This is a genomic window from Streptomyces sp. GB4-14 (assembly GCF_022696125.1).
Taxonomy (GTDB): Bacteria; Actinomycetota; Actinomycetes; order Streptomycetales; family Streptomycetaceae; genus Streptomyces; species Streptomyces werraensis.
On sequence record NZ_RZHO01000001.1, the window covers coordinates 287,664 to 345,334 of the forward strand.

9 protein-coding genes (2 of these 9 cut by a window edge) are annotated in these 57,671 nt (G+C 73.6%); all 9 read right to left on the reverse strand.

Annotation, left to right across the window (positions count from 1 at the left end; translation table 11 throughout):
* On the reverse strand, window positions 1–874 hold the 5' portion of the coding sequence (locus ELQ39_RS00975; RefSeq protein ID WP_242590620.1) for a 3-deoxy-7-phosphoheptulonate synthase. The gene continues 482 nt to the left of window position 1, outside the view; the window shows 874 of its 1,356 coding nt (coding positions 1–874); the start codon lies at window positions 872–874; its stop codon lies off the left edge, out of view.
* On the reverse strand, window positions 871–1,941 hold the full coding sequence (locus ELQ39_RS00980) for a 3-dehydroquinate synthase family protein (protein ID WP_242590621.1): 1,071 nt from the start codon (window positions 1,939–1,941) through the stop codon (window positions 871–873). Before ELQ39_RS00980 ends, ELQ39_RS00975 begins: the two co-directional genes overlap by 4 nt.
* Window positions 1,942–1,950: 9 nt before the next feature.
* Window positions 1,951–3,294, reverse strand: a complete 1,344-nt coding sequence (locus ELQ39_RS00985; protein WP_190005754.1) for an FAD-dependent oxidoreductase — start codon at window positions 3,292–3,294, stop codon at window positions 1,951–1,953.
* Window positions 3,295–3,428: 134 nt separating this feature from the next.
* Window positions 3,429–4,208, reverse strand: coding sequence for an arylamine N-acetyltransferase (locus ELQ39_RS00990; protein WP_190005753.1), 780 nt, complete (start codon window positions 4,206–4,208; stop codon window positions 3,429–3,431).
* A 34-nt stretch (window positions 4,209–4,242) separates the two neighbouring features.
* Window positions 4,243–15,114: a type I polyketide synthase gene (locus ELQ39_RS00995; protein WP_242590622.1), complete on the reverse strand. Its 10,872-nt coding sequence runs from the start codon at window positions 15,112–15,114 to the stop codon at window positions 4,243–4,245.
* A gap of 50 nt (window positions 15,115–15,164) precedes the next feature.
* Window positions 15,165–20,786, reverse strand: a complete 5,622-nt coding sequence (locus ELQ39_RS01000) for a type I polyketide synthase (RefSeq protein ID WP_443334320.1) — start codon at window positions 20,784–20,786, stop codon at window positions 15,165–15,167.
* 95 nt (window positions 20,787–20,881) lie between these two features.
* On the reverse strand, window positions 20,882–31,720 hold the full coding sequence (locus ELQ39_RS01005; RefSeq protein WP_242590624.1) for an SDR family NAD(P)-dependent oxidoreductase: 10,839 nt from the start codon (window positions 31,718–31,720) through the stop codon (window positions 20,882–20,884).
* A gap of 33 nt (window positions 31,721–31,753) precedes the next feature.
* Window positions 31,754–42,565 (reverse strand): type I polyketide synthase, encoded by a 10,812-nt coding sequence (locus ELQ39_RS01010; RefSeq protein ID WP_443334321.1) that lies wholly within the window; start codon window positions 42,563–42,565, stop codon window positions 31,754–31,756.
* Window positions 42,566–42,631: 66 nt separating this feature from the next.
* Window positions 42,632–57,671 carry the 3' portion of a type I polyketide synthase gene (locus ELQ39_RS01015; protein ID WP_242590626.1) on the reverse strand. Its footprint extends 1,355 nt past the window's final position, so 15,040 of the gene's 16,395 nt are visible here — the last part of the coding sequence; its start codon lies off the right edge, out of view — the gene reads right to left on this strand; its stop codon occupies window positions 42,632–42,634.

The window sequence follows — 57,671 nt, forward strand, 5'->3', positions numbered from 1 at the left end:
GGGTGGTGCCAGGGCCGATCTTCAGGCCGAGGGGGTTGGAGAGGAGTTCCGCGAACGCGATGTGCGCGCCGTCGGGCTCGCGGGTGCGTTCACCGATCCACAGGAAGTGGCCGAGCCCGCTGGCCAGGCGGGGTTCGGGGCCGTTGGTGTCGGCGCGCAGCGAGGACCGCTCGTAGTCGAGGAGCAGCGCCTCGTGGCCGACGTAGACGTCGCCCCGGCCGGTCCTGCGGACCAGCGCCATCGTGCGGACGGCCTCGGCGTGGACGCGCAGCATCCGGCCGGGGTCGGGGGTGCGGGCGGCCCTGGTGGGCTCGGCCGAGTTGACCATGTCACCGCGGTAGGCGGGCAGCCCTTGGGCGTCGACGGCCCGGGAGCGGGGCTTGGCGTACTGGCCGGCCATGCGGGCGATTCTGACGACGGGCAGTCCGGTGCGGCGGGTGAGCACGTCGGCCATCTCCGCCAGCGTGCGCAGGTTGGCCCGCTGGTGGGCCCGCGTGTTCTCGGCGAAGGCCTCGGCGCAGTCGCCGGCCTGGAGGAGGAACGCCTCGCCCCGGGCGACCGCGGCGAGTTCCGCGCGCAGGCGGGCCGTCTCGGCCGGCGTGACGACGGGCGCGGCGCGGCCGAGCAGGGCGGTGATCCGCTCGGCGTGGGCCGGGTCGGGCCAGTGCGGCTGCTGTGCGGCGGGCCGCGCCAGGGCATCGGCGAGCCTGCCGCCGAGCGGGCTGCCGACGAGGGCGGCCGGGTCGTGGGTGGGGGCCGGGGCGCCCGGGAGGGCGGTGTCGCCGGTGGGGGTGGCCGGGGTTTCGGCGGGAGGCGCCTCGTCGGCGGGGGTGGGCGCCGCGGTGCCGGGCGGCCACTGGGTCGGCTGCCTCATGAGCGTGCCGTGTCCGGCGTGGCCGCGGGCCGGGCGTCGCCGACGAGTTCGGCCAGGGGCGCCCTGGGCATCCGGTCGAGGACGCGCGTGACCAGCTCGGGCGGTACGTCGTACACGAGTTCCACACCCTTCGGACCGTCGAGGACGAACGTGAGTCCGCTGAGCGCCTTCTTGTCGTGCCGCATCAGCCGTACCAGTTCCGCGGGTTCGGTCTCGGCGGGCAGCGCGGCGGGCAGCCCGTAGGCGCGGACGACGTCGTGGTGTTCGGCCACCCGTTCCCCGCCGATCCGGCCGAGGGCGCCGGCGAGGCGTCCCGCGAAAACCGTGCCGACGGCCACCGCCTCGCCGTGGCGCAGGGCGAACCCGGTCGCCAGTTCCAGCGCGTGGCCCAGTGTGTGGCCGTAGTTGAGGATGTGCCGTGGTCCGGCGTCCCGCTCGTCGGCCTCCACGACGCGGGCCTTGAGGGCCACGCTCGCGGCGATCTGCTCGGCGGGCGGCAGGGCGCGCAGGTCCGGCGCGCCGATGAAGTGGCAGCGGGCGATCTCGCCGTAGCCGTTGAGCAGTTCCCGCCGCGGCAGGGTGGACAGGTAGTCCGTGTCGCACAGCACCGCGCTCGGCTGCCAGTACGCGCCGACCAGGTTCTTCCCGGCGGGCAGGTTGACCGCGGTCTTCCCGCCGACGCTCGCGTCCACCTGGGCCAGCAGCGTGGTGGGCAGGTGGACGACCGCGACGCCGCGGTGGTAGAGGGCGGCGGCGAGTCCGACCACGTCGGTGGTGGTTCCGCCGCCGCACGAGACGACGACGTCCGACCGGGTGAGGCCGAAGCGTACGAACTCGCCGCACAGCCGCTCCACGGTGCCGAGCGTCTTGGCCCGTTCCCCGTCGCGTGCCGGAAGGAACAGGGTGTCCACACCGGTGTCGGGCACCCATTCCCGCGGGCGGGCCGACACGACGACCGCCCGTCCGGCGCCCAGCCGCCCGACGACCTCGGCGAGCGACGTACGCACCCCGGGACCGATGAGGACGTCGTAGGAATGGTCTTTCAGGCGCAGCGGAATGGATGCCATCACCGTTCCCTACCGGCCCGCCGTCACCCGGCGGACGCGTGCCTCGGACCGCTCCTTGCGGTCGAGTTCGTCCAGGTGCGGGTAGGACGGGCAGCCGTAGACCCGCTGGAACGGCTCGAAGGTGTCCCACTCCTTGCGACGCCGCATCTCCTGGGCCACCGAGTTGTGCTCGCTCCAGAAGTCGCCCCCGATCAGCCGCATGAGGTACTTCTCCAGGGTTTCGCGGTCGGTGGAGCGGGCGGCGTCGGCGGCCATGGCGACCAGTTCGCCGTCGTAGTAGGAGTGGATGAGCCGGATGTAGGTGTCGTAACCGGTCTTGAAGTAGTTGGAGTACCGCTCCAGCAGGCGGTCCTCGGCCGACGGGTCGGCCAGCACCTCGCCCAGCGTCTCGGCGGCGCGGACGGCGGTGGCCGTCGCCACGAGGACGCCGCCGGAGAACATCGGGTCGCCGAAGCAGCCGGCGTCGCCGACCATGAGCCAGCCGGGGCCGGTGACCGTGTCGGTGTGGTAGCAGTAGTCGGTCTCGACCTTGAGGTCCATCGAGGGGCGGGTGCCGGTCAGGCGGGCGACGATCCTGGGGACGCGGGCCAGGTGCTCGTCGAACCGCTCCTGCGTCGTCGCCCCGCGCAGCACGTCGCGCGGCATGACCGTGCCGACGCTGATGGTGTCCTTGGTCAGCGGGATCGCCCAGACCCAGCCGTCGTCGTGGGCGCCGACCTGGATGTCGCCCTCGACACCGGGGTTGTGGCGCTCGTCGAGGCCGCTGTAGTGGCGGAACACGGCGACCATGCGGAGCTTCTCGAGGGTCTTGCGCAGCCCGAAGCGGTTGGCGATCCGCCCGGAACGGCCGCTGGCGTCGACCACGTAGGCGGAGCGCACCTCGTGGCTCTCGCCGTCGCGCTCGTAGCGGACGCCGACCATCCGGTCACCGTCCATGAGCAGCTCGTTGACGTTCGCACCGAACAGGACGCGCGCGCCGGCGGCCTCGGCCTGATCGGCGAGCATCCGGTCGAACTTGGCGCGCTCGACCTGGAAGGCGTTGTCGTGCCGGCCCACGCCCTGCTTGGTGAAGTCCGCGCGGAAGACGCCCTCGAAGAACTTCTTCTCCGTCGGGTCGATGAACTCGCCGCCGAACTTGGGCACGTAGCCCTGGGCCGCGACCGTCTCCCGCAGTCCGATCCGCTCGAACAGGCCCATCATGTACGGCAGCAGGGACTCGCCGATGTGGAAGCGTGAACTCAGCTCCTTTTCCAGGAGCACCACGGAGTGCCCCTGTTTGGCGAGCACGTAGGCGCAGACCGAACCGGCCGGCCCTCCGCCGATCACGACCACATCGGCTGTTTCCTTCGCCATCTTCTTCCCTCTCTGGTGCGCAGTCCGGTGCGAACGTGTGTGTCCGCAGTGCTGGGTGCGGGAGTACTGGGTGCGGGAGTGCTGGGTACGGAAGTACTGGGTGCGGAGTGCCAGGTGACGGCATGCGGTTCGGCTCAGCCGAATGCGTCGGACAGCAGGTGGGAGACCAGCCGCTGGTGCTCGTCGTCGTCCGTGATCGTGCGGGTCTCCTCGCGGCCGTCCCGGACCGTCAGGTAGCGGCGTCCTTTCAGGACGGCCTGACCGTTGTCGAGCGTGCGGCCGCACAGGATGTTCCGGCCGTCCCGCGGTCCGGTGTCCGCGGCGATCTCCCGGACCAGGAACTCCTCCATTTCCTTCCAGTCGCTCCACTGCCGGGCCTCCGGCGTGAAGGTGTAGACGACGCTCCACCGCGTGATCCTTCCCCGGCGCTGTAGAGCGGTCCTGGATCCGCGGTCGACCAGGCGGTACTGGCAGCCGTACTGGCTCTGCACCGCGTCGGTGACCAGCAGCGGCTCCACGTAGGAGGGGCCGGGGTAGCCGACGTCCACGAGCCAGTCGGCGCCGTCCAGGGCGACGCGGTGGAACATGTGCTCCACGTCGAGCCCGGACGCCTCCCGTCCCTCCGCGGTGCTGGCCGCCAGCAGGGTGACGTCATATCCGAGTTCCGTCAGCAGCCGGGAGAACAGCCGGTTGAGCTGGAAGCACGTGCCGCCCCGCCCCTGGATGACGCACGTCTCGAACGTGGCGTCCTCGTCGAGGTCGACGAGCCGCACGCCGTCCGCGAAGTCCTGGGTGGCCCCGTTGTACGGGATCGCCATGAGGTGGTCGCGGTGCAGCTTGCGCAGCGTCGCGATGTCCACCCCGGTCTCTCCGGCGCAGCCGATCCGCGCCAGGTACCTGTCCACGTCGAACACTTGCGTCACCTTCTCTTGGAGTGGGTTCGCCGCGTCACACGGAGACCGCTACGGGGCCCGCGACCGGGGGTGCCGCCTGTTCGCCGCACACGAGCCGGTGCAGATAGCCGGCGAGCGACGCTGCCGTCGGGTGGTCGAAGACCAGGTGGGGCGGGAGTTTGCGCTCGGTGAGGTCACGGAGCCGGTTGCGCAGTTCGATGGAGGTGAGGGAGTCGAAGCCGACCTCGAACAGCCCCTGGTTCGCGTCGATGCGGAACGTGGCGCTGTGCCCCAGCACCGCGGCCACCTGGTCGCGGACCACGTCGAGCAGCAGCTCGGCCTGCTCGGCGGCCGGGAGTGCGGCCAGCCGCTCGGACAGGGCCTTGCCCTGGTCGCCGACGCTCGCCGTGTGGGCCGTCTGCCGGCCGGCGCGGACCAGGCCGCGCAGCAGGGGCGGGACTCCCCCGCCGTCCGTGGCCCGGGTGCGCAGCGACGCCAGGTCCAGTTTGGCGGGCACGAGCTGCGCCTGCCCGGACCGCACGGCGGCGTCGAACAGTTCCATGCCTTCGGCCGGGGTGATCGCCTGGAGGCCGCCGCGCCGGTTCATCCGGGAGCGGGTGAGTTCGTCGGTGTTCGCCGCCATGCCGCTGGTCTGCTCCCACAGGCCCCAGGCCAGCGACAGCCCCGGCAGACCCGCGGCCCGCCGGGCGGCCATCAGACCGTCCAGGTAGGCGTTGGCCGCCGCGTAACTGCCGCTGCCCGCGCCCATGAACACCGCCGAGACGGACGAGTAGACGACGAACGCGTCCAGATCCAGGTCCCGGGTCAGCTCGTCGAGGTGCCGCACGGCGTCCACCTTCGGCGCGAACACCCGCGCCAGCCGCTCCGGGGTCAGCGCCCCGATGACACCGTCGTCGGTCACGCCCGCGGTGTGGACGACCCCGCGCAGGGGGTGCGCGTCGGGCACGGTGGCGAGGAGCGCCTCGACCTGAGCGCGGTCGGACACGTCACAGGCGACGACCTCGACGGCTGCCCCCAGTCCGGTCAGCTCGGCCGCCAGCTCCTGCGCACCCTCGGCGTCCGGGCCCCGGCGGCTGGCCAGGACCAGCTGCCGTACGCCGTGCCGGGACACCAGATGCCGGGCCACCAGACCGCCCAGCGAACCGGCACCCGAGACCAGAACCGTCCCTTCCGGTCCGAACGCCGTGTCCGGGCCGGTGCCCTGGACACCGGCCCGGACGAGCCGGGGCACCGAGAGCACCCCGCCGCGGACCGCCACCTGCGGCTCGCCGCCGGCCAGCGCCACGCCCAGCGCGGTCACCGCCGCCTCGACGGGGGTCGTGCCGGCCGTCATCGCCGGGTCGGTCGCTGCGGCCTCTGCGGCCTCTGCGGCCTCCTCGGGCGAATGGGCCGGGTCAGTCGCTTGGGTCGCTTCGGTCGCTCGGGCCGGGTCCGTGTCGATGAGGAGGATGCGGTCCGGGTTCTCGGCCTGCGCGGCGCGCACGAGGCCCCACACCGCCGATCCCGCCGGATCGGTCACCGTCTTCTCGCCGCCGGCGGGCACCGCGCCCCGGGTCACCACGGCCAGCCGCGTCTCTTCCAGGCCGGGCCCGTCCAGCCAGCACTGCACGGCCTCCAGCACCCGGGTGGCCAGGTCCAGCGCCGCGTCGTCGCCCTCACCGCCGATGGCTTCGAGGACCGCCAGGGCGGGTGCCGGGGCACCCGATTCCACGTCGTCGGCCAGGGTGGCCACCTCTTCCGCGGTGGACACCGGAGACCAGGACGGCACGGTCTCCGTGCCCAGGAGCGGCAGCAGCTCGGTCCACTCCACCCGGAACAGCGAGTCGGCCCGGGTGGTGCCCGCCGCCGTCTCGAGCTGGTCGGCGGAGACCACCCGGGACACCAGGGAGTCCATCGTCACGACCAGCGCGCCGGTCTCGTCCGCCGCGGCCAGCGACAGCGCGTCGTGCTCGGGCCGCGCGATGCGCACCCGCAGGACCGAGGCTCCCGCGGCGTGCAGCACCAGGCCGTTCCACGCGAACGGCAGCCGCAGCTCGGGCCCGCCCGGCGCCGCGTCGGCCGCACCGTGGCCCGCGTCCGCCCCGGCGATCTGGAGCAGCGGCGAGTGCAGAGCGGCGTCGAGAAGCGCGGGGTGGATACCGAACCGGGCGGCGTCCGCTCGGTGCTCCTCGGGCAGGGCGACCTCGGCGAAGATCTCGTCGCCACGCCGCCACAGGGCGCGCACGCCCTGGAACGCCGGGCCGTACCCGTAACCCACCTCGGTGAGCAGACCGTACCCACCGGCGACGTCCACCGGCTGCGCCCCCGGGGGCGGCCAGGCGGCGAAGTCGAACTCGGCGGCACGGGAGCCAGGTTGGGGTGTGCCGGCCAGCATGCCGGTGGCGTGCCGCGTCCAGGCGTCCGCACCGCTCCGCAGGAAGCCGGCGTCTTCGGGCCGCGAGTAGACGTCCACGGTGCGTGCGCCGTTCTCGCCCGGTGCGCCCACGGCGACCTGGACGCGCACCCCGCCGTGCTCCGGCACCACCAGCGGCGCCTCGATGACCAGTTCCTCCAGCACCCCGCAGCCGGCCTCGTCACCGGCCCGCACCGCCAGCTCCACCAGTCCGGTACCGGGGACGAGTACGACACCGCCGACCCTGTGGTCGGCCAGCCAGGGCTGCGACTTCAGCGACAGACGCGAGGTGAACACCAGCCCGTCGGAGTACGGCAGCTCCACCATCGCGCCGAGCAGCGGGTGATCGGTACCGGCCAGTCCGAGGCTGGTGGCGTCGACGGGGCCGGCATCGGTGGCCTGGAGCCAGTAGTGCTGGTGGTCGAAGGCGTACGTAGGCAGGTCCACGTCCAGAGAGGTGGCCCCGGCCGGGAGTACGCCGGTCCAGTCGACGGTGATCCCGCGCACGAACAGCTCGGCCATCGAGGCCAGCAGGCGACGCAAGCCCCCGTCGTCGCGGCGCAGCGAACCGGTCACCACGGCATCGGTGCCGTCACCACCGTCGTCCAGGATCTCGGTGATCGGCTGGACCAGCACCGGGTGCGCACTGACCTCCACGAACGTCCGGTGACCCTGGCTCAGCAGGTCGGTCACGGCGGGACCGAAGCCGACCTGGCCCCGCAGGTTGCGGTACCAGTACGCGCCGTCCAGCACACCCGCCTGGTCCACCCACTCGCCGGTCACGGTCGAGTAGAAGGGCACCATCGGCGCCTGTGCGTTCACCCCGGCGAGGGTGTCGGCGAGGATCTCGCGGATGTCCTCCACGTGCCGGGTGTGCGAGGCGTAGTCCACCGCCACCCGCCGCACACGGACGCCCTCGGCCGACAGGGCCTCCAACGCCTCGTCCAGCGCCTCCGCATCACCCGCGACGACCACGGAGGACGGGCCGTTGACAGCCGCCACCTCCACCCGGTCCGCCCAACGCGTCAGGCGCACCGAGGCGTCGGCCTCGCTCAGCGCGACCGAAGCCATACCCCCACGCCCGGCCAGCTGCCCAGCGATGGCCTGACTCCGCAGCGCCACCACCCGCGCCGCATCCTCCAGCGACAACGCACCCGACACACACGCCGCAGCGATCTCACCCTGCGAGTGACCGACCACCGCATCCGGCAGCACACCCACCGACGACCAGACCGCCGCCAGACCCACCATCACCGCGAAGCTGGCCGGCTGAAGCACATCCACCCGCTCCAGCAACGCGGGCTCCACCTCACCCCGCAACACATCAACCAAAGACCAGTCGACCCACGGCTCCAAAGCAGCCGCACACTCCGCGACCCGCTCCGCGAACACCGGCGAGGCGTCCAGGAGTTCCCGGCCCATACCCGCCCACTGCGAGCCCTGCCCCGGGAACACCCACACCACCTTGCCCGGAGCACCCGCACCGCTCACCCTTCCGGTGACCAAGCCGGCCGGGCTCTCGCCACGCTCCAGCGCCCGCAGGCCGGCCAGGGCCTCCGCGCCCGACTCGGCCACGACCACCGCACGCTCGCCCAGCACCGCACGCCCCGCGACCAACGCACCGGCCACGGCAGCCAGTGACACCCCGTCCGTGCCCTCGACGAACGCGGCGAGCCGCCCCGCCTGACCGGCCAACGACCCCGCACTGCGCGCCGACACCACCAACGGCACCACACCCCCACCACCGGCAGGCAGCGGCTGCGAGGCATCCTGCTCCGGCGCTTCTTCCAGGATCAGGTGCGCATTGGTACCGCTGATACCGAAGGACGAGACACCGGCCCGGCGCGGACGGCCCTCACGCGGCCACTCCCGCGCCTCGGTCAGCAGCTCCACCGCACCCGCCGACCAGTCCACCCGCGAGGACGGCGCGTCCACGTGCAGCGTGGGCGGCATGATCCGGTGCCGCAGCGCCTGCACCATCTTGATGACGCCGGCCACACCGGCAGCCGCCTGCGTGTGTCCGATGTTCGACTTCAGCGAGCCGAGCCACAGGGGCCGTTCCGCGTCGCGGTTCTTGCCGTAGGTGGCGAGCAGCGCCTGCGCTTCGATCGGGTCGCCCAGCGCCGTACCCGTACCGTGGCCCTCCACCACGTCCACGTCGGCCGCCGACAGCCCCGCACTGGACAGGGCACGCCGGATCACCCGCTGCTGCGACGGACCGTTCGGAGCCGTCAGGCCGTTGGACGCGCCGTCCTGATTGACCGCGCTGCCCCGCAGCACGGCGAGGATCTTGTGCCCGCGTTCCCGGGCCACCGACAGGCGCTCCAGGACGACCAGGCCGATGCCCTCGGCCCAGCCGGTGCCGTCCGCGCCGTCGGCGAACGCCTTGCAGCGGCCGTCGCCGGCCAGGCCCCGCTGGCGGGAGAACTCCACGAAACTGACCGGTGTCGCCATGACGGTCACGCCGCCGGCCAGGGCCATCGAGCACTCGCCCTGCCGCAGGGCCTGCGCGGCCAGGTGCATCGCGACCAGCGACGACGAGCAGGCCGTGTCCACGGTGACCGCGGGCCCCTCGAAGCCGAAGACGTACGACACCCGGCCCGACGCCACGCTCGACGCGGTGCCCGTGCTCGCGAAGCCCTCCAGTTCCGGGGCGGTCACGCCGGCCCCGTAGCCCTGGCTGGAGACTCCGGAGAAGACGCCGACGTCGGTGCCCTTCAGGGAGAGCGGGTCGATGCCGGCGCTTTCGAAGGCCTCCCAGGAGGTCTCCAGGAGCAGCCGCTGCTGCGGGTCCATCGCCAGCGCCTCACGCGGCGAGATCCCGAAGAACCCCGCGTCGAAGAGACCCGCTTCCTGAACGAATCCACCCCGGCTCGTGTACGAGGTGCCCGCGCTCTCCGGGTCTGCGTCGAACAGGCCCTCCAGGTCCCAGCCGCGGTCCCCGGGGAAGGCGGACGTGCCCTCACGGCCCTCGGACACCAGGCGCCACAGGTCGTCGGGGCTCGTCACACCGCCCGGCAGCTTGCAGGACATGCCCACGACCGCGATCGGTTCGTCGAGGTCCGCGACGGTGGCCGTGGACGGGGCCGGCGCGCCGGACGTCACCGTGGTGTCCCCGAACTCCTCGCGCAGGAAGCCCGCGAGGGCGTGCGGGTTCGGGTAGTCGAAGATCAGCGTGGCGGGGAGCTTGAGGCCGGTCGCCTCGCGCAGCCGGTTGCGCAGCTCCACCGAGGTGAGCGAGTCGAACCCGGCCTCGTTGAACGCGGTGTCGGCGCGGACGCTGTCGGGTCCGCTGTGGCCGAGGACGACCGCGGCCTGGGTCCGTACGAGGTCGAGGAGCAGGGCGTCCTGCTCCGGCCCGGTGAGTGCGGACAGCCGGCGGGGCAGGTCGTCGCCGCCCGTGCCGGCCGCCGCCCGCGCCTGCCTGCGTCCTGCCGGTACGAGGCCGCGCAGCAGGTGCGGGACCGCTGCCCCGGCCGCCGCGCCGGCCCGCGCCGCGCCCAGGTCCATCTTGATCGGTACGAGCAGTGCGTGCCCGGAGACGAGGGCGGCGTCGAACAGTTCGGTGCCCTCGGTCGCGGTGATCGCCAGGACGCCGCCGCGCCCGGCGCGGGCCTGGTCGGCGTCGCCGAGGTGGGCGGTCATTCCGGCGTCCTGCTCCCACAGGCCCCAGGCCAGCGACAGCCCCGGCAGACCCGCCGCCCGGCGTTCGGCCATCAGACCGTCCAGGAAGGCGTTGGCCGCCGCGTAGTTGCCCTGGCCCGCCGATCCGAAGACGCCGGAGGCGGACGAGAACACGACGAACGCGTCCAGGTCCAGGTCGCGGGTCAGGGCGTCGAGATGGCGTACGGCGTCGGCCTTCGGTGCGAACACCTTCCCCAGTCGTTCGGGGGTCAGCGCCCCGATGACCCCGTCGTCGAGGACGCCCGCCGTGTGCACCACGCCGCGCAGGGGGTGCTCGCCGGGTATCCGGCCGAGGAGGGCCTCGGTCTGGGCGCGGTCGGACACGTCACAGGCGACGACCTCGACGGCCGCCCCCAGTTCGGTCAGCTCGGCCGCCAGCTCCTGTGCACCCTCGGCGTCCGGGCCCCGGCGGCCGGCCAGGACCAGGTGCCGTACGCCGTGCCGGGTGACCAGGTGCCGGGCCATCAGGCCGCCCAGCGAACCGGTGCCGCCTGTGATCAGTACCGTCCCCTCGGGGGCGAACACGCGGGGGGTGTCCGGGGCGGGTCCGCCGGCGCGGGCGAGCCGGGGCGCCCTCAGTGCCGGGCCGCGTACGGCGGCCTGGGGTTCTCCCGCGGCCCGCACCACGCCCAGCACCGGCACGACGCCGTCGTCGGCGGCCGGGTCGGCGTCGACGAGGACGATCCGGTCGGGGTTCTCCGCCTGCGCGGCCCGCACCAGACCCCACACGGCCGCCCCGGCCGGGTCGGTCACCGCGCCCTCGTCGCCGGCGGGCACGGCGCCCCGGGTGGCCACCACGAGCCGGGACTCGTCGAGGCCGTCCGTGGCCAGCCATGCCTGTACCACGGCCAGCACCCGCGAGGTGAGCGCCAGGACGGCGTCCGCCCCGTCGTCACCGGTGGTGACGGCGTCCAGCACCGCCATCGCGGGAGCCCCGCCGCGGGCGAGGTCCGCCACGTCCTCGGCGGTGGCGACGGGCGCCCAGGCCGGGGCGGGCGGGAGGGACTGGTCCGGGGTCATCTCGGTCCAGTCCACGCGGAACAGCGCGTCGGTGGCCGCCGAGGCCGGCACCGGTGCGAGCTGGTCGGCGGAGACCGGCCGGGACACCAGGGAGTCCAGGGTCACGACGAGGCCGCCGGTCTCGTCGGCGGCCTCCAGCGCGACGGCGCCGGGACCGGCGGAGGTGAGGCGGATGCGCAGCGCGGGCGCGCCCGCGGCGTGCAGTTCCAGGCCGTTCCACGCGAACGGCAGCACCGGCTGCCCGGGGTCCTGCGCCGCCGCGTCGGCCTCGGCGCCGAACATCCCCGCGTGCAGGGCCGCGTCCAGGAGCGCCGGGTGGATGCCGAAGCGGTCCGCGTCCTCGCGGTGCTCGGCGGGCAGGGCGGCCTCGGCGAAGACCTCGTCGCCGCGCCGCCAGACGGCACGCAGACCCTGGAACGCGGGGCCGTAGGCGTAGCCGCGCTCGGTCAGGTCGTCGTAGAAGCTCTCGACGTCGACCGGCTGGGCGCCGGGGGGCGGCCAGGCGGCGAAGTCGAAGGCGCTGTCCCGGGCGGCGGGTGCGGTGGTGCGGGTGGCGGCGAGGGTGGCGGTGGCGTGCCGGGTCCACGCGTCGCCGGCACCCGGGGCGTCCTCGCGCTGGGAGTGGATCTCCACGGTGCGTGCGCCGTGGGGGTCCGGCGCTCCCACGGCGACCTGGACGCGGACGCCGCCGTGCTCCGGCACCACCAGCGGCGCCTCGACGACCAGTTCCTCCAGCATTCCGCAGTCGGCCTCGTCCCCGGCCCGTACGGCGAGCTCCACCAGGCCCGTGCCGGGGACGAGCACGGCACCGCCCACGGTGTGATCGGCCAGCCAGGGGTGGGTCTTCAGGGACAGCCGCGAGGTGCACACCAGCCCGTCGGAGTGCGGCAGCCGCACCACCGCGCCGAGCAGCGGGTGGTCCGCCGCCGCCTGTCCCAGTGACGCCGCGTCGGTCACCGACTGCGCCGTCCGGAGCCAGTACTGCTGGTGGTCGAAGGCGTACGTCGGCAGGTCCACGACCGCCGGCCCGGTTCCGGTGTCCGGCAGGACCCGTGCCCAGTCGACGCTCACGCCGCGCACGAACAGCTCCGCCATCGAGGCGAGCAGGGTCCGCTCCTCCGGGCGGCCGTCGCGCAGTGCCGCCACGCAGGTGACGCCGGGGCCGGCGGTGGTGTCGGGGACCGCCGAGGCGGCCGTCTCCGTGACGAGTCCGGTCAGGGCGGCGCCCGGGCCCAGCTCGACGAAGAGCGTGCCGCCGTACTGGACCGCTGCGGCGATGCCCTCGGCGAACCGCACCGGGCGGCGCACGTGCGCGGCCCAGTACTCCGGGCCGGTGAGTTCGTCGGGCCCGGCGAGACGGCCGGTCACGTTCGAGATCACCGGTATGTGCGGTGCCCGCCACTCCACGTCGGTGAGTTCCGCGGCGAAGTCGGCCAGCATCGGTTCCATGTGCGGGGAGTGGAACGCGTGGGAGACCACGAGGCGTTTGGTCTTGCGGCCCTGTTCCCGCAGTCGTCCGGCCACGGCGAGGACAGCGTCCTCGTCACCGGAGAGGACCACCGCCGCCGGGCCGTTGACCGCCGCGATCTCCACGCCGTCGCCGAGCAGCCCGTCGACCTCCTCCTCGCCGGCGGCGACCGCGACCATCGCCCCGCCCGGCGGCAGTGCCTGCATCAGCCGTCCCCGGGCCGCGACGAGTCGCGCCGCGTCGCGCAGGGACAGCACCCCCGCCACGTGCGCGGCGGACACCTCGCCGATCGAGTGTCCGATGACGGCGTCCGGCCGTACGCCCCAGGACTCCACGAGCCGGAACAGGGCGGTCTCGACCGCGAACAGGGCCGCCTGGGTGAACACCGTCTGGTTGAGCAGTTCGGTGCTGCCCGGCGACCTGCCCAGGACGACGTCCCGTACCGAGTGGTCGACCCATCCGGCGAGGCACGCCTCCAGTTGCTCGCACGCCTCGTCCAGGGCGCGGGCGAACACCGGGTAGCGGTCGTAGAGTTCCCGTCCCGCACCGGCGCGCTGGGAACCCTGGCCCGGGAAGACCCAGACGACCTTGCCCGGGCCGCCCGCTCCCGCGGCCCTGCCGGTCACGGTCCCTGCCGCGTGCTCCCCGCGGGCCAGCGCCCCGAGTCCGGCCGAGGCCTCCTGGCCCGTGGCGGCCAGGACCACCGCGCGCTCCCGCAGCAGGGCCCGCTCCGACAGCAGCGCCCCGGCCACCCGCGGCAACGACACCGGGCCGGGGGCGGAGTCCGGTGCCACGGCGGGTCCGGAGTCCGGCCGGGTGTCCAGGAATGCGGCGAGGCGTCCGGCCTGGCCCGCCAGGGAGCCTTCGCTGTGCGCCGACACGACCAGGGGCACCACGCCCGCGCCCGCCGTCGCCTCCGCGCCGGGCGTCGCCGTCTCGTCCCCTGCCGGGGTCTCGTCCTCGGCGGCGGGAGCTTCCTCCAGAATCAGGTGGGCGTTCGTGCCGCTGATGCCGAACGAGGAGACTCCGGCGCGACGCGGACGGCCGTCGCGCGGCCACTCCCGCGCCTCGGTGAGCAGCTCGACCGCGCCCGCCGACCAGTCGACCTCGCTCGTCGGCTCATCGGCGTGCAGCGTGGGCGGCATGACGCCGTGCCGCAGCGCCTCGACCATCTTGATCACGCTGGACACTCCGGCGGCGGCCTGCGTATGCCCGATGTTCGACTTCAACGACCCCAACCACAAAGGCCGTTCGGGATCCCGCCCCTGCCCGTACGTGGCCAGCAGCGCCTGCGCCTCGATCGGGTCACCCAGCGCCGTACCGGTGCCGTGCCCCTCGACCACGTCGACGTCCGCGGCGACGAGCCCGGCCCCGGCCAGTGCCTTGCGGATCACCCGCTGCTGCGACGGTCCGTTGGGGGCGGTGAGGCCGTTGGACGCGCCGTCCTGGTTGACCGCGCTGCCCCGGATGACGGCGAGGACCCGGTGCCCGCGCTCACGGGCCTCCGACAGCCGCTCCAGGACGATCACACCCGCGCCCTCGGCCAGGCCCATGCCGTCCGCGCCGTCCGCGTACGCCTTGCAGCGGCCGTCGGCGGCCATGCCCTGCTGCCGGGAGAAGACCACGAAGGTGCCCGGTGTCGCCATCACCATCGCGCCGCCGGCCAGCGCCAGCGAGCACTCGCCCTGCCGCAGGGCCTGCGCGGCGAGGTGGATGGCGACCAGCGACGACGAGCAGGCCGTGTCCACGGACACCGCGGGACCCTCGAAGCCGAAGACGTACGACACCCGGCCCGATGCCACACTCGACGCCACGCCGGTGCCGGTGAAGCTCTCCAGCTCGGGCGCGACCCCGCCGGCTCCGGAGCCGTAGCCCTGGCTGGAGACTCCGGAGAACACCCCGACGTCGGTGCCCTTGAGCGAGACCGGGTCGATGCCCGCCCGCTCCAGCGCCTCCCAGGAGGTCTCCAGGAGCAGCCGCTGCTGCGGGTCCATCGCCAGCGCCTCACGCGGCGAGATCCCGAAGAAGCCCGGGTCGAAGAGGCCCGCGCCCTTCAGGAAGCCGCCCTGGTCGGTGTAGGAGGTGCCGGGATTGTCCGGGTCGGGGTCGAACAGGCCGTCCAGCTCCCAGCCCCGGTCGTCGGGGAACCCCGACACGGCGTCCCCGCCCTCTCGCACCAACCGCCACAGATCCTCGGGCCCCGTCACACCGCCCGGCAGCCTGCACGCCGTCCCCACGATCGCGATCGGCTCCCCCGCGTGCGAGGAGCCCTGCTTGCGCAGGGTGTGCAGTTCCGTGGTGACGCGCTTGAGGTACTTGAGGAGCTTTTCGTCCGTGGCCATTCGTCAGTCCTCACGAGAGATGTGGCGGTGCCGGAAGCCCTGTACCGGCGTCACACGAGCCCGAGTTCTCCGTCGATGAAGTCGAGGACTTCGTCGGCCGATGCGGATTCCAGCTTCTCCGCGACCGTGGAACCGTCCGTCTGCTCGACGACCCCATTGCACCTGGCCACCAGGCCCTGAAGGCGCAGCGCGATACTGGTCCTCATGGATTCGTCGAGGCTCTCTGCACCGAGGAGCGACTCGACGTCTTCTATCTTCGTGGTCACCCTGGACAGCACGTCGTCGCCGACGCCGAGTTCGCCGCGCAGGAAGCGGGCGAGCACGAGCGGGGTGGGGTGGTCGAAGACCAGCGTGGCGGGCAGTTTCCTGCCCGTCACCTCGCGCAGCCGGTTGCGCAGCTCCACCGACGTGAGCGAGTCGAAGCCGACGTCCTTGAACGCGGTCTCCGCCTTGACGCTCTCCGGTCCGCTGTGGCCGAGCACGACCGCGGCCTGAGTCCGCACCAGGTCGAGCAGCAGGGCCTCCTGCTCCGGCCCGGGCAGCCCGGACAGACTGCCGAGCAGGTCCCCGTCCTTCCCGGCCGACGCGCGCGCCTGCTGGCGGGTGACGGGCACGAGGCCGCGCAGCAGATGCGGCACCGCACCGCCGGCCGCCGCTGAGGCCCGCACGCCCCGCAGGTCGAGCTTGACCGGCACCCGCAGGGCGTCCGCGGCCCCGACCGCGGCGTCGAAGAGTTCCATGCCCTCGGCCGGTGTGAGCGCGACGACCCCGTCGCGGTTGGCGCGCCGGCTCATCCGCGCCTGGTCGTCGGTGCTGAGGTGGGTGGTCATGTTGGTGGCGTGCGCCCACGTGCCCCAGGACAGCGAGAGTCCGGGCAGGCCGGCCGCGCGTCGGTGCGACATCAGCCCGTCGAGGTAGGCGTTGGCCGCCGCGTAGCCGCTGCTGCCGGCGCCCATGAACACGGACGAGGCGGAGGAGTAGACGACGAACGCGTCCAGGGCCAGGTCGCGGGTCAGCTCGTCGAGGTGCCGTACGGCGTCCACCTTCGGCGCGAACACCCGCGCCAGGCGCTCCGGCGTCAAGGTCTCGACGAGCCCGGCCTCGAACACACCGGCGGTGTGCACCACCGCGCGCAGGGGCTGCTCCTGCCCGGCCCGGGCGAGGAGAGCCTCGACCTGGGCGCGGTCGGACATGTCGCAGGCCACGACGGACACCGTCGCCCCCAGCCCGGTCAGCTCGGCGGCCAGTTCGTTCACCCCTTCGGCGGCCGGGCCCCGGCGGCTGGCCAGGACCAGGTGCCGTACGCCGTGACGGACGACCAGGTGCCGGGTGACGAGCTCACCCAGGGATCCGCCTCCGGAGACCAGCACGGTCCCCTGCTCCCGGAACACCGGGTTCGCGTCCACGTCCTGAGCGGTGGCACGGGCCAGCCGGGGCACGGTGAGGGCGGCGCCGCGCACCGCGACCTGCGGCTCACCGCTGGCCAGCACCGCCGCGAGGACGGCCCCGGGCACGGTGCCCGCCGCGCCCTCGGAGGCCGGCCCGGCGTCCAGCAGGACGACACGGTCGGGGTTCTCGGCCTGCACGGCCCGCAGCAGGCCCCACACCGCCGACCCGGCCGGGTCGGTCACCGTGTCCTCGCCGTCGGCGGGCACCGCGCCCCGGGTGACGACGACGAGCCGCGACGCGTCGAGCCCGTCCGCGGCAAGCCACGTCTGCACCACCGCGAGGACCCGGGAGGTCAGCGCGAGTACGGCGTCGTCGCCCGTCCCGCCGACGGCCTCCAGGACCGCCGCCTGCGGGGCCCCGGCGCCGTCGGCCAGCGCCCCTGCCTCGTCCGGGGTGCGCACCGCCGCCCACGTCGGTACGGGCTCCGACCCTCGGGCCGGGGGCAGTTCGGTCCATTCGACCCGGTACAGGGAGTCGGTGGCGACCGAACCCGCCGCGGTGTCCAGTTGTTCGGCGGACACGGCTCGGGACACCAGCGAGTCCATCGTCACGACCAGGGCGCCGCTCTCGTCGGCCGCCTCGACCGACAGACCGTCAGGACCGCTCGGCGCGACCCGCACTCGCAGCGCGGAGGCTCCCGTGGCGTGCAGGACGAGACCGTTCCACGCGAAGGCCAGCACCGGCCGGCCGGACTTCCCCTCCCCCGGTGCGCCGACGGCGGCACCGAACGTGCCCGTCTGGAGCGCGGCGTCCAGCAGCGCGGGGTGGATTCCGAACCCGGCCGCCTCCCGGTGCAGTTCCTCGGGCAGGGCGACCTCGGCGAAGACCTCCTCGCCCCGCCGCCACACCGCACGCACCCCCTGGAACGCCGGTCCGTAGCCCACACCGCGCTCGCGCAGGCCGTCGTAGAAGCCGGCGACGTCCACCTCGACGCGCCGGGCACCGGGGGGCGGCCAGGCAGCGAAGTCGAAGTCGCTGTCCCGGGCGGCAGGGACGGACGACAGGACGCCGGTGGCGTGCCGCGTCCACGCCTCCCCCTCGCCGGGAACGTCGTCCCGCTGCGAGTGCACCTCGACGGTGCGCGAGCCGTTCTCGCCCGGTGCGCCCACGGCGACCTGGACGCGCACCCCGCCGTGCTCCGGCACCACCAACGGCGCCTCGATGACCAGTTCCTCCAGCACCCCGCAGCCGGCCTCGTCACCGGCCCGCACCGCCAGCTCCACCAGACCCGTGCCCGGGAGCAGCGCCATGCCGCCGATCGCGTGGTCGGCCAGCCAGGGGTGCGACGTGAGCGACAGCCGGGACGTGAACACCAGCTCTTCGGAGTGCGGCAGTTCCACCATCGCGCCGAGCAGCGGGTGATCGGTACCGGCCAGTCCGAGGCTGGTGGCGTCGACGGGGCCGGCATCGGTGGCCCGGAGCCAGTAGTGCTGGTGGTCGAAAGCGTACGTCGGCAGATCGAGCCGCGCCGAGGTGGCGCCGGCCGGGAGCACTCCGGTCCAGTCGACGGTGATCCCGCGCACGAACAGCTCGGCCATCGAGGCCAGCAGGCGACGCAGGCCCCCGTCGTCGCGGCGCAGCGAACCGGTCACCACGGCATCGGTGCCGTCACCACCGTCGTCCAGGATCTCGGTGATCGGCTGGACCAGCACCGGGTGCGCGCTGACCTCGACGAAGACACCGTGGCCCTGACCGGTCAACTCCGCGACAGCCGGGCCGAAACCGACCTGGCCGCGCAGGTTGCGGTACCAGTAGGCACCGTCCAGGACCCCTGCGTCCTCCACCCACTCGCCGGTCACCGTCGAGTAGAAGGGGATCGACGGTGCCTGGGCCTCGACCCCGGCGAGCGTGTCGGCGAGGGTGTCGCGGATGTCCTCCACGTGCCGGGTGTGCGAGGCGTAGTCCACCGCCACCCGCCGCACCCGCACGCCCTCGGCCGACAGGGCCTCCAGCGCCTCGTCCAACGCCTCCGCATCACCCGCGATCACGACGGAGGACGGGCCGTTGACGGCCGCGACCTCCACCCGGTCCGCCCAACGCGTCAGACGGGAAACCGCCTCAGCCTCGCTCAGCGCCACCGAAGCCATACCGCCCCGCCCGGCGAGCTGATCGCGGATGGCCTGACTCCGCAGCGCCACCACCCGCGCCGCATCCTCCAGCGACAACGCACCCGACACACACGCCGCAGCGATCTCACCCTGCGAATGACCGACCACCGCATCCGGCAGCACACCCACCGACGACCAGACCGCCGCCAGACCCACCATCACCGCGAAACTGGCCGGCTGAAGCACATCCACCCGCTCCAGCAACGCGGGCTCCACCTCACCCCGCAACACCTCGATGAGAGACCAGTCGACCCACGGCTCCAAAGCAGCCGCACACTCCGCGATGCGCCCCGCGAACACCGGCGAGGCGTCCAGCAACTCCCGGCCCATACCCGCCCACTGCGAGCCCTGCCCCGGGAACACCCACACCACCTTCCCCGGCACACCCGCAGCACTGCCGGACACCACACCATGCGCGCTCTCACCCCGCGCCAGCGCACTCAGCCCACCCAGGGCCTCCGCGCCCGACTCGGCCACGACCACCGCACGCTCGCTCAGCACCGCACGCCCAGCCACCAGCGCACCCGCCACCGAGGCCAGCGACACCCCGTCGCTCTCCTCGACGAACGCAGCAAGCCGCCCCGCCTGACCAGCCAAGGCCCTCGCACTGCGCGCCGACACCACCAACGGCACCACACCCCCACCACCGGCAGGCAGCGGCTGCGAAGCGTCCTCCTCGGCGGGCGCCTCCTCGAGAATCAGGTGCACGTTGGTACCGCTCACCCCGAAGGACGAGACACCGGCCCGGCGCGGACGGCCCTCCCGCGGCCACTCCCGCGCCTCGGTCAGCAACTCCACCGCACCCGCCGACCAGTCCACCCGCGAGGACGGCGCGTCCACGTGCAGCGTCGCCGGCATGATCCGGTGCCGCAGCGCCTGCACCATCTTGATGACGCTGCCCACGCCCGCGGCGGCCTGGGTGTGACCGATGTTCGACTTCAGCGAACCGAGCCACAGGGGCCGTTCGGCGTCGCGTTCCTTGCCGTAGGTGGCGAGCAGTGCCTGCGCCTCGATCGGGTCGCCCAGCGCCGTACCCGTACCGTGCGCCTCCACGACATCCACGTCGGCCGCCGACAGCCCCGCGCCGGCCAGTGCCTTGCGGATCACCCGCTGCTGCGAGGGACCGTTGGGCGCGGTGAGGCCGTTGGACGCGCCGTCCTGATTGACCGCGCTGCCCCGCAGCACCGCCAGGACCTTGTGTCCGCGCTTGCGGGCGATCGACAGGCGTTCCAGGAGGACGACCCCGACCCCCTCGGCCAGGCCCATGCCGTCCGCGCCGTCGGCGAACGCCTTGCAGCGGCCGTCGGCGGCCAATCCCCGTTGCCGTGAGAACGCCACGAAGTTCCCGGGGGTGGCCATCACCATCGCGCCGCCCGCGAGGGCCATCGAGCACTCGCCCTGGCGCAGCGCCTGCGCGGCCAGGTGAATGGCGACCAGCGACGAGGAGCAGGCCGTGTCGAGGGAGACCGCCGGGCCCTCGAAGCCGAGAACGTACGACACCCGGCCCGACGCCACGCTCGTTGAGGCACCCGTGCCGGCGAATCCCTCGGTTTCCGGGGTCACCACACCGGCGCCGGCACCGTAGCCCTGCCCGGACAGCCCGGAGAAGACGCCGACATCGGCGCCCTTGAGGGAGAGCGGGTCGATGCCCGCCCGCTCGACCGCCTCCCAGGAGGTCTCCAGGAGCAGCCGCTGGTGCGGGTCCATCGCCAGCGCCTCACGTGGCGAGATCCCGAAGAACCCGGCGTCGAACAGGCCGGCCCCCTCCAGGAAACCGCCCTGGGTGACGTACGACGTGCCCGCGTGGTCCGGGTCGGAGTCGAAGAGGCCCTCCAAGTCCCAGCCGCGGTCCTGGGGGAAGTCCGATACCGCGTCGACGCCGTCGGCGACCAGCGTCCACAGCTCATCGGGCGTGGACACGCCGCCCGGGTACCGGCAGGCCATGGAGACGATGGCGATCGGCTCGCGTGCCACCTCCTGGACCTCGCGCAGCCGCTTGCGGGCAGTGCGGGCGTCGGCGATGGCCCGCTTGAGATAGTCGCGGAGTTCTGCCTCGTCAGCCACTGGATTCAACCCCCAGGAGAAAGGAATGTGTGCGATGGCGATGGGTGGGATCCCGCACCGTCCGTGCGGGGCGTGCGGGGCGTGCGGGTCGCGGCCGCGGGGGCGACGACCCGCACGGGTGCGCACGGATGATGCGCCCGGTCGCGTCAGTCGAGCTGGTCGACGAGGGCGAACAGTTCCTCGTCCGTGGCGGTGTCGAGGTCCTCGTCCGCCGCGTCAGCGCCGGCCGGGTCCTCGCCGGGGCCGCCCGTCGCCTCGGCCGCGCGCAGCAGCTCCAGCAGCCGTACGGTGATCCGGTCGCGGGCTTCTTCGTCGGCTCCCGCGGACTCGATGGCCGCTTCGAGCCCGGCGAGTCCGGCCAGCACCGCGTCGGCGGGGGACGCCTCGTCGACGGCGAGTTCGGCCCGCAGGTAGCGGGCGAGCGCCAGCGGGGTCGGGTGGTCGAAGACCAGCGTGGCGGGCAGTTTCAGACCGGTCGCCTCGCGCAGCCGGTTGCGCAGTTCCACGGAGGTGAGTGAGTCGAACCCGGCTTCGTTGAAGGCCATTTCCACGCGCACGCTCTCCGGTCCGCTGTGGCCGAGCACGACCGCGGCCTGCGCGCAGACGACGCCGAGGAGCAGCGCCTCCTGCTTCGCCGCGGACAGTCCCACCAGCCGGTCGGCGAGCTGCCGCCGGTCCCCACCGCCGCCGGTCGTCCGGACCGGCTGCCGGCCCGCCCGGACCAGACCGCGCAGCAGGTGCGGGACTCCGCCGCCCGCCGCCGCGTCGGCCCGTACCGCCCGCAGGTCCAGCCTGACCGGGACGAGCAGCGACTCCTCGGACCGCAGCGCGGCGTCGAAGAGTTCCATGCCCTCGGCGGACCGCAGTGCCTGCACACCTCCGCGTCCTTCGCGTCGGCTCATACGGGTCCTGGTGAGGTCGTCGATGTTGCCGGCCATACCGGTGACCTGCTCCCAGGGGCCCCAGGACAGCGAGAGCCCAGGCAGACCGGCCGCGCGCCGGTGGGACATCAGCCCGTCGAGGTAGGCGTTGGCCGCCGCGTAGCCGCCGCTGCCGGCGCCCATGAAGACGGACGAGGCGGAGGAGTAGACGACGAACGCGTCCAGGGCCAGGTCGCGGGTCAGCTCGTCGAGGTGCCGTACGGCGTCCACCTTCGGCGCGAACACCTTCGCCAGCCGCTCCGGGGTCAGCGCCCCGATCACCCCGGGGTCGAACACACCGGCCGTGTGCACCACACCCCGCAGCGGGTGCTCGCCGGGTATCCGGCCGAGGAGGGCCTCGGTCTGGGCGCGGTCGGACACGTCGCAGGCCACGACGGACACCGTCGCCCCCTGCCCGCTCAGCTCGGCAGCCAGTTCCCGCACGCCTTCGGCGTCCGGGCCCCGGCGGCTGGCCAGGACCAGGTGGCGTACGCCGTGCCGGGAGACCAGGTGCCGGGCCGCCAGGGCGCCCAGCGAACCGCCGCCCGAGACCAGGACGGTGCCCTGCTCCCGGAACACCGGGTCCGCGTCCACGCCCTGAGCGGTGACACGGACGAGCCGGGGCACCGAGAGCACTCCGCCGCGCACCGCGACCTGCGGCTCGCCACTGGCCAGCACCGCCGCGAGGACGGAGTCCAGCACGGGCTCCACGCCACCCTCGGCGTCCGGGTCGGTGTCCAGGAGGACGACACGGTCGGGGTTCTCGGACTGGGCGGCACGCACCAGGCCCCACACCGCGGCCCCGGCCGGGTCGGTCACCGCGCCGTCGTCACCGGCGGGCACGGCACCCCGGGTCGCCACCATGAGGCGGGACTCCTCGGCGCCGGGCACGCTCAGCCACGTCTGCACCATCGCCAGAATCCCGGAGGCCAGCGCGAGTACGGCGTCGTCGCCCGCGCCTCCGACGGCCTCCATGACCGCCACGGCCGGGACTCCGCCGCCGGCGGCCAGGGCGGCCAGGTCGTCGGGCGTGGTCACCGGCAGCCACGGCGGCGCGGGCTCCGTCTCCTGGGCCGGGGGCAGTTCGGTCCACCGCACCGCGAAGAGCGAGTCGCGGCTCTCGTCCGCCGCCGTGGCGCCCAACTGCTCGATGGACACGGCTCGCATCACGAGCGAGTCCATCGTGAGCACCGGGGTGCCCGACGCGTCGGCCGCGGTGACGGACAGGGCGTCGGGTCCGTTGGGCGCGACCCGGACCCGGAGCGCGGAGGCTCCCGCGGCGTGCAGCACCAGGCCGTTCCACGCGAACGGCATCACCGGCTGCCCGGCCTCCTCCTGCGAGGTGTCCGCCGCGACGGCGAACGTCCCGGCCTGGAGGGCGGCGTCGAGCAGCGCCGGGTGGATGCCGAAGTCCCCGGACTCCTTGCGGTTCTCGTCGGGCAGGGCGACCTCGGCGAACAGTTCCTCGCCGCGCCGCCACACCGCCCGCACGCCCTGGAAGACGGGACCGTACGCATAACCGCGCTCGAGCAGACCCTCGTACAGCTCGCGGGTGTCCAACTCCACCTGTCGCGCGTCGGCCGGCGGCCACGCGGCGAAGTCGAACTCGGCGGTTCCGGCCCCCGGCTGGAGGGTGTCGGCCAGCATGCCGGTGGCGTGCCGGGTCCATGTGTCCCCGTCGTCGGCAGCGTCCTCCCGCTGGGAGAAGATCTCGACGGTGCGCGAGCCGTTCTCGCCCGGTGCGCCCACGGCGACCTGGACGCGCACCCCGCCGTGCTCCGGCACCACCAACGGCGCCTCGGTCACCAACTCCTCCAGCACCCCGCAGCCGGCCTCGTCACCGGCCCGCACCGCCAGCTCCACCAGACCCGTCCCCGGAAGCAGCACCACCCCGCCGACCACGTGATCGGCCAGCCATGGATGCGACTTCAACGACAGACGCGAGGTGAAGACCAGTCCGTCGGTCTGCGGCAACCTGACCACCGCACCGAGCAGCGGATGATCCGCCGCCGCCTGCCCCAACGACACCGCATCGGTCACCGACCGCGCCGTCTGAAGCCAGTAATGCCGATGATCGAAGGCATACGTCGGCAGATCGAGCCGCGCCGAAGTCGCCCCGGCCGGGAGCACTCCGGCCCAGTCGACGGTGACACCGCGCACGAACAGCTCGGCCATCGAGGCCAGCAGCCGACGCAGGCCCCCGTCGTCCCGGCGCAGCGAACCGGTCACCACGGCATCGGTGCCGTCACCACCGTCGTCCAGGATCTCCGTGATCGGCTGGACCAGCACCGGATGCGCACTGACCTCCACGAACGTCCGGTGACCCTGGCTCAGCAGGTCGGTCACGGCGGGACCGAAGCCGACCTGGCCGCGCAGGTTGCGGTACCAGTACGCGCCGTCCAGGACACCCGCCTGGTCCACCCACTCGCCGGTCACCGTTGAGTAGAAGGGCACCATCGGCGCCTGCGCGTTCACCCCGGCGAGGGTGTCGGCGAGGATCTCTCGGATGTCCTCCACGTGCCGGGTGTGCGAGGCGTAGTCCACCGCCACCCGCCGCACACGGACACCCTCGGCCGAGAGGGCCTCCAGTGCCTCGTCCAGTGCCTCCGCATCACCCGCGATCACGACGGAGGACGGGCCGTTGACAGCCGCGACCTCCACACGGTCCGCCCAACGCTCCAGGCGCGCCGAGACGTCGGCCTCGCTCAGCGCGACCGAAGCCATACCCCCACGCCCGGCCAGCTGCCCAGCGATGGCCTGACTCCGCAGCGCCACCACCCGCGCCGCATCCTCCAGCGACAACGCACCCGACACACACGCCGCAGCGATCTCACCCTGCGAATGCCCGACCACCGCATCAGGCAGCACACCCACCGAGGACCAGACCGCGGCCAGACCCACCATCACGGCGAAACTGGCCGGCTGAAGCACATCCACCCGCTCCAGCAACGCGGGCTCCACCTCACCCCGCAACACATCGATGAGAGACCAGTCGACCCACGGCTCCAGAGCGGCGGCGCACTCCGCGACCCGCTCCGCGAACACCGGTGAGGCGTCCAGGAGTTCCCGGCCCATACCCGCCCACTGCGAGCCCTGCCCCGGGAACACCCACACCACCTTCCCCGGCACACCAGAACCCGCACTACCGGACACCAGGTTGGTACTGCTCTCACCCCGCGCCAACGCACTCAGCCCACCCAGCGCCTCCGCGCCCGAGTCCGCCAGCACCACCGCGCGCTCACTCAGTACCGCGCGCCCCGCGACCAACGCACCGGCGACCTCCGTCAGAGCAGCCCCGTCGGTCTCCTCGACGAACGCGGCGAGCCGCCCCGCCTGACCGGCCAACGACCCCGCACTGCGCGCCGACACCACCAGCGGCACCACCCCAGCAGAAGGCAGAGGCCGCGGGGCGTGCTCCTCGGCGGGCGCTTCCTCCAGGATCAGGTGCACGTTCGTGCCGCTGACACCGAAGGACGAGACACCCGCCCGGCGCGGACGACCCTCACGCGGCCACTCCCGCGCCTCGGTCAGCAGCTCCACCGCACCCGCCGACCAGTCGACCTGGTCGGAGGGCCGCTGCGCGTGCAAGGTGGGCGGCATGACCCCATGCCGCAGCGCCTGCACCATCTTGATCACACTGGCCACACCCGCCGCGGCCTGCGCGTGCCCGATGTTCGACTTCAGCGAACCGAGCCACAGCGGCTGCCGGGGGTCGCGTTCCTTGCCGTAGGTGGCGAGCAGCGCCTGCGCCTCGATCGGGTCGCCCAGCGCCGTACCCGTACCGTGCCCCTCCACGACGTCCACGCCGTCGGCCTCGATACCAGCACTGGCCAGCGCCCGCCGGATCACCCGCTGCTGCGACGGACCGTTGGGCGCGGTGAGACCGTTGGACGCGCCGTCCTGATTGACCGCGCTGCCCCGCAGCACCGCCAGAACCTTGTGTCCACGTTCCCGCGCCACCGAAAGCCGCTCCAGGACCACGACGCCGACGCCCTCGGACAGGCCCATGCCGTCCGCGCCCTCGGCGAACGCCTTGCAGCGGCCGTCGCCGGCCAGGCCCCGCTGGCGCGAGAACGCCATGAAGGTGGCGGGTGTCGCCATCACCATGGCGCCGCCGGCCAGCGCCATCGAGCACTCGCCCTGCCGCAGCGCCTGCGCCGCCAGGTGCATCGCCACCAGCGACGACGAGCACGCCGTGTCCACCGACACCGCCGGGCCCTCGAAACCGAAGACGTACGACACCCGGCCCGACGCCACACTCGACGCCAGCCCGGTGCCCGCGAAGCCCTCCACTTCCGGCGCGAGCACGCCGGTCCCGTAGCCCTGGCCGGAGACACCGGAGAACACGCCGACATCCGTGCCCTTCAGGGACGTCGGGTCGAGTCCCGCTCCTTCCAACGCCTCCCAGGAGGTCTCCAGGAGCAGCCGCTGCTGCGGGTCCATCGCCAGCGCCTCACGCGGCGAGATCCCGAAGAACCCCGCGTCGAAAAGGCCCGCACCCTCGAGGAAACCGCCCTGACTGGTGTAGCTCTTGCCGGCCTGCTCCGGGTCCGGGTCGAAGAGGCCCTCCAGGTCCCAGCCCCGGTCCTCGGGGAAGTCCGAGACCGCGTCGACACCTTCGGCGACCAGCTTCCACAACTGCTCCGGCGAGGCCACCCCACCGGGCAGCCGGCAGGCCATGCCGATGATGGCGACCGGCTCGTTCGCGTCGGCCGCGACGACCGCCGGTGCCGTCGCCTCCGGTGCCGCCACCTCACCGAACTCCTCACGCAGGTAGCGGGCGAGGACCTGCGGGGAGGGATAGTCGAAGACGAGCGTCGGGGGCAGCTTCAGGCCCGTCGCCTCACGCAGCCGGTTGCGCAGCTCCACCGAGGTGAGCGAGTCGAACCCGGCATCCTTGAACGCCATGTCCGCCCGGACACCGCCGGGTTCGGTGTGGCCGAGGACGACCGCGGCCTGGGCCCGCACCAGATCGAGGAGGAGGGTCTCCTGCTCGGCGGGGACGAGTCCGGCCAGACGGTCGGAGAGCAGGCTGCCTTCGCCGGCGGTGCCTGCCACCGCCCGGGCCTGCTGACGGCCCGTGCGGACCAGTCCGCGCAGCAGGTGCGGCACCGCAGCGCCCGCCGAGGCGTCGGCACGCACGGTCCGCAGGTCCAGCTTGACCGGGACGAGCAGCGCCCGTTCGGACACGAGAGCGGCATCGAACAGCTCCATGCCCTCGGTCGCCGATATCTCCAGTACGCCGCTGCGGCTGGCCCGCGCCTGGTCGACGGCACTGAGGTGTCCGGCCATGCCGAGGGACTGCTCCCACAGACCCCAGGCGAGGGAGAGGCCGGGCAGGCCGGCCGCGCGGCGGTGGGACATCAGCCCGTCGAGGAAGGCGTTCGCGGCGGAGTAGTTGCCCTGCCCGGCACCGCCGGACAGGCCCGCCACGGACGAGTAGACGACGAACGCGTCCAGATCCAGGTCGCGGGTCAGTGCGTCGAGGTGCCGCACGGCGTCCACCTTCGGCGCGAACACCCGCGCCAGCCGCTCCGGGGTCAGCGCCCCGATCAGTCCGTCGTCGAACACGCCGGCCGTGTGGACGACCCCGCGCAGGGGGTGCGCGTCGGGCACGGTGGCGAGGAGCGCCTCGACCTGAGCGCGGTCGGACACGTCACAGGCGACGACCTCGACGGCCGCCCCCTGCCCGGCCAGCTCGGCGACCAGTTCCGGTACGCCCTCGGCGTCCGGGCCCCGGCGGCTGGCCAGGACCAGATGCCGCACGCCGTGCCGGGACACCAGGTGCCGGGCCACCAGACCGCCCAGCGAACCGGCACCCGAGACCAGAACCGTCCCGTCGCCCCCGAACACCCCGACGGTGTCCGCGACCTGGTCGGTGACGCGGGCGAGCCGGGGAACCGACAGGGTCGTGCCGCGTACGGCGACCTGGGGTTCCCCGGTCGCCGTCACCGGGCCCAGCACGGAGTCCAGGACCGAGTCCACGCCGTCCTCGGCAGCGGGGTCGGTGTCCAGGAGGACGATGCGGTCCGGGGCCTCGGACTGGGCCGCCCGCACCAGACCCCACACCGCCGCCCCGGCCGGGTCGGTCACCGCGCCCCCGTCACCGGCGGGCACCGCGCCGCGGGTCGCGACCACCAGCCGTGACTCCTCCAGGCCGTCGGCGGCCAGCCACGCCTGCATGACCGCGAGGACGCCGGAGGTCAGCGTGAGGACCGCGTCGTCGCCGTCTCCGCCGACGGCCTCCAGTACCGCCACCGCCGGCACTCCGGCACTCTCGGCCAGTGCCTCCACATCACCGGGGGCGGAGACCGGCACCCAGGACGGCGGGAACTCCGCGCCCTGGGGCGGCGGCAGTTCGCTCCACTCCAGGCGGAACAGCGCGTTGGCGACCGTCGTGTCGGCCGCCGTGTCCAGTTGTTCGGCGGACACCGCCCGGGACACCAGCGAGTCCAGCGTCACGACGGGGCCGCCGGCCTCGTCGGCCGCCTGGACCGACAGCGCGTCCGGTCCGTTCGGGGCGATCCGCACGCGCAGCGCGGAGGCGCCCGCGGCGTGCAGGACCAGGCCGTTCCACGCGAACGCGAGCACCGGCTCCCCGGAGTCCTCGGCGTCCGCCGCACTCCCGATGGTGCCGGCCTGGAGAGCGGCGTCGAGCAGCGCGGGGTGGATGCCGAACCGGGCGGCGTCCTTGCGGTGCTCCTCCGGCAGGGCGACCTCGGCGAAGACCTCCTCGCCACGCCTCCACACCGCCCGCACGCCCTGGAACGCGGGGCCGTAGCCGTAGCCGCGTTCACTCAGGCCGCCGTAGAAGTCACCGATCTCGACGGGTGCCGCACCGGCCGGCGGCCATGCGGTGAAGTCGGTCTGTTCACCGGTCGCCGACGCGGCGACCGACAGCGTGCCCGTGGCGTGCCGGGTCCATGTGTCCCCGTCATCGGGGCCGTCCTCGCGCTGGGAGTAGATCTCGACGGTGCGTGCGCCGTTCTCGCCCGGTGCGCCCACGGCGACCTGGACGCGCACCCCGCCGTGCTCCGGCACCACCAACGGCGCCTCGATGACCAGTTCCTCCAGCACCCCGCAGCCGGCCTCGTCACCGGCCCGCACCGCCAGCTCCACCAGACCCGTGCCGGGCAGGATGACCACACCGCCCACGGCGTGATCGGCCAGCCAGGGCTGCGACGTGAGGGAGAGACGTGAGGTGAAGACCAGTCCGTCGGTCTGCGGCAACCTGACCACCGCACCGAGCAGCGGATGATCCGCCGCCGCCTGCCCCAACGAGGCCGCGTCCGTCGCCGACTCGACCTCGTGGAGCCAGTAGTGCTGGTGGTCGAAGGCGTACGTCGGAAGTTCGAGCCGCGCCGAGGTCGCCCCAACCGGGAGCACTCCGGCCCAGTCGACGGTGACACCGCGCACGAACAGCTCGGCCATCGAGGCCAGCAGGCGACGCAGACCCCCGTCGTCCCGGCGCAGCGAACCGGTCACTACGGCATCAGTGCCGTCACCACCGCCGTCCAGGATCTCCGTGATCGGCTGGACCAGCACCGGATGCGCACTGACCTCGACGAAGACACCGTGCCCCTGACCGGTCAACTCCGCGACAGCCGGGCCGAAACCGACCTGGCCGCGCAGGTTGCGGTACCAGTAGGCACCGTCCAGGACCCCTGCGCCCTCCACCCACTCGCCGGTCACCGTCGAGTAGAACGGGATCGACGGTGCCTGGGCCTCGACCCCGGCGAGCGTGTCGGCGAGGGTGTCGCGGATGTCCTCCACGTGCCGGGTGTGCGAGGCGTAGTCCACCGCCACCCGCCGCACCCGCACGCCCTCGGCCGACAGGGCCTCCAGTGCCTCGTCCAACGCCTCCGCATCACCCGCGACGACCACGGAGGACGGGCCGTTGACGGCCGCGACCTCCACCCGGTCCGCCCAACGCGTCAGACGGGAAACCGCCTCAGCCTCGCTCAGCGCCACCGAAGCCATACCGCCCCGCCCGGCGAGCTGATCGCGGATGGCCTGACTCCTCAGCGCCACCACCCGCGCCGCATCCTCCAGCGACAACGCACCCGACACACACGCGGCAGCTATCTCACCCTGCGAATGCCCCAGCACCGCATCCGGCTCGACCCCGACAGACGACCACACGGCCGCCAGACCCACCATCACCGCGAAACTGGCCGGCTGAAGCACATCCACCCGCTCCAGCAACGCGGGCTCCACCTCACCCCGCAGCACATCAACCAAAGACCAGTCGACCCACGGCTCCAAAGCAGCCGCACACTCCGCGACGCGCTCCGCGAACACCGGCGAGGCGTCCAGGAGTTCCCGGCCCATACCCGCCCACTGCGAGCCCTGCCCCGGGAACACCCACACCACCTTCCCCGGCACACCAGAACCCGCACTACCGGACACCACACCAGGCGCGCCCTCACCCCGCGCCAGCGCGCTCAGCCCACCCAGCGCCTCCGCGCCCGACTCGGCCACGACCACCGCACGCTCGCCCAGCACCGCACGCCCAGCCACCAGCGCACCCGCCACCGAGGCCAGCGACACCCCGTCGCTCTCCTCGACGAACGCAGCAAGCCGCCCCGCCTGACCAGCCAAGGCCCTCGCACTGCGCGCCGACACCACCAACGGCACCACACCAGCCGAAGACAGAGGCGGCTCAGCCACCTCCTCCGGCGCCTCCTCCAGGATCAAGTGCGCGTTCGTCCCGCTCACCCCGAACGCCGACACACCAGCCCGGCGCGGACGACCCTCACGCGGCCACTCCCGCGCCTCGTTCAGCAGCTCCACCGCACCCGCCGACCAGTCCACCCGCGAGGACGGCGCATCGACATGCAACGTCGCCGGCATGATCCCGTGCCGCAACGCCTGCACCATCTTGATCACACCGGCCACACCCGCCGCCGCCTGCGTATGACCGACATTCGACTTCAACGACCCGAGCCACAGCGGTCGTTCGGCGTCCCGGCCCTTGCCGTACGTGGCAAGCAACGCCTGCGCCTCGATCGGGTCGCCGAGGACCGTGCCGGTGCCGTGGCCCTCGACCACGTCGACGTCGTCCGGTGTGAGCCCCGCGTTCGCGAGTGCTCCGCGGATCACCCGCTGCTGGGCGGGGCCGTTCGGAGCCGTCAGGCCGTTGGACGCACCGTCCTGATTGACCGCGCTGCCCCGCAGCACGGCGAGGATCTTGTGCCCGCGTTCCCGGGCCACCGACAGGCGCTCCAGGACCACGACGCCGACGCCCTCCGCCCAGCCCGTGCCGTCGGCGCCGTCGGCGTACGCCTTGCAGCGGCCGTCGTCCGCGAGGCCCCGCTGACGCGAGAACTCGACGAAGGCCCCGGGGTTGGCCATGACGGTGGCGCCGCCGGCGAGGGCCATGGAGCACTCGCCCTGCCGCAGCGCCTGCGCGGCCAGGTGCATCGCCACCAGCGACGACGAGCACGCCGAGTCGATCGTGACCGCGGGACCCTCGAAGCCGAAGACGTACGAGACCCGGCCCGACGCCACACTCGTGGAACCGCCCGTGCCCGCGAAGCCCTCCAGCTCCGGTGTCACCACGCTGGCGCCGGGAGCGACGTAGCCCTGGCCGAAGACTCCGGAGAAGACGCCGACGTCGGCGCCCTTCAGGGACAGCGGGTCGATGCCGGCGCTTTCGAAGGCCTCCCAGGAGGTCTCCAGGAGCAGCCGCTGCTGCGGGTCCATCGCCAGCGCCTCACGCGGCGAGATCCCGAAGAACCCCGCGTCGAAGAGACCCGCTTCGTGGAGGAAGCCGCCCCGGTCGGTGTACGACGTCCCCGCACGGTCAGGATCCGGGTCGAACAGGCCCTCCAGGTCCCAGCCGCGGTCCTCGGGAAACCCTGTCACGGCGTCACGGCCGTCGCGCACCAGTCGCCACAGGTCCTCGGGGCCCGCCACCCCGCCGGGCAGCTTGCACGCCATGCCCACCACGGCCACCGGCTCACGGGAGGCGTCGACGAGCCGGCGGTTCCGCTTCTTCAGCGAGCCGACCTCTTCGACCGATTTCCGTAGCGCCTCGACGACCTTCTCATACGACGCACTCACTTGATCTCCCCAATCCTTCAGCGGTTTCGCGGGTCAGTTGTCGCCGAGCGCGAGCTGCACGAGGTCGTCGACGTCCAGCTCGGCGACCGCCATTTCCTCGTCGGCGTCGTCGAATGCGCCGGTGACCGGTGTGCCGTCGTCGAGGGCGGCCAGCTTGACCAGGGCATCCATCAGGCCGGCTGCCCGGATCCGGGCCAGCGGGAGCGACGCGAGTGCGCGCCGCAGTCGTTCCTCGTCCACGTCCTGGCCGGCCGTGCCGCCGTCCGGGAACAGTTCGGTGTGCAGGTGCCGGGCGAGGGCCTGCGGGTTCGGATAGTCGAAGACCAGGGTGGCGGGGAGCTTCAGTCCCGTGGCCGCCCGCAGCCGGTTGCGCAGTTCCACGGAGGTGAGCGAGTCGAACCCGGTGTCCTTGAACGCCGTGTCCGCGCGGACCCCGTCCGGTCCGGCGTGCCCGAGCACGGACGCGGCCTGGCCGCGTACGAGGTCGACGAGGGTCTTCTCCTGGTCGGCGGTGGGGAGCCCTGCCAGGCGGCGCAGCAGCTCGCCGTCCTGGGCGGTGCCCGTCTGCGCCGACCGCCGCCCGGTGCGGACCAGGCCGCGCAGCATGTGGGGTACTCCCCCACCGGCCGCGGCGTCCGCCCGTACTCCCCGCAGGTCCAGCTTGGCGGGCACCAGGAGCGACCGCGGGGACCCCAGCGCGGCGTGGAAGAGGTCCATGCCCTCCGTCAGGGTCATCATCTGGAGGCCGCCGCGCCGGTTCATCCGGGAGCGGGTGAGTTCGTCGGTGTTCGCCGCCATGCCGCTGGTCTGCTCCCACAGGCCCCAGGCCAGCGACAGCCCCGGCAGACCCGCGGCCCGCCGGGCGGCCATCAGACCGTCCAGGTAGGCGTTGGCCGCCGCGTAACTGCCGCTGCCCGCGCCCATGAACACCGCCGAGACGGACGAGTAGACGACGAACGCGTCCAGATCCAGGTCGCGGGTGAGTGCGTCGAGGTGGCGGACGGCGTCCACCTTGGGCGCGAACACCCGCGCCAGCCGCTCCGGGGTCAGCGCCCCGATGACTCCGGCGTCCAGCACACCGGCCGTGTGGATCACACCGCGCAGGGGGTGCGCGTCGGGCACCGCGGCGAGGAGGGCCTCGACCTGAGCGCGGTCGGACACGTCACAGGCGACGACCTCGACGGCCGCCCCCAGTCCGGTCAGCTCCGCCGCCAGCTCCTGCGCACCCTCGGCGTCCGGGCCCCGGCGGCCGGCCAGGACCAGGTGCCGCACGCCGTACCGGCTGACCAGGTGCCGTGCCGCGAGTGCTCCCAGCGATCCGGTGCCTCCGGTGACCAGCACGGTCCCCTCGGCGTCGAACACGGGAGTGCCGTCCGGGACTCGTCCGTCGTCGGTGACGCGGGCGAGGCGGGGCACGAAGTGAGCGGCTCCGCGCACGGCGAGCTGTGGTTCGTCGCCGGCCGTCACGGCGGCCAGGACCGCGTCCCGCCCGTCGCCGGCAGCGGCGGCCGGATCGGCGTCGACCAGGACGATCCGGTCAGGATTCTCCGCCTGCGCGGCCCGCACCAGACCCCACACCGCCGACCCCGCCGGATCACTCACCACACCGTCACCGGCAGGCACCGCACCCCGGGTCACCACCACCAGCCGCGAGTTCTCCAACCCCGCCACACCCAGCCACGCCTGCACCACACCCAGCACCCGCGACGTAAGCCCCAGGACAGCATCCACACCACCATCACCAGCCGCGACGGCCTCCAGCACCGCCACAGCCGGAACCCCGGCCCCAGCACCACGGGCCAGCTCCACCACATCCTCGGCCGAAACGACCGGCACCCACACCGGAACCGGCACCGCCTCCTGGACGGCGGGCACCTCCGTCCAGTCCAGCAGGAACAGCGAGTTGGCGCTCGCCGTGCCGTCGGGCCGGGCCAACTGCTCGGCGGACAGCGCGCGCATCACCACCGAGTCCGCCGACACCACCAGGGCACCGGTCTCGTCGGCCGCCTCCAGCGTCAGGGTGTCGGTCTCCCCGGGCACCAGTCGCACCCGCAGGGCCGAGGCACCCGCGGCGTGCAGGACCAGGCCGTTCCACTCGAACGGCCGGCGCGGACCGTCGCCGTTCACCGTCGCCACATCGGTCGCGGAGACGTGCAGGGCGGCATCGAGCAGCGCGGGGTGAATGCCGAACCGGTCGGCGTCCTTGCCGTGCTCTTCGGGCAGGGCGACCTCGGCGAACAGTTCCTCGCCGCGCCGCCACACCGCCCGCACGCCCTGGAACGCGGGACCGTACCCGTAGCCCTGGTCGGCCAGACCGGCGTAGAGGTCATCGGCCTCGACGGGTTGCGCTCCGGGCGGCGGCCACGCCGTGAAGTCGTGTTCCCCGCCGCCGGTCGGCACCGACGCCGACAGGAGCCCCGTGGCGTGCCGGGTCCATGTGTCCCCGTCGTCGGCAGCGTCCTCCCGCTGGGAGAAGATCTCGACGGTGCGCGAGCCGTTCTCGCCCGGTGCGCCCACGGCGACCTGGACGCGCACCCCGCCGTGCTCCGGCACCACCAACGGCGCCTCGGTCACCAGTTCCTCCAGCACCCCGCAGCCGGCCTCGTCACCGGCCCGCACCGCCAGCTCCACCAGACCCGTGCCGGGCAGGACGACCACACCGCCCACGGCGTGATCGGCCAGCCAGGGCTGCGACTTCAACGACAGACGCGAGGTGAAGACCAGTCCGTCGGTCTGCGGCAACCTGACCACCGCACCGAGCAGCGGATGATCCGCCGCCGCCTGCCCCAACGACACCGCATCGGTCACCGACCGCGCCGTCTGAAGCCAGTAATGCCGGTGATCGAAGGCATACGTCGGCAGATCGAGCCGTGCCGAGGTCGCCCCGGCCTCCGGCAGCACACCGGTCCAGTCCACGGGCACACCACGCACGAACAGCTCGGCCATCGAGGCCAGCAGCCGACGCAAGCCCCCGTCGTCGCGGCGCAGCGAACCGGTCACCACGGCATCAGTGCCGTCATCAAGGATTTCCGTGATCGGCTGGACCAGCACCGGGTGCGCGCTGACCTCGACGAAGACACCGTGGCCCTGACCGGTCAACTCCGCGACAGCCGGGCCGAAACCGACCTGGCCGCGCAGGTTGCGGTACCAGTACGCGCCGTCCAGCACACCCGCCTGGTCCACCCACTCGCCGGTCACGGTCGAGTAGAAGGGCACCATCGGCGCCTGTGCGTTCACCCCGGCAAGAGTCTCGGCGAGGATCTCGCGGATGTCCTCCACGTGCCGGGTGTGCGAGGCGTAGTCCACCGCCACCCGCCGCACCCGCACGCCCTCGGCCGACAGGGCCTCCAGCGCCTCGTCCAGCGCCTCCGCATCACCCGCAACGACCACGGAGGACGGGCCGTTGACAGCCGCCACCTCCACCCGGTCCGCCCAACGCGTCAGGCGCGCCAGAGCGTCGGTCTCGCTCAGCGCGACCGAAGCCATACCGCCCCGCCCGGCGAGCTGATCGCGGATGGCCTGACTCCGCAGTGCCACCACCCGCGCCGCATCCTCCAGCGACAACGCACCCGACACACACGCCGCAGCGATCTCACCCTGCGAGTGACCGACCACCGCATCCGGCAGCACACCCACCGACGACCAGACCGCCGCCAGACCCACCATCACCGCGAAACTGGCCGGCTGAAGCACATCCACCCGCTCCAGCAACGCGGGCTCCACCTCACCCCGCAACACATCAACCAAAGACCAGTCGACCCACGGCTCCAAAGCAGCCGCACACTCCGCGACGCGCTCCGCGAACACCGGCGAGGCGTCCAGCAACTCCCGGCCCATACCCGCCCACTGCGAGCCCTGCCCCGGGAACACCCACACCACCTTGCCCGGCGCACCCGCACCGCTCACCCTTCCGGTGACCAAGCCGGCCGGGCTCTCGCCGCGCTCCAGCGCCCGCAGGCCGGCCAGGGCCTCCGCGCCCGACTCGGCCACGACCACCGCGCGCTCGCTCAGCACCGCACGCCCCGCGACCAACGCACCGGCCACGGCAGCCAGTGACACCCCGTCCGTGCCCTCGACGAACGCGGCGAGCCGCCCCGCCTGACCGGCCAACGACCCCGCACTGCGCGCCGACACCACCAACGGCACCACACCAGCCGAAGACAGAGGCGGCTCAGCCACCTCCTCCGGCGCCTCCTCCAAAATCAGGTGCGCGTTCGTCCCGCTGATACCGAAGGACGAGACACCGGCCCGGCGCGGACGGCCCTCCCGCGGCCACTCCCGCGCCTCGTTCAGCAGCTCGATGGCGCCCTCCGTCCAGTCCACGCGAGTCGTGCGCTGCTGGGCGTGCAGTGTCGGGGGCAGGACGCCGTGCCGCAGCGCCTGCACCATCTTGATCACACCGGCCACACCCGCCGCCGCCTGCGTATGACCGACGTTCGACTTCAACGACCCCAACCACAAAGGACGTTCGGCGTCCCGGCCCTTGCCGTACGTGGCAAGCAACGCCTGCGCCTCGATCGGGTCGCCGAGGACCGTGCCGGTGCCGTGGCCCTCCACGGCGTCCACGTCGGCCGCCGACAGCCCGGCGCTGGTCAGGGCCCGCCGGATCACCCGCTGCTGCGAGGGACCGTTGGGCGCGGTGAGACCGTTGGACGCGCCGTCCTGGTTGACGGCGCTGCCGCGTATGACGGCCAGGACCTTGTGTCCGCGTTCCCGGGCCACCGAGAGGCGCTCCAGGACGACCAGGCCGACGCCCTCGGACAGGACGGTGCCGTCCGCGCCGTCGGCGTACGCCTTGCAGCGGCCGTCGGCGGCCAGACCCCGCTGGCGTGACATGCCGAGGACGCCGATCGGGGAGCCCATGACGGCGACGCCGCCGGCCAGGGCCATCGTGCACTCGCCCTGCCGCAGGGCCTGCGCGGCCAGGTGCATCGCGACCAGCGACGACGAGCAGGCCGTGTCCACGGTGACCGCGGGACCCTCGAAGCCGTAGACGTACGAGACCCGGCCCGAGGCCACGCTTCCCGCGGTGGCGGTGGTGACGAAGCCTTCGAGTTCGGCGGGCATGTTGCTCAGGGACTCGAGATAGTCGTGAATGGAGACGCCGGAGAAGACGCCGATGTTGTCGCCCCGTGCCGTGCTCGGGTCGATACCGGCGTTCTCCAGTGCTTCCCAGGAGGCTTCGAGGAGCAGCCGCTGCTGCGGGTCCATCGCCAGCGCCTCACGCGGCGAGATCCCGAAGAACCCGGCGTCGAAGAGACCCGCGCCCTCCAGGAAACCGCCCTGGGTGGAGTAGGACGTGCCGGCGCGGTCGGGGTCGGCGTCGAAGAGGCCTTCCAGGTCCCAGCCCCGGTCGTCGGGGAAGGCGGAAACGCCCTCGCGGCCCTCCCGGACCAGGTGCCACAGGTCGTCGGGGCTGGACACGCCGCCCGGCAGGCGGCACGCCATGCCCACGATCGCTATGGGTTCGCCGGGGTCGGCGGTGGCGGCCGCCGTGGCCGTGCCCGCGGCGGGGACGCCGGTCACCGTGGTGTCCGCGTCGCCGAGTTCCTCGCGCAGGTGGCGGGCCAGGGCGACGGGCGTCGGATAGTCGAAGATCAGCGTGGCGGGGAGTTTCACGCCGGTCGCCGCGCTGAGCCGGTTGCGCAGTTCGACGGCGGTCAGAGAGTCGAAGCCGATGTCGCTGAATCCGCGCGTGCCCTGCGTCAGTTCCTGGCTGGTGAAGCCGAGTACGGCGCCCGCCTCGGTCTGTACGACGGAGAGCAGGACGCTTTCCTGTTCGGCCTGGGACAGACCGGCGAGGCGGCGCACCAGGGTGCCGCTGTCGCCGGCGGCGGCCCGCGCCGAGCGGCGGCCGGCGCGTACGAGGCCGCGCAGCAGATGCGGGACTCCCCCGCCGTCCCCGGCCTGGCCGCGCAGCGTCCGCAGGTCGAGTTTGATCGGTACGAGGAGTGCCTGGCCCATGTGCAGGCCGAGGTCGAGGATGTGCAGGCCTTCGGCCGGGGTTAGTGCGAGGACGCCGCCGCGGCTCATCCGCGCCTGGTCGACGGCGCCGAGGTGGGCGGTCAGTCCGGTGCTCTGCTCCCACAGGCCCCAGGCCAGGGAGAGGCCGGGCAGGCCCGCCTCGCGGCGCGTGGCCATCAGGCCGTCGAGGAAGGCGTTCGCGGCGGCGTAGTTGCCCTGGCCCGCCGATCCCATGAGCGCGGCGGCGGAGGAGAACACGACGAACGCGTCGAGGTCCAGGTCGCGGGTGAGTGCGTCGAGGTGGCGGACGGCGTCCACCTTGGGCGCGAACACCGTGGCGAGGCGCTCGGGGGTGAGGGCCGCGATCACCCCGTCGTCCAGCACGCCGGCGAGGTGGACCACGCCGCACAGGGGGTGCTCGTCCGCTACGGAGGCCAGCAGGGCCTCGACGTCGGCGTGCCGGGAGACGTCGCAGGCCACGACGGAGACCGCCGCGCCCTGTTCGGCCAGTTCGGCGACGAGTTCGGGCATGCCTTCGGCGTCCGGGCCCCGTCGGCCGGCGAGGACCAGGTGGCGTACGCCGTACCGGGTGACGAGGTGCCGGGTCACCAGCGCGCCGAGGGAGCCGGTGCCGCCGGTGACCAGGACCGTCCCCTGGGGCCGGAAGACGTCGGGGTTGTCGGGGACCTGGCCGGTGACGCGGGCGAGGCGGGGAACGGAGAGGGTCGTTCCGCGCACGGCGAGCTGTGGTTCGTCGCCCGCCGTCACGGCGGCCAGGACCGCGTCCCGCCCGTCGCCGGCAGCGGCGGCCGGATCGGCGTCGACCAGGACGATCCGGTCAGGATTCTCCGCCTGCGCGGCCCGCACCAGACCCCACACCGCCGACCCCGCCGGATCACTCACCACACCGTCACCGGCAGGCACCGCACCCCGGGTCACCACCACCAGCCGCGAGTTCTCCAACCCCGCCACACCCAGCCACGCCTGCACCACACCCAGCACCCGCGACGTAAGCCCCAGGACAGCATCCACACCACCATCACCAGCCGCGACGGCCTCCAGCACCGCCACAGCCGGAACCCCGGCCCCAGCACCACGGGCCAGCTCCACCACATCCTCGGCCGAAACGACCGGCACCCACACCGGAACCGGCACCGCCTCCTGGACGGCGGGCAGCCCGGTCCACTCGACGCCGAACAGCGCGTCGCGGGTGTCGTGAGCCGCGGCGGCGTCCAGTTGGTCGGTGGAGACCGGCAAGGACACCAGCGAGTCCATGGTCAGCACGAGGCCGCCGGTCTCGTCCGCGGCCTGGAACGACAGGGCGTCCGGTCCGCACGGCGCGACCCGCACCCGCAGCGCCGAGGCGCCCGTGGCGTGCAGCACGAGACCGTTCCAGGCGAACGGCAGCACCTTGCGGCCGTCGTCCGGCGCGGCGAGGGCGTTGGTGTGGAGGGCGGCGTCGAGGAGCGCCGGGTGGATACCGAACCGGCCTGCGTCCTCGCGCTGTTCCTCGGGCAGGGCGGCCTCGGCGAAGACCTCCTCGCCGCGCCGCCAGACGGCACGCAGGCCCTGGAAGGCGGGCCCGTAGGCGTAGCCGCGCTCGGTCAGGTCGTCGTAGAAGTTCTCGACGTCGACCGGCTGGGCGCCGGGGGGCGGCCAGGCGGCGAAGTCGAAGTCGCCGGCGTCCCGGGCGGCGGGCGCGGCCGACAGGAGTCCGGTGGCGTGCCGGGTCCACCCGTGGGTGCCGCCCTCGCCGGCGGCGTCCTCCCGCAGGGAGTACACGTCGACGGTGCGCAGGCCGTTCGCGCCCGGTCCGCTCACCGCGACCTGGACGCGCACGCCGCCGCGTTCGGGCAGCACGAGCGGCGCCTCGATGACGAGTTCCTCCAGCACGCCGTGGCCGAACTCGTCGCCGGCGCGCACGGCGAGATCGACGTAGACCGTGCCGGGGACGATGACGACCCCGCCGATCGCGTGCCCGGCGAGCCAGGGGTGGGACTGGAGGGACAGGCGGGAGGTGAAGACCAGGCCGTCGGACTGGGGCAGTTCCACCACCGCGCCGAGCAGCGGGTGGTCGGCGCCGGTCAGTCCGAGCGACGCCTGGTCCGTGGCCGTGCCGTCCATCGTCAGCCAGTAGTGCTGGTGGTCGAAGGCGTACGTCGGCAGGTCGACGCGTGCCGCGGCGGCGCCGTCGGGCAGCACCTTGCTCCAGTCCACGGGCACGCCGTGTACGAACAGTTCGGCCATCGAGGTCTGGAGCCGGCGCGGTCCGCCGTCCTGGCGGCGCAGCGAACCGGTCACCACCACGTCCGTGACGTCCCCGGTGCCGGTGGCCGTGCCGCCGCCGGTGTCGTGGACGGTCTCGCTGATCGGCTGGACGAGGACGGGGTGGGCGCTGACCTCGACGAAGACGCCGTGGCCCTGGCGGACCAGTTCCGCCACCGCCGGGCCGAAGCCGACCTGGCCGCGCAGGTTGCGGTACCAGTAGGCGCCGTCCAGGACGCCGGCGTCCTCCACCCACTCGCCCGTGACGGTGGAGTAGAAGGGGACGGCGGGTGCCTGCGCGCCGATGCCGGCCAGGGCGTCGGCGAGGGTGTCGCGGATCCGCTCGACGTGCCGGGTGTGGGAGGCGTAGTCCACGGCGATCCGCCGCACCCGTACGCCCTGGTCCTCCAGGGTGTCGAGCGCCTCGTCCAGCGCCTCGGCGTCACCGGCGATCACCACGGAGGACGGCCCGTTGACGGCGGCGACCTCGACCCGGTCCGCCCAGCGTTCCAGACGGGAGACCGCCTCGGCCTCGTTCAGGGCGACCGAGGCCATGCCCCCGCGTCCCGCGAGCCGTTCGGCGATGGCCTGGCTGCGCAGGGCCACGACCCGCGCCGCGTCCTCCAGCGTCAACGCTCCGGACACGCACGCGGCGGCGATCTCGCCCTGCGAGTGGCCGACCACCGCGTCGGGCTCGACGCCGACGGACTGCCATACGGCGGCCAGACCCACCATCACGGCGAAGCTGGCGGGCTGGAGCACGTCCACCCGCTCCAGCACTCCGGGCTCGGCCTCACCCCGCAGCACATCGACAAGGGACCAGTCCACCCACCGCTCCAGAGCGGCGGCGCACTCGGCGATCCGCGCCGCGAACACCGGTGAGGCGTCCAGGAGTTCCCGGCCCATACCCGCCCACTGCGAGCCCTGCCCCGGGAACACCCACACGACCTTGCCCGGCGTCCCCGAGCCGGAGAGGGCCCCTGGCGCGCTCTCGCCCCGGGAGAGGGCGCGCAGTCCGGCGAGGGCCTCCGTGTCGGAGCCGGCCACGACGACCGCCCGCTCCCCCAGCACCGCACGCCCGGTCACCAGGGCGCCGGCGACGTCGGTGAGCGACGCGCCGCCGGCGCCGGACTCCACGAACGCCGCCAGCCGTTCCGCCTGGGCCGCCAGGGACGTCGCGGTTCCCGCCGAGACCACCAGCGGCACCGCGTCGGCGGGCCCGGCGCCCCGCGTGTCGTCCCGGGCGGTCTCGTTCGCCTCCGGCGGCGCTTCCTCCAGGATCAGGTGGGCGTTGGTGCCGCTGGCCCCGAACGAGGACACCCCCGCCCGGCGCGGACGGCCCTGGTCCGGCCACTCCCGGGTCTCGGTGAGCAGCTCGACCGCGCCCGCCGACCAGTCCACCTGGGGGGTCGGCGCGTCCAGGTGCAGGGTCGCCGGGAGCACCCGGTGCCGCAGCGCCTGCACCGTCTTGATGACACCGGCCACCCCGGAGGCCGCCTGCGTGTGCCCGATGACCGACTTGACCGAGCCGAGCCACAGCGGCTTCCGCGGGTCGCGGCCCTGTCCGTAGGTGGCGAGCAGCGCCTGCGCCTCGATCGGGTCGCCGAGGACCGTGCCCGTGCCGTGGCCCTCCACCGCGTCCACGTCGGCCGGGGAGAGACCGGCGCCGGCCAGGGCCTTGCGGATGACCCGCTGCTGCGCGGGCCCGTTGGGCGCGGTGAGGCCGTTGGACGCGCCGTCCTGGTTGACGGCGCTGCCGCGCAGTACCGCGAGGATCCGGTGGCCGCGCTTCTCGGCGACCGAGAGCCGTTCCAGGAGCAGGACGCCCACGCCCTCCGCCCAGCCCGAACCGTCGGCGCCGGCGGCGTACGACTTGCAGCGCCCGTCGAAGGCGAGGGCCCGCTGCCGTGCGAAGCCCACGAATCCGCCGGGCGTGGCCATGACCGTGGAGCCGCCGACGAGCGCCATCGAGCACTCACCGCGGCGCAGCGCCTGCGCGGCGAGGTGCGTCGCCACGAGCGACGAGGAGCACATGGTGTCGACCGTGACGGCGGGGCCCTCCAGTCCGAGCGTGTAGGCGACACGTCCGGAGGCGACGCCGCCCGCGGTGCCCAGCGCGCGTTCCAGGCTGAGGAAGTCCTCGTGGCCGCTCAGGTCGGGGGCGTAGTCCTGGTGCACCATGCCGGCGAAGACGCCGATGTCGCTGCCCCGCACCGAGTGGGGGTCGATGCCGGCCCGTTCGAGGGCCTCCCAGGACACTTCGAGCAACTGCCGCTGCTGCGGGTCCATCGCCAACGCCTCGCGCGGCGAGATGCCGAAGAACGCGGCGTCGAACCGGGCGGCGTCGTGGAGGAAGGCACCTTCACGCACGTAGGTCGTGCCAGGGTTGTCGGGGTCGGGGTGGTAGAGGCCCTCCAGGTCCCAGCCCCGGTCGTCGGGGAAGGGGGTGTAGACGTCGGCGCCCTCGGACACCACCCGCCACAGGTCCTCGGGGCTGCGGATCCCGCCGGCGTACCGGCAGGCCATGGAGACGATCGCGATGGGCTCCGTGGCCGCGGCCGCGAGCTCGCTGTTCTCCTGCTGAAGCCTGGCGTTCTCCTTCAGCGAGGCTCGCAGTGCGTCGACAACCTGCTCGTCCGGCGCGGACATAACCATCCTCCACGATTCCTCGACCATCGGTGGTCAGCTCGTCTTGCCCAAAGCCCGTTGCACCAGACCGGCAACGTCCATTGCGTCGATCAGTTCCTCGGTGCCGGCCGCCGTCGCCTCCCCGGCCGCCGGCCCGTCCGCGTTCGCGTCGCCGTCGACGGCGCCTCCGGCGCCACTGCCACCTGCGCCACTGCCGTCTTCGGCGAGGCTCAGGAGGGCGTCCAGGACGCCGGCCTCCTTGAAGCGGGCGAACGGCACGGACGCCAGCACCCGCCTGAGGTCGTCCTCGCGCGCGTCCGGCCCGTCGTCGGCCTCCTGGAGCAGCTCGGCCCGCAGATAGCCGACCAGCGCCTCCGGAGTGGGGTAGTCGAAGATCAGCGTGGCGGGCAGCCGCAGTCCGGTGGCCGTGCCGAGGCTGTTGCGCAGGTTCACGGCGGCCAGGGAGTCGAATCCGACCTCCTGGAACGCCTGGCGTGGACCGATGCCCTCCGCGCCGCCGTGGCCGAGGACGACCGAGGCGTGGCCGCGTACGAGGCGGAGCAGGAGGCGGTTCTGCTCGGTGTCCGAGACCGCCCGCAGGGAGTCGGCGAGGGACGCGGCGGCGCCGCTGTCCTCGCTGTCCTGCCGTGCCGCCTGGAGCACCGCCTTCGCCTCGGGCAGGTCCGCGAACAAGGGGCTGGTGCGGACCGAGGTGAACGCGGGGACGAAGGCCCCCCAGTCCATGTCGGCCACGGTCACGAACTTCTCGTTGCCCTGCACCGCCTGGACCATCGCGGTCACTGCCAGCTCGGGGGCCACGGGCAGCACACCGCGGCGCCGCAGTTGGGCGAGGGCGGCCTCGTCCATGCCCACGCCGATCTCGTCGAGCGCGCCGCAGGCGATCGCCGTCGCCCTCAGTCCCCGGGCGCGGCGCCATTCGACCAAGGCGTCGAGGACGGCGTTGGCCGCTCCGGACGGGCCCTGGCCGCCGCCGCCCCACACGCCGGCGATCGAGGAGAACACCACGAACGCGTCCAGCGGCGTGTCCTGGAACCGTTCGTCCAGCCACACTGCGGTGTCCACCTTGGCCGCGAACACCTCGGCGAGGGCGGCCTCGTCGGTGTCGTCGAGGCCGCTGGTTCGGGTGATGTCGGCGGCGTGCACGACGGCGGTCAGGGGCTGTTCCGGCACGTCCAGCAGACGCGCGATGGTCTCCCGGTCCGTGTCCGCGCAGGACTCCACGGCCGTGACGAGGCCCAGCCCGGCCAGTTCGGCGGCGAGGTCCGGCACGGCTCCCTCGGGTGCCTGCGCCGTGGTGGTGACGACGAGCCGGTCGGCGCCGGCGAGGGCGAGCCGCACCGCGACGTGCCTGCCGAGTCCTTCGGCGCCGCCGGTCACCAGGACGGTGCCCCGCGGCTGCCAGCGGCCGTCACCGGCCGTCGCGTCCGGCACCGGCTTGCGCAGCAGGCGGCGGCTGTAGACGCCCGACCGCCGGACCGCGAGCTGGTCCTCGTCACCGGCATCGTTCAGCACACCGAGCAGGAACTGGCCCGTACGCGCGTCCGTCCTGGCGGGCAGGTCGACCAGGCCGCCCCAGCGGTCGAGGCGTTCGAGGGCGGCGGCCCGGCCCAGTCCCCACAGCGCCGCCTGGGCCGGCGAGGTGAGCGTGTCGTGGATGCCGATGTTCACCGCACCCCTGGTCAGGCACCACAGAGGCTGGGTGACCCGGCTGTCCGCCAGGGCCTGGATCAGGGCGAGCGTCGAGGCCGTCACGGCGAGCGGGTCCTGCGGGCCGCCCGCCGTCCGCTCGTCCAGCGCGAGCAGGGACAGCACCCCGGACACGTCGCGTCCGGGGAGGACGGCGGTGAGCCGCTCGACGAGACGTGCACGCGTCCGGTCGGAGTCGTCGACCTCCAGCAGGACCATGTCGAGCCCTTGGCCGGCCAGCTCGTCCAGGAGGGCGTCGATCGCGGTGTCGTCCGGACGCTCCGACGGTACGACGACCAGCCACTGCCCACCCGGCACACCGACGGCCTCGCGTTCCAGGGGCTGCCAGGTGACGTGGTAGCGCAGCTTCTCGGCACTGGAGCGCTCACGCCGCTTCCCCCGCCATTCGGCGAGGACGGGGACGACACTGCTCAGCGCGCCACGGTCCTCCGCCGACTCCGTCTCCAACAGCTCGGCGAGGGCGTCCAGATCGGCGCGCTCCACCGCCTCCCAGAAGTCGGAGTCCGCACCCTCCGCGACACCCGCGGCCTCGTCGGCCCCTTCCGCCTCCTGGAGCCAATAGCGCTGGTGGTCGAAGGCGTACGTCGGCAGTTCGAGCCGCGCCGAGGTCGCCCCGGCCGGGAGCACGCCGGTCCAGTCGACGGTGACGCCGCGCACGAACAGTTCGGCCATCGAGGCCAGCAGGCGACGCAGGCCCCCGTCGTCGCGGCGCAGGGAACCGGTCACCAGGGCTTCGGAGTCGGCTCCGGCGGCGTAGACGGTCTCGGTGATCGGCTGGACCAGCACCGGATGCGCGCTGACCTCCACGAACGCCCGGTGACCCTGGCCCAGCAGGTCGGTCACGGCGGGACCGAAGCCGACCTGGCCGCGCAGGTTGCGGTACCAGTAGGCACCGTCCAGGACACCCGCCTGGTCCACCCACTCGCCGGTCACCGTTGAGTAGAAGGGCACCATCGGCGCCTGTGCGTTCACCCCGGCAAGAGTGTCGGCGAGGGTGTCGCGGATGTCCTCCACGTGCCGGGTGTGCGAGGCGTAGTCCACCGCCACCCGCCGCACCCGCACGCCCTCGGCCGACAGGGCCTCCAACGCCTCGTCCAGCGCCTCCGCATCACCCGCGACGACCACGGAGGACGGGCCGTTGACGGCCGCGACCTCCACCCGGTCCGCCCAACGCGTCAGACGGGAAACCGCCTCAGCCTCGCTCAGCGCCACCGAAGCCATACCGCCCCGCCCGGCGAGCTGATCGCGGATGGCCTGACTCCGCAGCGCCACCACCCGCGCCGCATCCTCCAGCGACAACGCACCCGACACACACGCCGCAGCAATCTCACCCTGCGAATGACCGACCACCGCATCCGGCAGCACACCCACCGACGACCAGACCGCCGCCAGACCCACCATCACCGCGAAACTGGCCGGCTGAAGCACATCCACCCGCTCCAGCAACGCGGGCTCCACCTCACCCCGCAACACCTCGATGAGAGACCAGTCGACCCACGGCTCCAAAGCAGCCGCACACTCCGCGATGCGCCCCGCGAACACCGGCGAGGCGTCCAGCAACTCCCGGCCCATACCCGCCCACTGCGAGCCCTGCCCCGGGAACACCCACACCACCTTCCCCGGCACACCAGAACCCGCACTACCGGACACCAGGTTGGTACCGCTCTCACCCCGCGCGAGGACCCGCAGACCCGCCACGGCGTCGTCCCTGGAGTCGGCCACGACCACCGCACGCTCACCCAGCGCCGCGCGCCCGGCGACCAGCGCACCCGCCACCGAGGCCGGCGACACCCCGTCGCTCTCCTCGACGAAGGCAGCAAGCCGCCCCGCCTGACCGGCCAACGACCCCGCACTGCGCGCCGACACCACCAACGGCACCACCCCAGCAGAAGGCAGAGGCCGCGGGGCGTGCTCCTCGGCGGGCGCTTCCTCCAGGATCAGGTGTGCGTTCGTCCCACTGGCTCCGAAGGAGGAGACACCGGCCCGGCGCGGCCGGCCCTCACGCGGCCACTCCCGCGCCTCGGTCAGCAACTCCACCGCACCCGCCGACCAGTCCACCTGCTCGGTCGGTGTGTCCACGTGGAGCGTCGCCGGCATGATTCCGTGCCGCAGCGCCTGCACCATCTTGATCACACCGGCCACACCCGCCGCCGCCTGCGCGTGCCCGATGTTCGACTTCAGCGAACCGAGCCACAGGGGCCGTTCGGCGTCGCGGTCCTTGCCGTACGTGGCGAGCAGCGCCTGCGCCTCGATCGGGTCGCCCAGCGCCGTACCCGTACCGTGCGCCTCGACGACATCCACGCCGTCGGCCTCGATACCGGCGCTGGCCAGCGCCCGCCGGATCACCCGCTGCTGCGACGGACCGTTGGGCGCGGTGAGGCCGTTGGACGCGCCGTCCTGATTGACCGCGCTGCCCCGCAGCACCGCCAGAACCTTGTGCCCGCGTTCCCGGGCCACCGACAGGCGCTCCAGGACCACGACGCCGACACCCTCCGCCCAGCCCGTGCCGTCGGCCGTGGACGAGAAGGCCTTGCAGCGGCCGTCGGCGGACAGACCGCGCTGGCGGGAGAACTCCATGAACGCGTCCGGGCTGGCCATGACGGTCGCGCCGCCGGCCAGCGCCATCGAGCACTCGCCCTGCCGCAGTGCCTGCGCGGCCAGGTGCATCGCCACCAGCGACGACGAGCAGGCCGTGTCCACGGTGACCGAGGGACCCTCGAAGCCGAAGACGTACGACACCCGGCCCGACGCCACACTCGCCGCCGTACCGGTCATGAGATAGCCCTGTACGTCCTCAGGCACCTGGCGGAGCCGGGTGACGTAGTCGTGGTGGACGATCCCGGTGAAGACGCCGATGTCTCTGCCCCTGGTGGAGAGCGGGTCGATGCCCGCCCGCTCCAGCGCCTCCCACGACGTCTCCAGGAGGAGTCGCTGTTGCGGGTCCATCGCCAGCGCCTCGCGCGGTGAGATGCCGAACAGTGCGGCGTCGAACTGCGCGGCATCGTGCAGGAATCCGCCGGACCGGGTGTAGCTCGTTCCGGGGTGGTCCGGGTCCGGGTGGTACAGGCCGTCGAGGTCCCAGTCGCGGTCCACCGGGAAGCCGGAGATCGCGTCCCGCCGCTCCGTCACCAGCTCCCACAGTGCCTCGGGGCTGTCCACACCGCCCGGCAGGCGGGTGCTCATGGCGACGATCGCGAGGGGCTCGTCCGTGGCCGGCGCCGCTCCGGCGACCGGGGTGGACGGCGTCCGCGGTTGTTCGCCGAGCAGTTCGGACCGCAGGTGGCCGACGAGCGTCTCGGGGGTGGGGTGGTCGAAAACCAGGGTGGCGGGCAGTTCGACACCGGTGAGGTCCCGGAGCCGGTTGCGGAGCTTGACCGCCCCGAGGGAGTCGAAGCCGAGGCTCTTGAAGGACTGTTGCGTGTTCCAGTCGAACGCGTCCGGGTCGCGGTGACCGAGCACGACGGCGACGCTCTCCTTGACCAGGTCCGTCACCGCGCGGTGCTGTTCCTGGGCCGGGAGCCCGGCCAGGCGTCCGGCGAAGGCTTCGTCCGTTGCCCCGCTCCCCGCGGTCGGGTGGACGTCGGTGTCGGACGGCAGGGCGTGCCGGGTGGCGGCGGTGTCGACCCAGTACCTCTGGTGCTGGAAGGCGTAGGTGGGCAGCTCGGTGCCGGTGGCGGTGGCGGGGGTCGTGCGTCCGAGGACGGCCGGCCAGTCCACGGGTACGCCACGCACGTGAAGGTGCGCGAGTGCCGTCAGGACGTCGGCGGGTTCGGTGCCGTCCTTGCGGAGGGTGGCCACGCAGCCCTGTTCCTGGACGCCGGGCGAGCCCAGGGCGAGGGCGGTGAGGACGGCTCCGGGGCCCAGTTCGAGGTAGGTCGTGGCGCCCTGCGCGCCGAGTGCGGCGAGGGCGTCGCCGAACCGGACCGCGGCACGGGCCTGGTCGACCCAGTAGCCGGGGGTGGCGAGTTGTCCGTCGGTGGCCAGTTCGCCGGTGACGGTGGAAACGACGCGCAGGGCGCCGGGCTGGTACGACAGTCGCTCGGCGACGGTACGGAACTCCTCGAGCATGGGCTCCATCAGCGAGGAGTGGAAGGCGTGACTGACGGTCAGTCTGTGCGTCTTGTGGCCGCGCCGTGCCAGTTCGCCGGCTACGCCGAGTACGGCGTCCTCGGTGCCGGAGAGCACCAGCGCGTCGGGGCCGTTCACCGCGGCGACGCAGACTACGCCGTTCGCCCGGGCGAGCAGGGGCGCGAGGTCGGCCTCGGTGGCCTTGACGGCGACCATCGCACCGCCTTCGGGCAGGGCCTGCATCAACCGGCCGCGCGCGGCGACGAGTTCGGCCGCGTCCTCCAGGGCGAGGACCCCGGAGACGTGGGCGGCGGTGATCTCGCCGACGGAGTGTCCGGCGAGGAGGTCGGGGCGGACGCCCCAGGAGGCGAAGAGCCGGTACAGCGCGGTCTCCAGGGCGAACAGCGCACCCTGGGTGTACATGGTGCGGTCGAGCAGTGCGCTGCCGGGGGTTCCGGGGGTGGCGAGGACGACCTCGCGCAGCGGGAGCGCCGCGTGCCCGCGCAGGTGTGCGTCGACGGCGTCGCACGCGGCGTCGAAGGCCTGCCGGAAGACCGGGAAGCTTGCGGCGAGTTCGCGGCCCATGCCGGCCCACTGGCTGCCCTGTCCGGTGAAGAGGACGGCCAGTTTGCCCGTGGCCGGGGTGCCGGTGACGGCCGCGGGGGTAGTCCCGCCCTGCGCGAGGGAGGTCAGGTCGGCGTGGAGCTGCTGCCGGTCGGAGGCCAGGACGACGGCGCGGTGGTCGAGTTGGGCGCGGGTGGTGGCGAGCGCGTGAGCGGTGTCCGTGAGCGGTGTGCCGGGCCGCTCGTCGAGGAAGCGCGCGAGCCGGTCGGCCTGGCCGCGCAGCCCGGCCGGTGTCCGCCCCGACACGGGGACGAGGACGGGCCCGGGCACGGGCGCCGGCGCGAGGACGCCGGGCGCTGCCTCCTGCATGCCGGGCGCTTCTTCGAGGATGACGTGGGCGTTGGTGCCGCCGATGCCGAAGGAGGACACTCCGGTCCGGCGCGGGCGGCCGTCGCGCGGCCATTCCCGTGCCTCGGTGAGCAGTTCCACGGCGCCCGCCGACCAGTCGACGTGGGTCGAGGGCCGGTCCACGTGCAGGGTGCGGGGCAGGAAGCCGTGCCGCATCGCCATGACCATCTTGATCACGCCGGCGACGCCCGCCGCGGCCTGCGTGTGCCCGATGTTCGACTTCACCGAGCCCAGCCACAGGGGCCGTCCGGCCGGCCGGTCCTGGCCGTAGGTCGCCAGCAGCGCCTCCGCCTCGATCGGGTCGCCGAGCGTCGTCCCCGTACCGTGCGCCTCCACGGCGTCCACGTCCGAGGTCCGCAGCCCCGCGTCGGCCAGGGCCCGGCGGATCACCCGCTGCTGCGAGGGGCCGTTCGGCGCGGTCAGGCCGTTGGAGGCGCCGTCCTGGTTCACGGCCGTACCCCGGACGACGGCCAGGACGCGGTGGCCGTTGCGGCGGGCGTCCGACAGCCGCTCCACGAGGAGCAGCCCCGCGCCCTCCGACCAGCCGGTGCCGTCCGCACCGTCCGCGAAGGCCTTGCACCGGCCGTCGGGGGCCAGGCCGCGCTGCCGGGAGAACTCGACGAACGTCTCGACGGTGCCCATCACCATCACGCCGCCGGCCAGTGCCATCGTGCACTCGCCCCGGTTGAGGGCCTGCGCCGCCAGGTGCAGGGCGACCAGGGAGGAGGAGCAGGCGGTGTCGACCGTGATGGCGGGGCCCTCGGTGCCGAGGTGGTAGGCCACGCGGCCGGAGGTGACGGCGCCGGAGGAGCCGGTGAGGCGGAATCCCTCGACACCGGCCGCCTGGTGCGTGCGCACGCTGTAGTCGTGGCTGTTGACGCCGACGTAGACGCCGACGTCCTGCCCGGCGAGGGTCGTCGGGTCGATCGCGGCGCGCTCGAAGGCCTCCCAGGACGTCTCCAGCAGCAGCCGCTGCTGCGGGTCCATCGCCAGTGCCTCGTTGGGCGAGATGCCGAAGAACGCGGCGTCGAACCCGGCGGCGTCGTCGAGGAAGGCACCGTGGCGTACGTACGTCGTGCCGGCGTGATCGGGGTCCGGGTGGAAGATCCGGTCGGTGTCCCAGCCCCGGTCGTCGGGGAACTCGGTGACGACGTCGACGCCGTCGGCCACGACCCGCCACAGGTCCTCCGGGCTGTGCACGCCGGCGGGGAAGCGGCAGGCCATGCCGACGATCGCGATCGGCTCGCCACCCGGCTCCGGGGCGGCGGGGACAGCGGGCGCGGAGGCAGCGGGGTCGGCCGTTTCGGCCGTACGGGGCGCCGCACCTCCGACGAGCCTGCCGCGCAGATGCTCGGCGAGCGTCGCGGGCTTCGGGTAGTCGAAGATCAGCGCCGGGGAGAGGGTGAGACCGGTCGCGGCGACCAGCCGGTTGCGCAGTTCCACCGCGGTCAGCGAGTCGAACCCGGCGTCCTTGAACGGCCGGTCGGCCCGGATCGCGTCGGCGGTGTCGTGTCCGAGGATTTCGGCGGCGTGCCGGCGCACCAGGTCGACCAGCGCCTCTTCCTGCTCGGTGTCGTCCAGGCCGGCGAGGTGCTCCGCCAGCGAACCGCGCGCCGCCCGCGTCGCCGTCCCGGCCACCGGGCGCGGCGCGGGCGCCAGCCCCCGCAGCGGCGCCGGCAGGGGCCCGTCGGCCGCCGCGGCGCGCAGGACGGACAGGTCGAACGTGGCGGCCAGCAACGCGCCGTCCGCGTCCGCCGCGCCACTCAGGGCGGCGTCGAGGAGGGCCATGCCCTCGGCCGCGGTGAGACCGGTCATGCCGATGCGCCGGTTGCGCCGCAGGTCGGCGGCGTCCAGGTGCTCGGTCATGGCGCTGACCGTCGACCAGTATCCCCAGGCGAGGGAGACGGCCGGCAGTCCGAGCCGGTGCCGCTGCCGCGCCACCGCGTCCAGGCAGGCGTTGGCCGCGGCGTAATTGGCCTGCCCCGGGTTGCCGAGGATGCCCGCCGCCGAGGAGAACAGCACGAAGGCGGCGAGGTCCAGGTCCCGGGTCAGCTCGTCCAGGTGGCGGGCCGCGTCCAGCTTGGGCCGCAGTACGGTGTCGATCCGTTGCGGGGTCTGCTCGGTGAGCACGCCGTCGTCCAGGACTCCGGCGGTGTGCACGACGGCGGTCAGGGGGTGCCCGGCCGGTATCGCCCGCAGCAGCGCCTCGACCTGCCCCCGGTCGGACACGTCGCAGGCGGTGACGGTGACGGTCGCGCCCAGCTCGGTCAGCTCCTCGCACAGGTGCGGGGCGCCGCCGCTCCGGCTGGCCAGGACCAGGTGACGGACGCCGTACGCGGTGACCAGGTGCCGCGCCGTGAGCGCACCGAGCGTCCCGGTGCCGCCGGTGATCAGGACGGTGCCCTCGGGGTCGAGCCGGCGGGCGTGCGGCCCGGCTTCGGGAGCCGCGCCCCGCACCCGGACGAGGCGGGGCACGGACGCGACGCCGTCGCGCACCCGCAGTTGCGGTTCACCACTGAGGACGGCGGCTGTCAACGCGGACGCGGAGTCGTGCGGGGCGGGCCAGGGATCGTCGTCGACGTCCACGAGGACGACGCGGCCCGGGTGCTCCGACTGCGCCGACCGCACCAGTCCCCACACGGCCGCAGCGCCGAGCTCGTCGCAGTCCCCCGTGACCACCGCCAGCCGGGCCCCCTCCGGTGCGGGCGCCGCCAGCCAGGCCTGCAGTACGGCGAGGGCCGCGCCGGCGTCCTCCCGTGGGTCACCCGCCGCGGATCCGCCTCGGACGTCGTACACCAGGAGGTCGGGAGCGGCCCCGTCCCCGGCGACGGCGGCGGCGACGTCGGCACCGTCTCCGACCGGCACGACGACGGGAGCGCGGTCCACGGCGGCCGGTGACAGGCGCGTCCAGTCGACACGGAACAGTGCGTCATGCGGCAGCGCCCCGGCGATCCCCGCCCGTTCGGGAGAGAACGGCGCCGCGCGAACGCCCTCGACGGTCATTACGGGCCGCCCCGCGGGGTCGGTCAGCAGGAGGCGTGCGTCCTGGTCCGGCGCCGCGTCCCGACGCACGTGCAGTGCGGTGGCCCCCGACGCGTGGAGAGCCACTCCGGACCACGCGGACGGGACCATGCCGCTCGGGACGACGGTACGGACGGCGGCGTCGAGGAGCGCCGGGTGCACCCCGTACCGCTCCGCGTCCCGCAGTGCGGCACCGTCCAGCTGCACCTCGGCCGACTCTCCGTCCGGCCCCGCGACGGCGGGCCTCTCCCGGCCGTCGGCGGACACGAGCGTGCCGTGCGCGTGCCGTACCCACTCCGCGTCCAGCGGCACGTCGGCGGCCCGGGAGTACACCTCCACCGGTCGCCGCGCCCCGTCGGACTCGCCCACGACGACCTGGATGCTGCGATCACCGCCCAACGGCAGCACGACCGGCGTGTCGACGGTCAGTACATCGATGACGGGGACGGCCGCCAGGTCACCGAGCCGGATGGCCAGTTCGACCAGAGCGGCGTTCGGTACGACGACGGAGTCGGCCACCACCTGGTCCGCGAGCCAGGGGTGCGCCCCGGGCGACCACCGGGACGTGGCCACGAGGCCACCCGAGTTCGGCATGCCCACGACGGCACCGAGCAGCGGATGATCCGACCCGGCCAGCCCGAGGGAGGCGGCATCGACGGGGCCTGCATCGGTGGCCCGGAGCCAGTAGTGCTGGTGGTCGAAGGCGTACGTCGGCAGATCGAGCCGCGCCGAGGTCGCCCCAACCGGGAGCACGCCGGTCCAGTCGACGGTGACGCCGCGCACGAACAGTTCGGCCATCGAGGCCAGCAGACGGCGCAGGCCTCCGTCGTCGCGGCGCAGCGAGCCGGTGACCAGGGCTTCGGAGTCGGCTCCGGCGGCGTAGACGGTCTCGGTGATCGGCTGGACCAGCACCGGGTGCGCGCTGACCTCGACGAAGACGCCGTGCCCTTGACCGGTCAACTCCGCGACAGCCGGGCCGAAACCGACCTGGCCGCGCAGGTTGCGGTACCAGTACGCGCCGTCCAGGACGCCGGCGTCCTCCACCCACTCGCCGGTCACCGTCGAGTAGAACGGGATCGACGGTGCCTGGGCCTCGACCCCGGCAAGCGTGTCGGCGAGGGTGTCGCGGATGTCCTCCACGTGCCGGGTGTGCGAGGCGTAGTCCACCGCCACCCGCCGCACCCGCACACCCTCGACCGACAGGGCCTCCAACGCCTCGTCCAACGCCTCCGCATCACCCGCAACGACCACGGAGGACGGGCCGTTGACAGCCGCCACCTCCACCCGGTCCGCCCAACGCGTCAGGCGCACCGAGGCGTCGGCCTCGCTCAGCGCGACCGAAGCCATACCCCCACGCCCGGCGAGCTGCCCAGCGATGGCCTGACTCCGCAGCGCCACCACCCGCGCCGCATCCTCCAGCGACAACGCACCCGACACACACGCGGCAGCAATCTCACCCTGCGAATGCCCCAGCACCGCATCCGGCTCGACCCCGACAGACGACCACACGGCCGCCAGACCCACCATCACCGCGAAACTGGCCGGCTGAAGCACATCCACCCGCTCCAGCAACGCCGGCTCCACCTCACCCCGCAACACCTCGATGAGAGACCAGTCGATCCACGGCTCCAAAGCAGCGGCGCACTCCGCGATCCGCTCCGCGAACACCGGCGAGGCGTCCAGGAGTTCCCGGCCCATACCCGCCCACTGCGAGCCCTGCCCCGGGAACACCCACACCACCTTCCCCGGCACACCAGAACCGCTCACCCTTCCGGTGACCAAGCCGGCCGGGCTCTCGCCGCGCTCCAGCGCCCGCAGGCCGGCCAGGGCCTCCGCGCCCGACTCGGCCACGACCACCGCACGCTCGCCCAGCACCGCACGCCCGGCCACCAGCGCACCCGCCACCGAGGCCAGCGACACCCCGTCGCTCTCCTCAACGAAGGCAGCAAGCCGCCCCGCCTGACCAGCCAACGACCCCGCACTGCGCGCCGACACCACCAACGGCACCACACCAGCCGAAGACAGAGGCGGCTCAGCCACCTCCTCCGGCGCCTCCTCCAAAATCAGGTGCGCGTTCGTCCCGCTCACCCCGAACGCCGACACACCCGCCCGGCGCGGACGACCCTCACGCGGCCACTCCCGCGCCTCAGTCAGCAACTCCACCGCACCCGCCGACCAGTCCACCCGCGAGGACGGCGCATCGACATGCAACGTCGCCGGCATGACCCCATGCCGCAACGCCTGCACCATCTTGATCACACCGGCCACACCCGCCGCCGCCTGCGTATGACCGATGTTCGACTTCAACGACCCAAGCCACAGCGGTCGTTCGGGGTCCCGGCCCTTGCCGTACGTGGCGAGCAGCGCCTGCGCCTCGATCGGGTCGCCCAGCGCCGTACCCGTACCGTGCGCCTCCACAACATCCACGTCGGCCGCCGACAGCCCCGCACTGGCCAGCGCCCGCCGGATCACCCGCTGCTGCGACAGTCCGTTCGGAGCCGTCAGGCCGTTGGACGCGCCGTCCTGATTGACCGCGCTGCCCCGCAGCACCGCCAGCACCCGGTGTCCGCGCTCCCGGGCCACCGACAGGCGCTCCAGGACCACGACGCCGACGCCCTCCGCCCAGCCCGTGCCGTCGGCCGTGGACGAGAAGGCCTTGCAGCGGCCGTCGGCGGACAGTGCCCGTTGCCGGGAGAACTCCACGAAGTTGTCGGGGGTCGCCATGACCGCCACACCACCGGCCAGGGCCATCGAGCACTCGCCCTGCCGCAGCGCCTGCGCGGCCAGGTGCATCGCCACCAGCGACGACGAGCACGCCGTGTCCACCGACACCGCCGGGCCCTCGAAACCGAAGACGTACGACACCCGGCCCGACGCCACACTGGACGCCAGCCCGGTGCTGGCGAAGCCCTCCAGTTCCGGCGGGACGGCGCCCGTTCCGTACCCCTGGCCGAAGAGCCCGGAGAACACGCCGACATCGGCGCCCTTCAGCGACAGCGGGTCGATGCCCGCCCGCTCCAGCGCCTCCCAAGATGTCTCCAGGAGCAGCCGCTGCTGCGGGTCCATCGCCAGCGCCTCACGCGGCGAGATCCCGAAGAACCCCGCGTCGAACAACCCCGCGCCCTCCAGGAAGCCGCCCTGGTTCGTGCAGGAGGTCCCCGCACGGTCGGGGTGTTGCGGGTCGAAGAGGCGTCCCAGGTCCCAGCCCCGGTCGCCGGGGAAGTCCGAGACCGCGTCGACACCTTCGGCGACCAGCTTCCACAACTGCTCCGGCGAGGCCACCCCGCCGGGCAGCCGGCAGGCCATGCCGACGATGGCGACCGGGTCAGCAGGATCGACGGGCTCGACAGGGGCGGCGGCCGGGTTCGTGGCCGCTGCGGGCGCCGAGTCGCCGAGGATCTCGGACCGCAGGTACGCCGCGAGGTCCGCCGGGGTCGGATGGTCGAAGGCGATCGTGGTCGGCAGCCGGAGCCCGGTCCGCTCCGTCAGCCGGTTGCGCAGGGCGACGACGGCGAGCGAGGTGAAGCCCAGGTCGCGGAAGGCCCGGTCGGCGGGGATCAGCGCGGCGTCCGCCAGATGCAGGACGTCGGCGGCCAGCGTGCGGACCAGGTTCTCGAGGTGTGTCCGTCGGTCGCGGTCGTCCATCGCGGACAGTTCGGCGCGCAGGGAGGCCGTGCGGGCCGGGTCAGGCTCGCCGTCCCGGGCGGGCGGGCGGACCAGGGCGCGCAGGAGGGCGGGCACCCGCCCGCGCCCGGTCGCGCGCGTCGGCAGGACGGCCAGCGGCGCCTGGGGGTCGGTCGTCAGGGCGATGTCGAACGCGGCGAGCAGCTCCTGCCGCAGCGTGCCGGCCCCGGCACCAGCGTCGGTGTCGGTGTCGATGTCCGCAACAGCATCGGCGTCGGTCAGACGTCCGTTCCAGGTGAGGAACGAGCCGGGCTGGTTCCGCAGCCGGCGGTTGCGCACGACGGCTTCGCAGAGCGTCCCGTCGACGTTCGCCGCTGGGTCGTCCGGGCTGCCCGGCAGCCCCGCGGCGCCCGGCGTCACCACGACGAAGGCCGTGAGGTCGTTCCCCGCGGTCATGTGGTCGAGGCACCGCGTCAGGGCGGGGTCCCCGGCGGCGTCCACCACCGCGTGGACCGGCTTCCCCAGGTCGGTCAAGTCGGCCAGAGCGGCCCGCAGCGGATCGATTTGCGCCGTGTCCGCGGTGACCCGGACGACGCTCGTGCCGGGGAAGGCCAGGGCGTCGCCGGGGGTGGCGTCCGGGCCGCCGGGGGCGCCGACGAGGAGCAGGGAGGTCGCACGGTGGGCCGTGACCAGGCGGTGGGCCAGCGCGGCGCCGTGTTCCGTGTCCGCGCCCGTGACCAACACGGTGCCGGTGGTGCCGGTGTCTTCCGACCCGAAGCCCTTCTGCGGCCGGTCCGTGACGGGCAGCGGGGTCAGGCGGGGAACGAGCAGGGCCGCCGAACGCACCGCGATCTGCGGCTCGTCACTCGCGAGCACCGCCGACAAGGTGTCCGCCGAAAAGGTGTCGGCCGGCAGAGCGTCCGGGGACAGCGTGTCCGGGGACGGGTCCGGACCGTCCAGCACGTCCAGGACCGTCAGCCCTTCCGGCCGGGTCTGCTGGAGGGAGCGCGCGGCGCCCCACAGTGCGGCCTCGGCGAGGTCCTGCACGGGGTCCGTGCCGGTGGCCGCGACCGCGCCCCGGGTGAGGAGCACCAGCTTGCCGTGGGCCGCCCCCGGCAGTGCCGTCCAGGCTTCCACCTCCCGCGCCAGCCAACGGGCCCGCTCCCGGCCGGCGCTCACGGCGTCCGTACCCCGTCCAGCAACGGATTCGCCGTCCCGCCCGCGGACGGTTTCGCCCGCGGACGCGGCCGGCGGCACCAGGACCGTCACGTCGGGGGGCGGGTCGCCGTCGGCCATCGCGGCGCGCGCCGCCGCCAGGTCGGCGTAGTGGCGGACCTGGGTGCCGGCTGCCTGCAGGGCGGTCACGAGCCCGGCCGCCGGGCCGGCCACCGCCCAACGGGTACCGGCCGGTGGGGCGGTGGCGGGGGCCGGTGCGGTGACCCACTCGACCCGTGTCAGCGCCTCGTGGTGTCCGACGGTCGCGTAGCGCAGTCGCCCGGGCTGCTCGGCCAGGAGGAGGCGCTTGGTCTTGCCCGACGGGGTGCGGGGAATGCTCGCGACCTCGCGGACGCGTTCGGGCACCTTGTAGGCGGAGAGCCGCTCGCGGCAGCGGGCGATGAGCGCGGCGGGGTCGTAACCGTTGGGCCCGGGGACCACGTAGGCGACGGGTACTTCGCCGAGC

Excerpts from the sequence above, each read along its gene's own strand:
- ELQ39_RS00980 (WP_242590621.1), bottom strand. The coding sequence starts at position 1,941 with ATGGCATCCATTCCGCTGCGCCTGAAAGACCATTCCTACGACGTCCTC.
- ELQ39_RS00985 (WP_190005754.1), bottom strand. The coding sequence starts at position 3,294 with ATGGCGAAGGAAACAGCCGATGTGGTCGTGATCGGCGGAGGGCCGGCC.
- ELQ39_RS00995 (WP_242590622.1), bottom strand. The coding sequence starts at position 15,114 with ATGGCCACGGACGAAAAGCTCCTCAAGTACCTCAAGCGCGTCACCACG.